This window comes from Nitratireductor pacificus pht-3B, from assembly GCF_000300335.1.
In the GTDB taxonomy this organism is placed as follows: Bacteria; Pseudomonadota; Alphaproteobacteria; order Rhizobiales; family Rhizobiaceae; genus Nitratireductor; species Nitratireductor pacificus.
In genome coordinates this window covers 1-41,421 of the sequence record NZ_AMRM01000031.1, presented here as the reverse complement: position 1 = coordinate 41,421, position 41,421 = coordinate 1, and the positions used below count along the sequence as shown (strand labels likewise).

Below are 41,421 nucleotides of genomic sequence, written 5' to 3'. Positions count from 1 at the left end.
TCAGGTCGCGCGCGCCGCCCCGCCGCAGCCCGAGGCCCCCGTCGAGACGCCGGCGACCATCCTGGCCGCCCTGCCCCAGCGCGCACTGCCGCTGCCCCGTTCCGCTCCGCGCCCGGACGTCAACGTCGGCCAGCCGCTTCCCTTCGAGGTGAAGCCGGTGGAGCAGGCGCCGACTCTTGCGGACGAAACCCCGGAGGCGACGGCAACGGCCGTTCTGGTCGCCACCAATGTCCCGATTCCCACGCGCCGGCCGGACTACGCGCCGCCGGCGGCGGTGCCGGACGAATCCACGCGTGACGCGCTCGTCCAGATGGCTTCGGCCGAGACCGGCGCTCCGGACGCCATCGCCGGGGTCCTCGCCAGCGCGCAGGAGGACGTCGAGCAACCCGTCGTCACGGCGGCCTATCTGCCCGTGCCGTCGCGCCGCCCGGTCGATGCCGCGACCCGCGAGGCCCTGGCCCGCGAGGCGGAGGCCGAGGAATTCCGCCTGGCGGCCCTGCCGCAGCCGCGTCCGGCTCCCGAGCAGCTCGCAAGCGCTGAAACGGCGATCACGCCGGTCCCGGCGCAGCCCCGCGGCGAACCCGTTTCCGCCTCGCCGCGCCTCGCGCTTCTGGCCAGCGCCGACGCCAAGCCCGGCAGGGCAGTACCGAGCGGCGCGCGCACCACGAGCAAGGGCGCGAAGCCCGGACCGGCAGACGTGTCACCGGAAGCCGAACCGGTTGTCGTGACGGCCGCCGTCGACACGAAGAGCCGCGCCTTCAGCCGGCATTCGATGTTGACCGAGGCATCCCATGCCACGCATCCGCCGGCATTCGACAGCGAATTCGTGCGTTCTCCGAAAACCGTCTACACCTCCGGTTTCGAGCAGAACACGGCCGTCGCGGATGCAACCCGCTTCACCGGCAAGGCGGTCAACTTCCTGTCGATGGCCCGTTTCCGGACGAACTGAGCCTCTCCACGGAGAACGACGCGACGGCCCGCACCCAGCGCGGGAACCCGACATCCGGCCGTCGCGCACCCGCGGAATGCAAGTCAAGCCTGTATCGACGAGGCCAGCCGCTGCATCTGCCGCAATGCCCTGCGGCAAGAATCGGAATGCAGCGGCTGCGCACGACTGATAAGCGGTCAGCTTGCCACAGGATCGCCCCGCATCCATCCGCACGAGCAAAGGACGATCCGGACCATTGATGAAGGATCGGAACAACCGAGCACCGGAGTTCGCTTTTCGGTCCGATGTCCCAGAAGGAGCCTGAAGCCCGATGACCGCCAATGCCAGCATGTTTGCCCAGTCGTTCTTCCATGGCAGCAGAGCCGAACTGAAGCCGGGAGACATGATCGTCACCGGTCACCGATCCAACTTCACCGAGGAGAAGCCGCTGTCGTGGGTCTACTTCGCGAGCACGCTGGACGCCGCCATCTGGGGTGCGGAGCTTGCAGCCGGAAGCGGGCAGGAAAGGATCTACGTCGTGGAGCCGACGGGGCCGGTAGAGGACGATCCGAACGTAACGGACAAGAAGTTTCCCGGCAATCCGACGATGTCCTATCGCTCCCGTGAGCCGCTGCGGGTCGTTGCCGAGGTGACCCAGTGGCAGGGGCACCCGCCGGAGCGGCTTCAGGAAATGAAGGACGGTCTCGCCCGCCTGAAGGCGGAGGGAAAGGACATCATCATCGATTAGACCCGTTCAGCGTTTCCGGAAACGCTGAACGGGTCTATCTCATTGTTTTTTCGCGTTTTGCAGTCAGGTGGTCCCACCTGACTGCAAAACGCTATGGTTCCGGGTTCTCGAGAGGTTGTCCTCATTGAGGTGATGGCGCGAGCGCGGCTCCCGCCCTCGCAGCGCAACGCCGTGTGACTCCCGGGGATGGTTCCCCCGATCAGCCCTTGAGCGCACGCGCCTGCCGCGCCAGCTCCTCGATGGCCGCCCAGTTTCCGGCGGCGATCTCCTTGTCCGGCGCGACCCACGATCCGCCCACGCAGATGACGTTCGGCAGGGACAGGTAGTCGCCGACATTCTTCGGCGAGACACCGCCGGTCGGGCAGAAGCGGATGGTGGCTAGCGGCGAGGCCAGCGCCTTCAGGAAGGGCGCGCCGCCCGCCTGCTCGGCGGGAAAGAATTTCAGCAGCCGATACCCTTCCTCCCGTGCGGCCATCACCTCGCTCGGCGTCGCCGCGCCCGGCAGGAACGGCACCTCGGACATGGAGGCCGCATCGAGCAGTTCCTGCGTGATGCCGGGGCTGACGATGAAACGGGCGCCCGCCGAAACCGCCTGGGAAAAATCTCTCGCGGTCAGGATCGTGCCGGCGCCGACGATGGCGTCCGGCACCTCCTCGCTGACCAGCCGGATGGCATCGATTGCATCCGGCGTGCGCAGGGTGATCTCGATGGCCGGCAGGCCGCCCCGCACCAGCGCCTGCGCCAGCGGGACGGCGTCGGCGAGGCGGTCGATCTTCAGCACGGGCATCACCGGCTGACCCTCGAGGATCGCCAGGAGCGCCTCGTCCTTCCTCTGCATGGCCGCCTTCTTCTGCATGGTGATCTCCCTGGTGGCTCTCGCCCGTTTCAAACGTTTTAGTACGCAATCAGCCGCCCTTGAACACTTTTCGCGGTCACGAGGCAAGGCGGCGTGGCGCCGGCCCGTCAAAAAAGTCCGGAGAAGAAGCGTTTCCCCGAATGCCAGAGGCGCCGGACGATCGCGCCGAGAGGCAGGCCGCGCTGCAGCGCGGCGATGCTCTCCCTTCCCGCAAGGCCATCGGCGGCAAGCAGCCGGTCATTCTGGAAGCGTATGACGGCCTGCCGCGTCAGAGGGCCGAACACGCCATCGACCGCAACGGGATAGCCCTGCGCCGACAGGAGCACCTGTAGATCGGCAACCCGAGCACCCCGGTCGCCGGGACGGAGCGGCCCGAGCTCACCCCCGCCAGCAGCCCAGAGAGCTGCCGCATAGCTGCGATAGGCGCGGGCAAGCTTGGCGTCATAGCGGTTTCCCGCATAGCCCGGGCCGTTATAGCCGCGCGCGAAGGCGCGCCAGTCGTGGCGCTCGAGCGCCACGCGCAGCCCAGCCTTATCGATATAGCGCAGCATCAGCGACATCTGGCCGGAAAGCCCGCGCCGCGCCTCCGCGACCAGCGCCTCGACATCGGCGAACCCCAGCCAGCTCCAGTGCGCGCCCATCACCTGGCCCGCGCCCCACGAAACCGATTCATATGCCGCCTTGCGGTCGATGGCGGCGGCGCGCGCCAGCATCGCCCAGCGCTCCCCCTGCCCGCGCGGATTGGCAACCGCGCCCGCTTGCGGCGCGGCCAGCCCTTCGCGGCGGGCTGTCTCCCGCTTCTCCCCGGATAATCGGCGGTCGAAATAGTGCCCCTCGAAGCGGATCAGCGGTTCGGCGCGCCCGTCGATCACCGCATGGGTGCGGCCGCCGCTTTCCACCTGCGCCACCGCCAGAAGCAGGGCGGGATCGAGCGCGTGCCGGCGCGCCATCCCGTTGATCGTCTCGATTGCATCCCTGGCAAACATCGTCACGCCTCGCTTTCGTCGCGCCGATTGTCGCGCCGAACGGCACAGCGGGGACAGATTTTTCCAGGAAAACGGAAGTGCCTTCGCGAGGCGCCCGGCAACCTTCTGGAAGCACTGCTTTTTCTTGCAACGGACCGGCCCGCGCTTTAGGAGAACCGCATGGTTTCTTCCCCGTCCGAACAGCCGGTCCGCGTTGCCGCGCTCTACCGCTTCGCCGCGCTCGGCGATCATGCGGCGCTGCGCGAGCCTCTGGCCGCATTCTGCCGGGAGCGCTCCATTCGCGGCACGCTGCTGCTGGCCGCCGAGGGCATCAACGGCACCGTCGCGGGCACGCCCGGGGCGACTGCCGAGCTGGTCGCCCATCTCGAGGCGATCCCGGCGCTTGCCGGCCTCGAGGTCAAATACAGCACGGCGGCCGCCATGCCCTTCCACCGCATGAAGGTGCGGCTGAAGAAGGAGATCGTCACTATGGGCGTGCCGGAGATCGACCCGGCCCTGCACGCGGGTACCTATGTCGACCCGGCCGACTGGAACGCCCTGATCGCCGATCCTGAAACCATGGTGATCGACACGCGCAACGCCTACGAAACGGCCATCGGCACCTTCGCGCGCGCCGAGGATCCGGAAACGGAAACCTTCCGTGATTTTCCCGCCTGGGCGGAGCAGAATCTCGGTCGCCTGAAGGGCCGCAAGGTCGCCATGTTCTGCACCGGCGGCATCCGCTGCGAGAAGGCGACGGCCTTCATGAAGCTGAAGGGCATAGACGACGTCTATCACCTGAAGGGCGGCATCCTGAAATATCTGGAAGAGGTTCCGGCCGGGGACAGCCTGTGGGAAGGCGAGTGCTTCGTCTTCGACGAGCGCGTCTCGGTCCGCCACGGCCTGGAAGAGGGCGAGGCGAGCCTCTGCCGCGCCTGCCGCCATCCCCTGATGCCGCAGGAACGCGCCTCCCCGCTCTTTCAGGAAGGCGTTTCCTGCCCGTATTGCGCCTATGCGCGCAGCGAGGCGGACCGCGCCCGCTACGCCGAGCGCCAGCGTCAGGTGGAACTGGCCGAAAAGCGCGGCAAGAGCTTCCCCATCGGCACGCCGCCGGAGAAGCCCTGACCACACGGATATTCCGGGTTCAAGCTGCCGCGGCAAGATCCGCTAGGATCGCGTCCGCATGGCTCCACAGAATGGCGCTGCCTTCACCTTCGAGCTGGTGCAGCGTGCTGTTGACGAACCGGCCATTCAACGTGGCACCAAAATCCGGCGAATGAACCGGGCTCGTATCAGCAAGGCCGAACCACAACGCCACCCGGCAGGAAATTTCCTCGACGCGGAACGGCCAGGGTGCCATGGCAAGCCGTGTGTCGCGGGCATAACCCGCCGCGCCCTGCCGAAACCCGTCGGCCAGCGCTGAGCGATAAAGCGGCGCAAACGCCTCACCTGAATAGTACGAACGATCCTGCGCTCCGCTCATCGTCTCGATCATCTGCCACAACCAGTCAGCGGTCGCGGAGGCGGCAATGTCCGCCTCCAGACGCGCCGGGTCATCCTTGGCTAGCTGCACCATGCTGGCGACGGGTTCAGGCAATTGCGACAGTACTTCCGGCGCAGACAACTCATCCTGCCCCGAAACCAGCGCCACGGCTTTCGCCACACCGGCATCCGCCAGCGCCAGCGCAAACGGCGCGCCCTGCGAAAAGCCCATCGCAAGCGCATCGTCTTCCCCGAGATGCTCAAGCAGCGCCGCCACATCCGCGCCCCAGCGCTGAAAGCTCTTTTCCGGGTCCGCGTCCGATGCACCGAGCCCCGCCCGGTCCACTGCGATCATACGCAGGCCAAGCCGTTCTGCCGCCACGCCGCCAAACGGGATCGCGCCCGCCATGCCGGCACCGGAGCAGAAGATCACGACACGGCCAGCGCGTGCGCCCCATTCATGCCAGCCGAGGCGGCGACCATCGGAAAGGGTCAGGGTGTGGGAAACGACGTCGGTCACCTGGATACCTTGCTTCTGAAAATCGGGCTGAGGCCAGTGCCACCGGGCGCGCGAAATGTCAAAGCCCGATCACAAGGGCTGACGCAATGCCGCAGCCACACCGGCGCGCGCAAAACGTTTCAGCGCCGACTCGTCCGCGCCCGCGCGCGCCTGGACGGCAATGCCGATCAGAAGCGACACCATCAGTTGCGCAAGTCCCGCCACGTCGCCGGCGGCCTCGTCCCGCCCTATCCGGGCCGACAACTGCGCCTCGATCTCATCGACAGTCGCGGTCAATGCGTCCGCGATTTCGTCATCTGCCGGCGCTTCCGCCGTCGCCGTGCACAAAACGAGACAGCCCGGCGCCACCCCCTCGCAATAAAACCCGATCACCGCATCGAAGAAGCGCGTCAGCACATCCGCGAGCGCCCCTTCGCTCTCCAGGACAGGCGAAACCGCCTCCCTCATGCGCCGGCGATAGTCTTCAAGCGCAGCCAGATACATGGCCTTCTTGTTGCCGAACGCGGCGAAAAGGCTCGGCCGGTTCATGCCCGCCGCGGACGCGATCTCGTCCAGCGAGGCCGCCGCATAGCCACGCAGGCGGAAGGCTTCCGCAATAGCCATCAGCGCCGCTTCGCGGTCATAGGCCGGTGGACGTCCACGGCGTGAAATCATTTTGTACCATCTTGCATAAAAATCATCTTCGTGCATTTTTATGCGAAACAGTACAAATATCAAGGCACTTCACGATGACCGAACGGAACAGACACCGAAACGCCCCCATGGGCACACTCGAATGGGGCCATGGAACCGCCGGCGAACTGAGGGGAAGCGAGAAGATCCGCCTTGTTGGCAACCTTGCCTTCGTGCAGGTGCGCGAGGCGGTGGACTCCCTCCGCCACCGGTTTGGCCTGCTCTCGCCCGCGCCGCTGGAGCTCGATGCGCTTCTGCCGGGAAAAACCGCATTGGTCGAGGATGCGCTTCAACTGGCCAGCGAAACCCATGACGATGCCCTGCTGTTTCACAGTTGGCGCACCTATCTTTTCGGCGCGCTCATCGCTTCGCATGAGCGACTGACCTACGATCCATCGCTTTTCTTCGCCGCCGCCATCCTGCACGACATCGGCCTGACCGACCGTCACGAACCGCATCTGTGTTCGCGCTGTTTCGCGCTCAGTGGCGGTGAAAGGGTCCGCGACCATCTTCATGCCAGGGGGCATGCCGGGCCGGTTGCGCAGAAGGTTGGCGACGCCATCGCGCTTCATCTCAACGGCTGGGTTTCCGCCCGCGCTCATGGGGCGGAGGCGCATCTCGTGTCGCGCGGTGCGGTCTGCGACCTGTTCGGTGCGGGCCGCAGGCGCATCGCGCCCGCAAGTCTTGCCGACGTTCTCCGGCGTTTTCCCCGGGACGGCGTGATCAAGGCGCTGCAGTTCGAGACGGCGGACCACAGGAAAGGCACGCGCCCCGCCGTCATGACCGGTCTTTCGGGCGGCAAGGCCCCTGCCGAACCGTTCGGTTGAGTGTCCGAATTTCTGCGCCGGCGCGCGGGGTGTCATTGCAATGCCATGAATGCGTTCCTACCTTTCCGCCAATCAAAGAGCGCGAAAACGAGGAGACGCGGATGATCGACCCGAAGAAGCTGTTGAACGACCTTTTGGGTTCGCAGGTCCCCGGCACTCAGGGCACCGTGCGCGACAAGGCCGGCCAGGCCGTGCAGCTTGCCAAGGACAATCCGCTCGCCACCGGCGCCATCGCCGCCGTCCTGCTGGGCACCAGCACCGGCCGCTCGATCACCGGCAGCGCGCTCAAGATCGGCGGCCTCGCCGCCGTCGCCGGCATTGCCTACAAAGCCTACCAGAACTACCAGGCAGGCAAGGAACCTCAGCAGGGGGCCAGGGAAGGCGAACTCCTGCCGCCGCCGGAGGACACCAGCTTCCATCCCGCGCAGGCCCCGCAGGGCGAGGGCGAATTCGCTCTTGCCTTGGTGCGCGCCATGATCGCCGCCGCCCGCGCCGACGGCCATATCGACGATGCCGAGCGCGGCAAGATCGCCGACAAGCTGAAGCTCGCCGGCGTCGGCGAAGAAGCCGAAGCCTTCCTCATGCAGGAACTGGAGGCGCCGGTCGATCTCGATGCCCTCGTCGCCGCCGCCCAGACGGACGCCCAGAAGATCGAGCTCTACACAGCCTCGCGCCTGACCATCGAGCCGAAGACGCGCGCCGAACGCGGCTATCTCGACATGCTGGCGGGCCGCCTGCGCCTGCCGGACGCGCTGATCGACCACATTGAGGCCACAGTCTCCGAAGCGACCGCCTGACCCGACCCCAGCACACTTGCGGGCGAACACCCTTGCCGCCCGCCCCTCATCCCCCTGCCGGGACCTTCTCCGCGCAGGCGGGGAAAAAGTGAAGATGAGGGGCCAGCGCAGGCATTCCCGAAATGCCCCTGCCCGTCCAGATCCAGCCGCATCCCCAAACCTCCCTTGACCCCGCTGTCATACCCCTCCTAATATCGCGTCCGGGCGGCGCGTGATGGCCGCCTCTGGCCCAAGGTTCGGGCGGCATTCGGGGCGCGGATGCCCTTGCCTGACCACCATGCATCTCTGTTGACCCGAGCGCGGCCGCGTGCCGCGCGTCAAACCTGTGGTGGTTACATGTTCAAACGCGCTCTTGCGACTTTCGCCTTCCTTGCCGCTCTTTCAACCCTCGCCTCCGCCGCCGACCGGCTGACCCTGTTCGCCGCCGCCAGCATGAAGGATGCGATGGACCGCGCCGTCGTCACCTACGGCGCCGCCGGTGGCGGAGACGTGGTCGTCTCCTTCGCCTCGAGCTCCGTGCTCGCCCGCCAAATCGAGGCCGGCGCACCCGCCGACCTGTTCATCTCGGCCAACAAGGACTGGATGGACTATCTCTCCGAACGCGATCTCGTCCGATCCGGCAGCGAGCGCGTCATCGCCGGCAACAGCCTGGTCATTGCCGCCGCCGAAGGTACCGAGCCGGTGAGCGATCCGGAATTGCTGCTCGACACCCGCTTCGCCATGGGCGACCCGAGCCATGTGCCGGCCGGCAAATATGCAAAGACCGCGCTGGAGAGCCTCGGCCTGTGGTCGAAGCTGGAGAAGAACGCCGTGTTCGGCGAGAATGTCCGCGTAGCGCTGGAACTCGCCAATCGCGGCGAGGTCAAGGCGGCGATCGTCTACGGCTCCGACCAGAAGGCGGCGGGCGGCCTCGCGCGGGCCTACACCTTTCCCTCCGGCAGCCACGCGCCCGTCATCTATCCCGCGGCGGCCATGAAGGATGCGTCGCCCGAGGCGGAAGCCTTTCTCGACTTCCTGACCAGCGAGGCAGGCCAGGCGATCTTCGCCGAGCTGGGCTTCTCCCCGGCCGCCGAATAGACGTCGATCATGGGCGAGGCCGAACTTTCGATCATTCTCCTGTCGGCAAGGGTGGCGCTGGTCGCCATCCTGGCCGCGCTGGTTCCGGCCTTCGCCGTCGCCTGGCTGCTGGCGCGCAAGCGCTTTCCCGGCAAGGGCCTTCTCCAGGCCCTTGTCACGCTGCCGCTGGTTCTTCCCCCGGTCGTCACCGGATACGGCCTGCTCGTCCTGTTCGGCGCCAAAGGGCCGCTCGGCCGCTTCTTCGAGCAGGTGTTCGGCCTCCAGTTCGCGTTTCGCTGGACGGGTGCCGCGCTCGCCGCCGCCGTGATGGCCTTTCCCCTGCTTGTCCGCCCGATCCGGCTGTCGCTGGAGGCCATCGACCAGGGCTATGCGGAGGCCGCGCGCACGCTGGGCGCCTCGCGCCTGACAGTGTTCCTAACCGTCACCCTGCCGCTCGCCCTGCCCGGCGTCATCGCCGGCGCGGTGCTCGGCTTCGCCAAGGCGCTGGGCGAGTTCGGGGCGACGATCACCTTCGTCTCCAACATTCCCGGCGAGACGCAGACGCTGTCGCTGGCGATCTACGCCCTGCTCCAGACGCCGTCGGGCGACGCCGCCGCGCTGCGGCTGATCCTGATCGCCATCGCGATTGCCCTCGCCGCGATCGTCGCATCGGAAATCCTCGCCCGCAGGCTGACCCGCGAGGAAACCCGATGAGCGCGCTCGAAGTCGACATCAGGGGCCGGGCGGGCTCCTTCGAGATCGAGACGGCCTTCAGCGCCGGGCCGGGCGTGACAGCCCTGTTCGGTCCGTCGGGCGCCGGCAAGTCGACCCTTCTGAAGATGATCGCCGGCACGGCGCGACCCCGATCGGGCCGCATCGTCGTCGCCGGCAGCACGCTCTACGATTCCGCCGCCGGCATAGACCTGCCGCCCGAGCGGCGCGGTGTCGGCTTCGTGTTCCAGGAAGCCCGCCTCTTCCCGCACCTGTCGGTGCGCCGGAACCTCACCTATGCGCGCTGGGCCGGACGCCGAAGGGGAACGCGCGCCTTCGACGAGGTGGTGGCGCTGCTCGGCATCGGCGACCGCCTCGACAGCGCCCCGGCGACACTGTCGGGCGGGGAGCGGCAGCGCGTCGCCATCGGCCGCGCGCTTCTGGCCGATCCCGCTCTGCTTCTGATGGACGAGCCGCTGTCCTCGCTCGACAAGGCGCGGCGCGGCGAGATCCTGCCCTATCTCGAGGCGATCCGCACCGAAGCCGGCATACCGATCCTCTATGTCAGCCACGAGACGGCGGAAGTGGCGCAGCTGGCCGATACCGTCGTGCTGGTCGACAAGGGGCGCGTCGCCGGCGTCGGCCCGGCAGCGGCGATGCTCGCCCGTTTCAGCCTCGCCGCCGGCAGCGACGCCAGCGAGGCCGCGACGCTGATCGAGGGCCGCGTGACAGGGATCGATCCCGCCTATCACACGGCGGTCGTTTCCCTGGAGACGGGACGGCTCGAACTCACCGGCAACGGGTTTGCGGAGGGAATGGTGGTGCGCCTGCGGGTGCGCGCCGCGGATGTGGCCATCGCCAGCGCCCCGCATGACGGGCTGTCGATCCGCAACCAGCTTCCCTGCACGGTCGGCGCGCTTCATCGCGACGGCGCCTTCGCCATGGTGACGCTGCATCTCGGCGAACAGCGCCTGATCGCCCGTATCACCGCCAAGTCGGCGGATATGCTGGACCTGGCGCCGGGCCGCGAGGCCTATGCCCTGCTCAAGGCCGTCTCCGTCGAGATGGCCCGCATCGAGCGGCAGACGACAGGCGGCTGACGCGTCAGGCGCGATGCATCGAGACGCGGACGTCCGGACCCGAACGGATCGTCTGGTAGACCACGCAATAGCGCTCGGTCAGCTTCAGGAGCTGGTCGAGCTGTTCCTGCGGCGCGTCGGTGTCGATCTCGAAGGTCAGCCGGATCTCCGCGAAGCCGACGGGCGCCGTCTTGTCGACGCCCAGCGTGCCGCGAAAGTCCAGATCGCCCTCGGCGGAAACCGCGCCGGAACGCAGCGGTATCTCCAGCGCCGTGGCGACCGCCTTCAGCGTCACGCCGGCGCAGGCGACGAGCGCCTCCAGCAGCATGTCGCCCGAACACAGTTCAAGGCCGCTGCCGCCGGTGGCGGGGTGCAGGCCGGCGACGGCCAGAGCCCGCCCCGTCTCCACCCTGCAGGCGACATTCTGGTCGTCCAGCGTTCCGCGCGCCGTGAGCGTGATGCGGGCCGCCTGCGGCTCGCCTCTGTAGCGGTCCTTGATCGGCGCCTGGATGGCGCGCAGGGTTGCGGCGTCCATGGTGGCCTCCCCTTCCGGTACGGTCGTCCTGCGACAGGCGACGGGAAGCCGCCATTCTAGCACGAATCCGTCCCGGGACAGCAGGTCCCAAGTTTAGCTTGCATCGCGTCATATGCGGTGGAAACATGACCGTGGAAGCGTCTTTCAACGGAACGTCACAATGCGGCGCTAGAGACCGCAGCAGAGCCTATTGGGAGAATCCACGATGAAGAAAAGCCTCGCCCTCGCCTCGCTGACCGCGTCGGCACTCGCGCTCAGCGCCGGCGCCGCCTTTGCCGACTACACGCTGAACATCCTGCACATGAACGATTGGCACAGCCGCATCGAGCCGATCAACAAGTTCGATTCCACCTGTTCGGCGGAAGACGACGACAAGGGCGAGTGTTTTGGCGGCGCGGCGCGCCTCGTCACCGCCGTCGCCGAGGCGCGCAAGGCGCTCGACGGGCAGAACGTGCTGTTCCTCAATGCCGGCGACAACTTCCAGGGCTCGCTGTTCTACACCACCTATAAGGGCACCGTCGAAGCGGAGTTCCTGAATCTGATGAAGACCGACGCCATGGTCGTCGGCAACCACGAGTTTGACGATGGCGAGGACGGTCTCGCCGCGTTCCTCGGCGCGGTCGATTTCCCCGTGCTCGGTTCCAACGTCAAGGCGACCTCCGCCTCGGCCCTGGGCGACCGGGTGAAGGAGTATGTGATCCTCGACGTGGGCGGCGAGAAGATCGCGCTGGTCGGCGCCGTCGCCAACGACACCGCCGAGCTTTCCTCGCCCGGCGAGCACGTCTCGATCATCGAGGATGTCGCCGGCATCACCGAGGCCGTGAAGGCGGCCACCGCCGACGGCGTCAACAAGGTGATCGCGCTCACGCATGTGGGCTATCCCCGCGATCTCGAGGCGATTGCCAAGATTCCCGGCGTCGACGCGGTCGTCGGCGGCCACAGCAACACGCTGCTCTCCAACACGATCCAGGGTGCTGCCGGTCCCTACCCGACCATGGTCGACAATCCGGACGGCCATCAGGTTCCGGTGGTGCAGGCTGCGTCCTACTCGAAATATCTGGGCGGCCTGAACCTGGTCTTCAACGATGACGGCGTGGTGACCTCGGCCACCGGCGACGTCAAACTGGTCGATGCCTCCGTCGCCAAGGACGAGGCGGTCGTCGCCCGCGTCAAGGAACTGGCCGGGCCGATCGAGGAACTGAAGAACAAGGTCGTCGCCGAAACGGCCGCGCCGGTCGACGGCAGCCGCGACACCTGCCGCGCCGGCGAATGCGAGATGGGCAATCTCGTCACCGACGCCATGGTCGACCGCACGAAGGACCAGGGCGTCCAGTTCGCCATCACCAATGGCGGCGGCCTGCGCGCCTCGATCGACCAGGGCGAGGTGACGATGGGCGAGGTGCTCGGCGTCCTGCCGTTCCAGAACACGCTCGCCACCTTCCAGATCAAGGGCGCCGACATCGTGGCGTCGCTTGAAAGCGGCGTCAGCCAGATCGAGGACGGCGCCGGACGTTTCCCGCAGGTCTCCGGCCTGCGCTTCGCGTTCGACCCGTCGGTCGCGCCGAACGAGGGCCGCGTCAAATCGGTGGAAGTGAAGGACGGGGACGGCTGGAAGGCGATCGAGCCTGACACCACCTACACGGTCGCCACCAACAACTTCATGCGCAATGGCGGCGACGGCTACAAGCTCTTCGCCGACAATGCCGAAAATGCCTATGATTACGGCCCGGGCCTCGAGCAGGTGCTGGCCGACTATATGGCCCAGAACATCCCCTACAAGCCCTTCACCGAAGGCCGCATCACCAAGGTGGAAGCGACTGTCGCAGCGGCCGAAGGAGAGATGAAGAAGGACGAAGAATCCGCCGAAGCGGCAGCCGAGGACGCCACGGAAACGACCGAGGGCGCCGCGGAAGGCGCAGCCACCGAAATGGCGGCCGCTTCCACCGGCACCGAGACATCGGCCGCCGCCGGCACGCGCTACACCATTGCCGCCGGCGACACGCTGTGGGACATCGCCGCAAGCCACTACGGCGACCCGAACAAATGGCGTGCGATTGCCGAAGCCAATCCGAGCGTCAACGCCCGGCGGCTCGAGATCGGCTCGATGCTGGAACTGCCCGCCGCCAACTGATCCCGACGCATCGTCAAGGAAAGGCCCCGCATGACAGGCGGGGCCTTTCATTTATCGACAACGGTCAGGCGGGACGGCGTCTGCCGGCGCTCAAACGGTTGTCCGATGCCGGCGCTGAGCCGAGCTCCGGTCCTCCCATTCCGCCTTCAGCAGCGCATAGATGAACTCGTCTCCCCATGCGCCGTTGAAGCGATCGTTCTGCAGCAAATGCGCTTCACGGCGCAGGCGCAGCCGTTCGACCACTCCGACCGATCCTGCGTTCAGGGGATCGAGCCGCGCAAAGATCCGGTGAAACCCGCATCGGCCGAAACCGAAATCGAGCATCATCCGGACCGCTTCGGTGGCATATCCGGCGCCTGTGAAGTCAGGATTGAAGATGTAGCCGATCTCGCCCTGCAGGGCTGCCTTGTTCGCCATCTTCAGCAGGACCTCGCCAAGCAGTGCGGCATCGTCCCGCCGGATCACCGCCAGACGCATCGTGTCGCCGTCCTCCTCGAAGCGGAGGGACATCGCCGCCGCGAATTGTTCAGCGAGGGCATCCGCGTCAGGGACCGGGGCATAGAGGAACCTGTAGACCTCCGGCCGTGTGTGATACGCGTCATAGGCCGCGCGGTCGGAAGGGGCGAAGGGCCGCAATTCGAGGCGCTCGGAAACGATTGGCGGGAAGGTCTGGCTTGTCATCGGGCCTCGGGCTGAAAGATCACTTCGGCCGGCATGTATGGTGGGACGGCCGGACGGACAAGGCCGGCTTCGGGAACACTGCCGCCTCGAAACGAGTTTTTGCTGCCTGCGGCTAGAGGCTCCATTGAAAACCGTCCCGGCTTCGCTAGCTTCCGGGGAATAACTGGAGTCCATGAATGAACCTGCCCACGAAAATCGATCCCCGGACCGCCAGGGCAATCGGCCCCCTGCCCGCCGGCCACCCGCCCACACGTGTCGGCAAGGTGGGCGTCCTGCTGGTCAATCTGGGCACGCCGGACGGGACCGACTACGCACCGATGCGGCGCTACCTCAAGGAGTTCCTGTCCGACAGGCGCGTCATCGAATGGCCCCGCGCGATCTGGTTTCCGATTCTCTACGGCATCGTTCTGAACACGCGGCCGAAGAAGTCGGGCGCGGCCTATCGGCAGATCTGGAACCATGAACGCAACGAGTCGCCGCTGCGCACCTTCACCCGCGCCCAGGGCGAAAGGCTCGCGGCCGCGCTCGCCGGCAGCGAGCACATCGTCGTCGACTGGGCCATGCGCTACGGCCAGCCATCGATCGAGACGGTAACGAAAAGCCTGATGGAGCGTGGTTGCGACCGCATCGTGATGTTCCCGCTCTACCCGCAATATTCGGCGACGACGACGGCCACGGTGAACGACAAGTTCTTCGAGGCGCTGATGAAGATGCGTTTCCAGCCCGCCGTGCGCACCGTGCCGTCCTATCAGGACGAGCCGGTCTATATCGAGGCGCTGGCCCGGTCCATCGAAACGCATCTGGCGGGTCTCGACCATGAGCCGGAGGTCGTGATCGCCTCCTATCACGGCATTCCGCAAAGCTATTTTCAGCGCGGCGACCCCTATCACTGCCATTGCCAGAAGACGACGCGGCTGCTGCGCGAACGGCTCGGCTGGGACGAAAAACGCCTGATCACCTGCTTTCAATCCCGCTTCGGCCCCGAGGAATGGCTGCAGCCCTACACGGACAAGACGGTCGAGAAACTCGCCCGCGAGGGCGTCAGGTCCATCGCCGTCTTCAACCCCGGCTTCGTCTCCGATTGCCTGGAGACGCTGGAGGAGATTGCCGGAGAGGCCGGCGAGATCTTCCGTCACGCGGGCGGCGAGAATTTCAGCCATATCCCCTGCCTGAACGATACGGATGACGGCATGGCGGTGATCGAGACGCTGGTGCGGCACGAACTCGCCGGCTGGCTGTAGGGAGGCGGGATCGCGGAGCGCAACCCTTCGTTGAAGACCTTTGTGCCGACAACATTTGATTTGGCTGAACTTGCGCTAGACTGCGCCACATCATCGAATCGCGCCCGCCGGGCCGAGCCAGGAGACACCCATGCCCTTTTCCGGTTTCGACGTGATCATCCCCGTTCTGGTGGTCCTCGTCCTGCTTTTGATCTTCGCCGGCATCAAAACGGTGCCGCAGGGCTTCAACTACACGGTTGAACGGTTCGGCGGCTACACGCGCACGCTGACGCCCGGCCTCAACATCATCGTCCCCTTCATCGACCGCATCGGCGCCAAGATGAACATGATGGAGCAGGTGCTGGACGTCCCGACCCAGGAGGTCATCACCCGCGACAACGCAATCGTCGCCGTCGACGGCGTCGCCTTCTACCAGGTGCTGACCGCCGCGCAGGCGGCCTACCAGGTCTCCGGCCTGCAGAACGCCATCCTCAACCTGACCATGACCAACATCCGTTCGGTGATGGGTTCGATGGACCTCGACGAGCTGCTGTCGAACCGCGACACGATCAATGAAAGGCTTCTGCGCATCGTCGACGACGCGGCCAGCCCCTGGGGCATCAAGATGACGCGCGTCGAGATCAAGGACATCAACCCGCCCGCCAACCTCGTCGAGAGCATGGCGCGCCAGATGATGGCCGAGCGCAACAAGCGCGCGCAGATCCTTGAAGCCGAGGGCTTGAAACAGGCGCAGATTCTCGAAGCCGAAGGCCGTCGCGAAGCCGCCTTCCGCGATGCAGAAGCGCGCGAACGCGGCGCCGAGGCGGAAGCCCGCGCCACGCAGGTCGTTTCGGAGGCCATCGCCGCCGGTGACGTGCAGGCGGTCAACTACTTCGTCGCGCAGAAATACACCGAGGCGCTGGCGACCGTCGGCTCGGCGCCCAACAGCAAGGTCGTGCTGATGCCGATGGAGGCGTCCTCGCTGATCGGCTCGCTGGGTGGCATCGGCGCCATCGCGCGCGAGGTGTTCGGCGATGGCTCGGGCCAGCAACCGGAGCGTCCGCGCACTGTTTCGGCCCGCCCCCCGCGCACCGGCCCGGTCGAGGGATAAGGCATGCTCCTGCACATCTTCTCCGAACTCGGTCCCTGGAACTGGATGCTCCTCGGCTTTGTGCTGCTTGCCGCGGAAATCCTCGTCTCCGGCGTCTTCCTCCTGTGGATCGGCATCGCCGCGCTCTTGACCGGCGCCATCTCGATCCAGCTCTGGGGAAAGGATTTCTGGAGCTGGCAGGTGCAGGTGCTGGTCTTCCTCGCCCTGTCCCTGATCTCCGCCTACGCGGGCAAGCGACTGATGGATTCGCGCCGCAACGAGGAGACGGACCAGCCGCTCCTCAACCGCCGCGCGGAGCAGTTGGTCGGCCGCACCGCGCGCCTCGAGACAGCCATAGAGAACGGCTTCGGCCGGGTTCGCCTGGACGACACGATCTGGCGCGTCAGCGGCCCCGACATGGCGGCCGGGGCGCAGGTCAGGATCGTCGCGGTCAGGAACGGAACGCTGGAGATCGAGGCGGCTTGAATCCGCTCGACGTTTCGGTGAAATGTCGAGCGGGTCTATGCCTTCGCTGCTCCGCGATCAGGCAGCGCCAATGCGCAGCAGGTCGTGCAGGTGGATGACGCCGCACGGCTTGCGATCCTCGACGACCATCAGCGTGGTGATCGAGGACGAGTTGACGAGTTGCAGGGCGCTTTCCGCCAGCATGTCGGGGGCGATGGTCTTGGGGTTTGGCGTCATCACCTGATCGACGGTCATCGACAGCAGCTCGCTGTCGATATGGCGGCGCAGATCGCCATCGGTGATGATGCCGATCAGCACGCCTTCGGCATCGACGATGCCGACGCAGCCGAACCCCTTCTGGGTCATTTCCAGGATCGCTTCGCGCATCAGCGCGCCGCTCGCCGCCAGCGGCAGCTCGTCGCCCTGATGCATGATGTTGCGCACCTGGGTCAGTTTCGCGCCCAGCTGCCCGCCCGGGTGGAAGGTGCGGAAATGGTCGGCCGTAAAACCCCGCGCCTCCAGGAGCGCGACCGCCAGCGCATCGCCGATCACCAGTTGCAGCACTGTCGACGTGGTCGGCGCAAGCCCGTGCGGGCAGGCTTCCGGCGCGCGCGGCAGGCCGAGCACGACCGTCGCTTCCTTGGCGAGCGCCGAGCTGGTGCCGGCCGTGATGGCGATCAGCGGAATAGCGAAGCGGCGCGCATAGGCGACGATCCCCTGCAATTCGGTCGTCTCCCCCGACCACGACATGGCGAGGATCGCATCGTCGCGGCCGATCATGCCGAGATCGCCGTGATTGGCTTCCGCCGGGTGGACGAAAAAGGCCGGCGTTCCCGTTGAAGCCAGCGTGGCGGCGATCTTCGAACCGATATGGCCGCTTTTGCCCACCCCGGTGACGATGAGCCGCCCGCTGATCTGCGAAACGGTCTGAACCGCCTTCGCGAAGGGCTCTGCCAGCCCGTTGTCCAGCGCCTCGGCCAGCGCCTGGAGGCCGGCCTGTTCCGTTTCGAGCGTGCGTACGGCGGATTCGATGACGCTGCGCCGGTCGATGGTCATGGTGTTGTGCTTGAGCATGAAACTGCCCTTACTCCGACAGGCGCCGCCTGTCCAATCCTGTTTGCCCATTTGCCCGGGCAGTTTCGCGCTGCCGGAAACCTCCCATTAACCGCATTTGTTTACCGTTCACTAAACGTATCGTCATGGTTGCGTCGTCAAGTGCCTGAAAATCAATGCTCCGAACCGGTGAAACAGTGACTGCCCGTACCCGCCGGTTCCGGTTTTCCACGGCGCTGGGCCTCAGCCTTATCGCGCTCGCGGGGCACGCCGGCGCGCAGGAACTCGAGACCGGCCTGCGCGGTCCCGTGCTCGAATCGGAAATCACTGCCATCCTTCAGCCGGGCGCGCAGGTGCGCGCCGCCGATCGCGCCGACCGCGCGCGGCAATCGACCGGCCTTCCGACGCCCAGCTACAGGCCCGCAACGGAAAGTGCCACGGCCGGCGACACCGCCCGGGACGACCGAAGCCTTTTCGGGACGGATGACGCTTCGAACCCGGAAACAGCGTCCTCAAGGTCCACGCGCCGCCCCTCGACGGCGGTGCAACGCGCCCGTCAGAGAAGCGAGCGCAACGCCTATCCGGGCGACGCGACGCCGCCCCGGCCGGAACAGGGCGTCGACCCGTCCGCCACCGGAGCGATCCCGTCGGAGGAGGATGAAGCGGGGGAACGGGAGGCACTGAGGCGTGCCGAGGCGCTCAACCCGCGTACCGGCGCCATCGAGAGCGACTATGCCGCATCCGACGAGGACCCCTACGCTCCCCTCGGCCTGAGGCTTGGAACCTTCACCGTCACGCCCACCCTGGAGCAGGGAATACGCTGGACGTCGAACGCCAATTCAAGCGCCAATGGCCGCGAAGCGGTGCTTTCGGAAACCACGCTGCGGCTGCGCGCCGTTTCCGACTGGTCGCGCCACGCCGCCACCGGCGAAGCCTACGGCATCTACCGGAAATCGGTGTCGGGCGAGGAGACATCGGAACTCGAAGGCGGTCTCAACGGCACGCTGCGCCTCGATCTGGCGGGCGACTACACGGCTCTGGCCAGCCTCGGCTACGCTGTGCGCCCCGAATCGGCATCGGCGCCGGTGATCATCTCCGGCGTCGAGGACCAGCCTCTGCGACATACCATCGACGGCAGCCTCGGCCTCGCCAAGGAGCTTGGCCGGCTGAGGCTCAGCGCAATGGGTTCGGTGACGCGCGAGATCTACGGCGACGCGGACCTGACGGGTGGCGGCACGCTCTCGCAGAAAGAGCGGGACGCCACGCTTGCCGCCTTGCGCCTGCGCGTCGGCTATCAGGTCTCACCCGCCCTGACCCCGTTCGTCGAGGCGGAAATCGGCCGCCGCTTCTACGATCTGAAACAGGACAGCGCCGGCTACGAGCGCTCCGCCAACCGCTATGCCGCGCGCGCCGGCGTGATGCTCGACATCGAGGAGAAACTGTCGGGCGAAGCCTCGCTCGGCTGGATCAGCGAGGATCTGGACGACGACCGGCTCGACACCGTCTCCGGCCTTGCGCTTGCGGCCAGCCTGAACTGGTCGCCCGAGCGCGGAACGACGGTCGGCCTCGACGGCTCCACCACCATCGAGGGCACGACGAATGCCGGCGAAAGCGGTTCGATCCTCTATGCCGCCAACCTGCGCCTCGAACGCCAGATCCGCGCCAATCTCACGGCCGAGGCCGCGGCCGGCGCATCATGGCGTGAATACAATGACGGCGCGCACGACCTGACGCTGAGCGGCCAGGCGGGAATGACCTGGTGGCTTAACCGCACCCTTGGCCTGACGGGGCGCGCCCGCTACGAGACGCGCACCAGCAGCCTGCCGGGCCGCGACTATGACGCCACCAGCGTCTTCCTCGGCATGAGGATGCAGCGCTAGGGTTCGGGACCGACCGGAGCCTGTTCCCGGACGTCGACCCTCAGCGGCGGCCGGTTGAGGCTTCCATGTAGCGCACGATGTGATCCTTGAGGTCCGGGCGCGCCAGCGCAAAGGCAAGATTGGCCTCGACAAACCCTTCCGGCGAACCGCAATCGAAGGTGCGGCCCGTGAAGTGATGGCCGTGGAAGGGCTGTTCGCGCAGCAGCTTCAGCATCGCGTCGGTGAGCTGGATCTCGCCGCCCGCGCCACGCTCCTGACGTTCGAGCAGCGCGAAAATCTCCGGCTGCAGGATGTAGCGGCCGTTGATGTAGAAGTTCGACGGCGCGTCTTCCGGCTTCGGCTTCTCGACCATGGCGTTGATCGCGAAGCCGCCGGCCACCCTCTCGCCGCGCCCAACGATGCCGTATTTGTGGGTCTGCGACGGCTCGCACTCCTCAACCGCCAGGACGTTGCCGCCCGTCTCGTTGAAGAGATCGACCATCTGCTTGAGGCAGCCCGGTTCCGACTGCATGATCATGTCCGGCAGAAGCAGGGCAAACGGTTCGTTGCCGACCAGTTCGCGCGCGCACCACACCGCATGCCCCAGCCCTAACGGCTCCTGCTGGCGGGTGAAGCTCGTCTGGCCCGGCTCGGGCTGCATGCTGCGCAGCCGGTCCAGCACGTCGTCCTTGCCCCGGCGCGCCAGCGTATCGTACAGTTCCACCTGGATATCGAAGTGATCCTCGATAACCGTCTTGTTGCGTCCGGTGACGAATATGAAATGCTCGATCCCGGCCTGACGGGCCTCGTCCACGACATACTGGATCACGGGCTTGTCGACCACCGTCAGCATTTCCTTCGGAACGGCCTTCGTCGCCGGCAGGAAACGCGTACCCAGACCGGCCACGGGAAACACAGCCTTGCGAAGCTTCGTCATGAAAACACCTCCAAAATACCGGGAATAAAGCGATGGACTGCGCTGCTGGCTGATAGCAGCAGCCGATTGATGTTTCCTGAATCAATATGCGGATTTCGCGGCAAGTCCCGACCAAGGTCGTAAGCGGCGGTTAATCGCATGGTAAACGTTTTTCTAACCGCGCGCTGCGATATTCGGGGTAGAGTATTCAGTACGGAGGTCTCGATGTTGTTCCGCCTGCCCGCACGAAACCCGGCTGCCGCCGCGTTGGCGTGTATCGTTTTTCTGTTCGCCGCTCTCCTGCAGCCGGCGCATGCCGACGCCGGTTTCCAGCGTTGGATCGCCCAGTTCCGCAGCACGGCGATGCAGAACGGCATTTCGGGCGCAACCTACGACAGGGCCTTCCGGGGCATCACCGCTCCCGACCCCGAAGTGCTGGAGAAAGCCCGCTATCAGCCGGAGTTCCGCGCCGAGGCATGGGAGTATTTCGACAACCGCGTGCAGCAGGACGCGATCGACACCGGACGCCGCCTGGCGCGCCAGTGGAAGCCGTGGCTCGACCGCATCGAGCAGAAATTCGGCGTCAGCCGCTACGTGCTGCTGGCCATCTGGTCGATCGAATCGAACTATGGCGAGGTGCTGAAGAACGAGCGCGTCATGCGCAGTCTGCCGCGCTCGCTGGCCACGCTCGCCTATGGTGACAAGCGACGCGCCAAGTTCGCCCGTCAGCAGCTCATCGCGGCACTGAAGATCCTGCAGTCGGGCGACATCGATGTCGGCCACCTGACCAGTTCCTGGGCGGGCGCCATGGGACACACGCAGTTCATTCCGACCAGCTATCAGGCCTATGCGGTCGACATGGATGGCGACGGGCGCCGCGACATCTGGAGCTCGGTGCCCGACGCACTGGCGACTGCCGCCAATCTCCTGCGCAAGAACGGCTGGCAGAGCGGCGAGACCTGGGGCTACGAAACGGCGGCCCTGCCGGAGGGACGCAAGTTCCCCGGCGGCAACATGGCGCTCTCCCGCTGGGCATCGATCGGCGTGGTGCGCGCCAACGGCAAGGCCTTTCCCCGCCCGTCCGACAGTGCCGAGCTGAAGCTGCCCGACGGCCGCGCCGGCCCGGTCTTCCTGGTGACGCGCAACTTCAAGGTCATCAAGCGCTACAACAATTCCGACAAATACGCCTTCGCCGTCGGCCTGCTTGCCGACGAGCTGGCCGGCTATGGGGGTCTGGTGCGCGACTGGAACCGCCCGTTCCAGCGGCTGACCTACAGCGAGACCGAGGAACTGCAGAAGCGCCTCGGCATGCTCGGCTATTACGACGGCCCCATCGACGGCAAGATCGGCAGCGGCTCGCGCGAGGCGATCCGCGCATTCCAGGCACGCTCCGGCATGCAGCAGGACGGCCATCCCGGCAAGGAAGTCCTGCAGCGTCTGCGCGGCCAGTAGGCGGCGCAAGCGAGGAAAGGCACTCAGGAAGGTGAGACGGTCAGGAAGATGGAGAAACGGCAGGAACGGTCTGGCGCTTTGCCTGGCCGTGGTGATCGCCATGCCGCTTTTTCCGGATTCCATCGCGCCGGCCAGCGCTCAGGAACAGCGTGAGAAAAGGCGCAATCTTTTCGACTTCCTCTTCGGCGGCGCGCTGCGCGACCGACAGGCCGAACCGCCGGCCAAGCAGCGTGCGCCCCGCCAGAGCAGGCGCGCGACCACGAGCAGCCGCTCCGGCGGCAGCTCTTCGCGTGCCGCCGCGACCCCGCAGCCGCCGCCGGAAGCCAGCGTCGCCAAGCTCGACAATGCCCGTGTCGTTCTGGTCGTCGGGGATTTTCTTGCCGGCGGCCTGTCCGAAGGCCTCGAGGCAGCCTACGCCGAATCGCCCGGCGTTCGCGTCGTCAACCGGAGCAGCGGATCGTCCGGCTTCGTTCGCGACGACTATTACGACTGGAACGCCGAGATCGCGACGATCCTCGATGAGACCAGCCCCACCCTCGTGGTGGTGATGATCGGCTCCAACGACCGCCAGCAGATGGTCGTCGACGGCAAGCGCGAAACCCCGCGCTCCGATGCCTGGCTCCAGGAATACGAGAAACGCGTCGAACGCTTCGCGGGCATACTGGAAGAACGCGGCATCCCGCTGATCTGGACCGGCCTGCCCGCCTTCAAGCTGTCGAGCATGACATCGGACATGCTGGCCTTCAACGACATCTACAAGACGTCCGCGGAAGCGGCCGGCGGGTCCTTCGTCGATATCTGGGAAGGCTTCGTCGACGAGAACGGCGCCTTCGTCTTCAGCGGGCCGGACATGAACGGCCAGCCGGCGCGCCTGCGCGGCAGCGACGGCATCAACCTGACCCGCGCAGGCAAGCGCAAGATCGCCTTCTATGTCGAGAAGCCGCTGAACAAGCTGCTCGGCCAGGCCATATCGCCCGATATCGGCGAGTTGGGCATGGAGAGCCTGCCGGATCTCGTCCTGCATCCGGAGAAGGCGGCGCCGGTGGACCGCACGCTGCCGATCTCCCTCGCCGACCCGGCCCTGGATGGCGGGACGGAACTGCTTGGCGCCGTGGTGCGCCCGACCGGAGAGGCGCAGCCCGATGCGGAGACCGCTCTGCCCGTCGACCAGGCGCCTCGCCCGGGCCGCGCCGACGATTTCTCCGCCAGCGGTTTCACCCGGGACCGCACGGGCTCCGTGGCCCGCGAACCGGTACGGGACGCGCCGGCCCTGCGCTGAGCGGGCTTAGATCTCCGTGCGTCCTGTCGGACGCACAGGAACGATCTAGCGCGGCAGAAGCGAGCTTCCCATCAGGAACGCGTCGATGGAACGGGCTGCCTGCCGCCCCTCGCGGATCGCCCAGACCACCAGCGACTGTCCGCGCCGCACGTCGCCGGCGGCGAACAGACGGTCGATGCTGGTGCGGTAATCCCGGTCGTCAGCCGAGACGTTGACCGAGTTGCGCCGGTCCGTATCGGTCTTCAGGCGCTCGCCGAATTCGCCGAGAACCCCGTCCTCGAGCGGACCGGAGAAGCCGATGGCGATAAAGGCGAGGTCGGCCTTGATGATGAACTCCGTGCCGGCGACCGGCTTACGCTTCTCATCCACCTCGCAGCACTTCACGCCGGTCAGGACGCCGTCCTCGCCGACGAACTCCAGCGTCGCGACCTGAAACTCGCGCTCCGCCCCCTCGGCCTGGCTGGACGAGGTGCGCATCTTGGTCGCCCAGTAGGGCCAGACGGCGAGCTTGTCTTCCTTCTCCGGCGGCCGGGGGCGGATGTCGAGCTGGGTGACCCGGACCGCGCCCTGGCGGAAGGCCGTGCCGACGCAGTCGGATGCGGTGTCGCCGCCGCCGACCACCACCACGTGCTTGCCGCCGGCAAGGATCGGCTCCGACGCCCAGGCGACCGACTGGATGTCCTCGCCGCCGACGCGCCTGTTCTGCTGCACGAGATAGGGCATGGCATCGTGAACGCCTTCGAAATCGGTGCCCGGAATGCCGGCGGGGCGCGGCTTTTCGGAGCCGCCGCAATAGAGCACCGCGTCGTATTCCGCGAGCAGGTCGTCGACCGGCTTGTCGACGCCGACATTAACGCCGCAGTGGAAGGTCACGCCCTCGCCCTGCATCTGCTCGACTCGGCGATCGATGTAGTGCTTCTCGATCTTGAAATCGGGGATGCCGTAGCGCATCAGGCCGCCGGGACGGCTCTCACGCTCGTAGACATGCACCTGGTGCCCGGCGCGGCCGAGCTGCTGCGCGGCCGCCATGCCGGCCGGTCCCGACCCGATGACCGCCACCTTCTTGCCGGTCTTCCGCTCGGGCGGATAGGGCCGCACATAGCCGGCCTCATAGGCCTTGTCGGCGATCGCCTGCTCGACCGTCTTGATGGCGACGGGGACATCCTCGAGGTTCAGCGTACAGGCTTCCTCGCAGGGCGCCGGGCAGATGCGCCCCGTCCATTCGGGAAAATTGTTGGTCGAATGCAGGTTGCGGATCGCCTCGTCCCAGTCGCCATTGTAGACGAGGTCGTTCCAGTCCGGAATCTGGTTGTGCACCGGGCAGCCTGTCGGCCCGTGGCAATAGGGGATGCCGCAATCCATGCAGCGTGCGGCCTGTTTCTCGACCTCCTTGTCCGACATCGGCAGCGTGAATTCGCGGAAGTGGCGAATGCGGTCGGAGGCAGGCTGATACTTGTGCACCTGCCGGTCGATTTCGAGAAACCCTGTAACCTTACCCATCAAGAAAACCTCGTTGTCTAGAGCATTTGCAGTCAGGTGATTCAACCTGACGTCCGCATAAATGCGGAAAAACAAAGAGATAGAGCGTCCTTTATGCGTCCAAATGGACGCATAGCGCTCTATAGCGCGGGAAGTCCGAGGACTTCCTCGCAGCGTGCAATCCAGCCGGTGAGCGCCTTGCGCCCGCCAAGATCGAAACCGCCCTGCGGGGCGAGGCGCGTGTAGCCGAGAAGCGCGATATCGGCGATGGTCATGCCCCCGCCGACGAAGAAATCGCGCTCCTGCAGATGCGTGTCCATCACGTCGAGCGCCCATTGCGCCTTGCCGACCAGAACCGGATCGCGTGCGCCGACGGGCTGCTTCTTGTAGAAGACATGGAAGCGCACCACGGCAACGCAGGGTTCGTGGAAGTTCTGCTCCCAGAACAACCACTGGTCCATTTCCGCCTGGGCGAACGCGTCCTCCGGCAGAAGCGCGCTGCCGCGCGCCAGATAGCGCATGATGGCGTTGGACTGGGCCAGGACACGGCCATCGTCGAGGCGCACCACGGGAATTTGCCCGAGCGGCGACATCGCCAGGAACTCCGGCGTTCGCGTCGCGCCGGCCATGATGTCGAGTTCATGCCAGCGGTATTGCAGGCCGAGATGATCGGCCGTGTACTTCACCTTCAGGCAATTGCCTGAATTCAGGTCGCCAAACAGGTCCATGAAAGCGTCTCCCAAGCCACCTACTCAGCCGCCAGGCCGAGCTTCATCCGCTCCATTTCCTCCAGGGCGCGCCGGTATTCGACCGGCATCACCTTGCGGAATTTCGGACGATAGTCTGCCCAGTGGTCGAGTATGAGCTTGGCGCGCTCGGACCCGGTGAAGTGCAGGTGGTTGGAGATCAGCTGCGCCAGACGTTCCTCGTCATGGCGGGTCATGTCGCCGGAGACGTCGACGCGGCCCTTGTGCGCGATGTCGCCGCCATGGTGGTGCAGCTTCTCAAGGATGTCGTCTTCCTCGGGAACCGGCTCCAGCTCGACCATCGCCATGTTGCAGCGCTCGGCGAAATCGCCCTCCTCGTCGAGCACATAGGCGACGCCGCCCGACATGCCGGCGGCGAAGTTGCGCCCCGTCTGGCCGAGCACGACCACCACGCCGCCCGTCATGTACTCGCAGCCATGGTCGCCGACGCCTTCGACGACCGCGGCCGCACCCGAATTGCGGACGGCGAAGCGCTCGCCGGCCACGCCCCGGAAATAGCACTCGCCTTCCGTCGCGCCGTAGAGGACGGTGTTGCCGACGATGATCGATTCTTCCGCGACGATCTTCGCCTCATCGGCGGGCCGGATGACGATGCGGCCGCCCGAAAGACCCTTGCCGACATAGTCGTTGGCATCGCCCACCAGCGTGAAGGAGACGCCGCGCGCCAGGAAGGCGCCGAACGACTGGCCGGCCGTACCCGTCAGGCGGACGGCGATGGTGTCGTCCTTCAGGCCCTTGTGCCGGTAGCGCTTGGCCACTTCGCCCGAAAGCATGGCGCCGGCCGAGCGGTCGGTGTTGCAGATGGCGACGTCGAGCGAGACCGGCTCGCGCTTCTCGAGCGCCGGCATGGCGCCCTCGATGAGCTTGCGGTCGAGCACGTCGTCGATCGGGTGCTTCTGCCGCTCCGTCCAGCGGATCGCGTCGCGCGACGCGTCCGGCTTGTAGAAGACGCGTCCGAAGTCGAGGCCCCGCGCCTTCCAGTGCGAGATCAGCGCGCTCTTCTCGAGGAGGTCCGACTGGCCGACGATATCGTCGAGCCTGGTGAAGCCCATCTCCGCCAGAAGCTGGCGCACTTCCTCGGCCACGTAGAAGAAGTAGTTGATGACGTGCTCGGGAGTCCCCTTGAAGCGCTTACGCAGGACCGGGTCCTGCGTCGCCACGCCGACCGGGCAGGTATTGAGATGGCACTTGCGCATCATGATGCAGCCGGCCGCGATCAGCGGCGCGGTGGAAAAACCGTATTCGTCCGCGCCCAGAAGCGCGCCGACGATCACGTCGCGACCCGTCCTGAGGCCGCCATCGACCTGCAGGGCGACGCGCGAGCGCAGGCCGTTCAGCACCAGCGTCTGGTGCGTCTCGGCAAGGCCCATCTCCCACGGGCTGCCGGCATGCTTGATCGAGGTCAGCGGCGAAGCGCCGGTACCGCCGTCATAGCCGGAAATGGTGATGTGGTCGGCCCGCGCCTTGGCGACGCCGGCCGCGACCGTGCCGACGCCCACTTCGGAAACGAGCTTGACCGAGACATCGCCCTCGGGATTGACGTTCTTCAGGTCGAAGATCAGCTGCGCCAGATCCTCGATCGAATAGATGTCGTGATGCGGCGGCGGCGAGATCAGGCCGACGCCCTGCGTCGAGTGACGCACCTTGGCGATGGTGGCGTCCACCTTGTGGCCGGGCAACTGCCCGCCCTCGCCCGGCTTGGCGCCCTGCGCCACCTTGATCTGCATCATGTCGGAATTGACGAGATACTCTGCCGTCACGCCGAAGCGGCCGCTGGCCACCTGCTTGATGGCCGAACGCTCGGGATTGGCCGAGCCGTCCGGCATCGGCAGATAGCGGTCGGACTCCTCGCCGCCCTCGCCCGTGTTCGACTTGCCGCCGAGCGCGTTCATGGCGCGCGCCAGCGTCGTGTGCGCCTCACGGCTGATCGAACCGAAGGACATCGCACCCGTCGAGAACCGCTTGACGATCTCCGCAGCCGGCTCCACCGCATCGAGCGAGACGGGCTTGCGCCCGGTATCCTTCGCCGTCTTGATCGAGAACAGGCCACGGATCGACTTCGCGTCCGCCGCCTGGCTGTCGATCAGCTGCGAGAAATCGCGATAGGTCTCCCACGACTTGCCGCGCACGGCGTGCTGCAGCGTGGCGACCGCGTCAGGCGACCAGATATGGGCTTCGCCGCGCACCCGATAATTGTACTCGCCGCCCACTTCCAGCGTGTTGCGCAGCACCGGATCGTCGCTGAAGGCCAGGGCATGGCGCCCGGCCGTTTCGACGGCGATCTCCTCCAGGCCGACGCCCTCGATGGTCGTCGCCGTGCCGGTGAAATACTGCTGGATGAAGTCGCTCTTCAGCCCGACGGCATCGAAGATCTGCGCGCCGCAATAGGACTGGTAGGTGGAGATGCCCATCTTGGACATCACCTTGAGGATGCCCTTGCCGATGGACTTGATGTAGCGCTTGACCACTTCCTGCGCATCGACTTCCGGCGGAAACGCCTTGTCGCGGTGCATGGCGAGCAGCGTGTCGAAGGCGAGATAGGGGTTGATCGCCTCGGCGCCATAGCCCGCCAGGCAGCAGAAGTGATGAACTTCGCGCGGCTCGCCCGATTCGACCACCAGGCCGACCGCGGTGCGCAGGCCCTTGCGGATCAGGTGGTGATGCACCGCCGCCGTCGCCAGAAGCATCGGGATGGCGATGCGATCGGGGCCGATCTGCCGGTCAGACAGGATGATGATGTTGTAGCCGCCGGCCACCGCCGCCTCGGCCCGGTCGCAGACGCGCTCAAGCGCGCCACGCATGCCGGCGTCGCCCTCGCCCGAGGCATAGGTGACGTCGATGGTCTTGGTGTCGAAGCGATCCTCGGTGTGGCCGATGGAGCGGATCTTCTCCAGATCGCCATTGGTCAGGATCGGCTGGCGCACCTCGAGCCGCTTGCGCCGCGAGGACCCGACCAGGTCGAAGATGTTCGGACGCGGGCCGATGAACGACACCAGGCTCATCACCAGTTCCTCGCGGATCGGGTCGATCGGCGGGTTGGTGACCTGGGCGAAGTTCTGCTTGAAATAGGTGTAGAGCAGCTTCGGCTTGTCGGACATGGCCGAGATGGGCGTGTCGGTGCCCATCGAGCCGACGCCTTCCTGGCCGGTCGTGGCCATCGGCGCCATCAGCATCTTGGTGTCTTCCTGCGTGTAGCCGAAGGCCTGCTGCAGGTCGAGCGGCGCCACGTCCCGCCGCAATGCGCGCGGCTCGACGGGCTTCAGGTCTTCCAGGATGAGCTGGGTGTTGTCGAGCCACTTCTTGAAGGGATGCTTGGTCGCGATCTGCGCCTTGACGTCCTCATCGGAGATGATGCGCCCTTCCTGCAGATCGATCAGCAGCATGCGACCCGGCTGCAGGCGCCACTTCCTGACGATCTTCTCTTCGGGCACCACCAGCGCGCCGGCTTCCGACGCCATGATCACCCGGTCGTCGTCGGTGACGACATAGCGCGCCGGACGCAGGCCGTTGCGGTCGAGCGTCGCGCCGATCTGCCGGCCGTCGGTGAAGGCGACTGCAGCGGGTCCGTCCCACGGCTCCATCAACGCCGCATGGTACTCATAGAAGGCCTGCCGCTCGGGGCTCATCAGCCGGTTGCCGGCCCAGGCTTCCGGGATCAGCATCATCATCGCGTGCACGAGGGAGTAGCCGCCCTGGTACAGGAACTCGAGCGCGTTGTCGAAGCAGGCCGTGTCCGACTGCCCCTCGTAGGAAATCGGCCACAGCTTGGAGATGTCGTTGCCGAACAGCTCCGAATCGACCGACGCCTGGCGCGCCGCCATCCAGTTGACGTTGCCGCGCACCGTGTTGATCTCGCCATTGTGCGCGACCATGCGATACGGGTGCGCCAGCTCCCAGGACGGGAAGGTGTTGGTCGAGAAGCGCTGGTGCACGAGCGCCAGGGCCGTGTCGAAGCGCGGGTCCGAAAGATCCTTGTAGTAGGCGCCGAGCTGATAGGCGAGGAACATGCCCTTGTAGACGATGGTCCGCGCCGACATGGAGACGGTGTAGAAGCCGTTGCCGCGCCCGCCGGTCTCCTCGTAGATCTTGCCGGAGATCACCTTGCGCAGGATGTAGAGCCGCCGCTCGAAATCCTCGTCGTCGGTGATCCCTTCGCCGCGGGCGATGAAGACCTGGCGATGCACCGGCTCGGAAGCGGCGATGTCGGGTGCCTTCGACAGGCAGGAATTGTCGACGGGAACGTCACGGAAGCCGATCAGCACCTGACCTTCCGAGCGCACCACCTCGGCGATCACCTCGTCGATATGGGCGCGCAGCGCGCTGTCACGCGGCATGAACAGGTGCCCGACGCCGTAATGGCCGGCCTCCGGCAGCGTCACGCCGCGTGCAGCCCACTCCTCGCGGAACAGGCGATCGGGAATCTGCATCAGCATGCCGGCGCCGTCGCCGACCAGCGGGTCGGCGCCCACCGCGCCGCGATGGGTCAGGTTCTCCAGCATCGCCAGGCCATCGCGGACGATGCCGTGTGAGCGATGGCCCTTCAGATGCGCGACAAAGCCGACGCCGCAAGAATCGCGCTCGTTGCGCGGGTCGTAGAGCCCCTGCGCGGCCGGCACGCCATTGATCGAGCCTGCCGCGGCAGACGTTCGCAGACCGGTCGTTTTCGTGCGTTTGACGGCTGCCGTCCCTGCCTGCCCAGCGGGTTCAAACCCAATCGACAAAGATGGCGTCATGTCCGTCATCGCAACTTCCTTCTTGTGTTCTGCCCGCGGGTCCAGCCCCGGCGGTCGTTCAGTCGCCGGAGAGCCGCCAGGGCCATCCGGTGTTTGTGCACGGCATATCCTTTTTAGAAGCCGGAGGAACGCTGACCGGTCCGCTCCGGCGCGCTTCTTTTAACTGGGCGGCGCGTTCTTGCCAAACGCGATCATCACTCCGACGCCGTCGGACCACCTGCCTCGCACCGTTCATCCGGCACATTACCACGACCGACAGGGCCGATTGTAACGCAGAATCCGGAATCATTGCTCGAATAAATAAGACAGCACTGCTGTCCTATTTAGTCAAATGCCAGAAATCGGCGCACGATACAAGACGGAAACGCAAAAATTTTGCATCGGACAGGAAAGAAAGTTTCCAGCGAAGCGAGGCAAGCGAAACTTTCGGTCCACGGTGCGATCGGGAGCCGCTGCGCCAAAGGAAGTGGCCGAAAGGGCCTTGCGGGCGGGCGGACATGCTGCTCATTGTCGCGACCAGGCCGCTCGTGAACGAACCAGCAGGGGGAAATCGCCAGTCATGAACTTCGCATCGGACAACTGGGCGGGCGCCCACCCGAAAGTCGCCGCAGCGCTTTCGGAGCACGCGGGCGGCTATACCATGGCTTATGGCGCAAGCGAACTGGACCGCCAGGTCGAGCAAACGTTCAGCGAAATCTTCGAACGCGATGTCGCCGTCTTCTTCGTCGGGACGGGCACGGCAGCCAATGCCCTTTCCCTCACCTGGGCATCGCGCCCCGGCGGGGTCGCGTTCTGCCACACGGAGGCTCACGCCATCGAGGACGAGGCAGGCGCGCCGGAATATTTCACCGGCGGCGCACGGCTGAAGGTCGTTCCCGGGCCGCACGGCCGTATGGATCCAACTGCGCTGGACGCCGCGATCCGCGAATACCCAGCGCAGTTCGTCCACGCCGGCCAGCCCATGGCGGTTTCCATCACGCAGGCCACCGAGATCGGGACCATCTACCCGCTCGACCGGATTGCCGAGATCGGCGATGTCTGCCGCAATCACGGCCTCCCCCTTCATCTGGATGGCGCGCGCTTCGCCAACGCGCTGGTTGCCCTGGACACGTCCCCGGCCGAGATGACCTGGAAGCGCGGCGTCGATATCCTCTCCTTCGGCGGCACGAAGAACGGCTGCTGGTGTGCCGAGGCCGTCGTCGTGCTCGACCCGGCCAGGGCGCGCGACATGCCCATCCTGCGCAAGCGTGCGGCTCATCTGTTCTCGAAATCCCGCTTCATCGCCGCCCAGTTCCATGCCTATTTCGAGGACGGGCTGTGGCTCGAAACCGCCCGCCACGCCAACGCTATGGCGCAGCTGCTGGCGGCAGGGATCGAGGCGAACGCCGCCATGCGGCTCGCCTGGCAGGCCGAGGCGAACGAGGTTTTCGCGGTGATCGACAAATCGACCGCCGAACGGGCGCAGGCAGCCGGCGCGCGCTTTCATGCCTGGAAGATGCCGCAGGCCTGCGACCTTGCGCTGGCGCCCGGCGAGGCCCTGTACCGCTTCGTCACCAGCTTCGCCACGCACCCCGAGGACATCGAGGCGTTCCTGCGCACGGCCGGCGCGAACCGGTAACGACAGCCTTCACGGCCATGTGATCCTCGCTCGCGCGCGCTTGATTTCCAAGTGAGCGGCCCCTCTGGAAGAAACATGGCGCCGGGCATATTCCGGCGTCAGATGACCCCTAGAGGAGAATTCCATGTCCACGAAAATCGCATTCAGCGCCGCCTATATCGCCGGCACCGTCGCGGCAGCGCTGTCGGCTGGCACGCTTGCCACGACCACGGCTGCCCAGGCGCAGGAAAAGGAGAAGTGCTACGGCGTGTCCATGGCCGGCAAGAACGACTGCGCGGCCGGTCCCGGCACCACCTGCGCCGGCACCTCCAAGGTAGACTACCAGGGCAATGCCTGGACCTATGTCGATTCCGGCACCTGCACCACCATGGAGCTGCCCGGAGACCGCATGGGATCGCTGGAGCCTCTCGAGCGCGACATGCCGTCCTGATCGGCTCGTAACGACCGCAGACTGAAATGCCGGGAGGTGCATGATGGCAGGCGAAGACGCAATCCAGTCCGGGGCCCAGTCCGGGGCCCAGTCCGGGCCCCAATCCGCAGACCTGAACCGCTTCCCGGCATTCGACCCCGCCGGCCGCGCCGGCGCGAGCTTCAAGCCGCAGCATTTCGAGGCGATCGCGGCCGATCCCGCCGCCATCGGCTTCCTCGAGGTGCACGCGGAGAACTACATGGGCGCCGGCGGTCCGCCGCACGCGGCGCTGAGCGCAATCCGCAATCTGCTGCCGGTCTCGCTGCATGGCGTCTGCATGTCCATCGGCGGCCTGGAGCCGCTCGACAGGACGCATCTGGCACGCTTCGCCGGGCTCGTGCGACGCTACGAGCCGTTTCTGGTCTCCGAGCATCTCGCCTGGTCGACCCATGACGACGTGTTCTTCAACGATCTGCTTCCCCTGCCCTACACCGGTGAGACGCTGGCCCGTGTCTGCGCGCACATCGACCAGGTGCAGGAGGCGATCAGCCGCCCGATGCTACTCGAAAACCCGTCTACCTATGTGCTGTTCGCCCAATCCACATGGGCGGAGACCGATTTCCTGCGCGAGATCGTCAGGCGGACGGGCTGCGGCCTGCTGCTCGACATCAACAACGTGTTCGTTTCGGCAACCAATCACGGTTTCAGCGCCATGGAGTATCTGGCGGACTTCCCGCTGGATCACGTGGGCGAAATCCACCTGGCCGGCCATGACGAGCAGGAGGACGACGAAGGCGCTCCCCTGCTGATCGACAGCCACGACAGGCCGGTCGCCGACCCGGTCTGGGCGCTATACGAACGGGTCCTCCGCCAGTGCGGACCGATCACCACGCTCGTCGAATGGGACGCGGACGTTCCCGAATGGCCCGTCCTGCAGTCCGAGGCAGCCGCCGCCGAGCGCATTCTTCACGATTGCCGCGGGGCGGCAACCCGGAGCACGGCGTCCCATGCGCTCCAGGCCTGACAACGGCGCAGCGCCGCGGCCACCCTTCGAGGCGGCGTTCGGCCGCGTGATCCTGGAGCCTGACCGGCCCGAGCCCGACTTCGTCGTCGGGCCGCGCGGCAAGGCGGCATCCAGGCGCTTCGACGTCTACCGCAACAACGTCACCCACAGTCTGGTCACCGCGCTGGAGGAGATCTTTCCTGCGGTGGCGCTTATCCTCGGCGAGCGGAACTTCCGCATGATCGCCCGCGATTTCGTGCGCGCCAGCCCGCCCCGTTCGCGTCTGGTCTTCGAATATGGAGAGGGGTTCGCCGCGCATCTGGCGGGGTTCGATCCGATCCGGCATCTCGCCTACCTGCCCGACGTGGCGCGCCTCGAACGTGCCTGGCTGGACGCCTACCACGCCGCCGACGAGGCGCCGCTCTCGCCCGGCGCAGTCGGCGCCCTGTCGCCGGAGGCGCTGGCCTCTGCGCATTTCACGCCCCATCCGGCCATGCGGCTCATCCGATCCGACTATGCCGTGCACACGATCTTCGTCGCCCACCGCACCGGCCCGATGCCGGAGCGCATCGACGCGGGCATCGCCGAGAGCGTCCTCGTCACCCGTCCCGCCCTCCAGGTCGAACTGCGCCATGTGCAGCCGGGCGAGGCTGTGTTCCTGCTTGCCCTGCGCGACGGCGCGACGCTTCAGGAAGCAGCCGAATGCGCAGTCCTAGGCAACCCGTCCTTCGATCTGGCGGGTGCGATCGGCCTTCTCCTCTCAAGCGGCGCCTTCAGCGCCTGCCAACCCGCCACCCATAGCGAGGACTGATACCGTGCTTTCACTTGCTCACGCCGTCGCGGCCCTTCACGCACGCGTCTTTTTCTCTGTAGAGAAGCTGCTGGACGGCTGGTTTCTCAGCCTTGCCGCGCGCTTCTTCTTCCTTGCTGTCCTGTACTTCTATTTCCTCAATTCCGCCCGGACGAAGGTCGGCGAAGGCATTCTCGGCTTCTTTCAGGTCTCCGACGGTGCCTATTATCAGATCGTCCTCCCGGCGGTCGAAGCTGCCGGCGGCAATGTGTCGAATGTCGCCTTCATCCCCTGGGGGCTGACCGTCTGGGCCGGCACCTATGCGGAATTCATCCTGCCGCTGCTGATCGTCATCGGCCTGTTCACCCGCGTGGCGGCGCTCGGCATGATCTGCTTCGTGCTCGTCCAGTCCTATGTCGACATCGTGGTTCACAAGGTCGGAGCGGAAACGGCGGGCGCCTGGTTCGATCGCTTCTCGGATGGCCTGATCTGGGATCAGCGGACGCTGTGGGTGTTCCTGCTTGCCACGCTTGTGGTCAAGGGCGCCGGCGCGATCTCCCTGGACGCGCTGCTTGCCCGCCGGCGGACGGGCTGAAACGAAAACGGCGCCCCGCGGGGCGCCGCTCGGAAATCTGCGGGACAGCCTGCCTTACGCAGCCTTGGCCTCGATCTTCTTGGCGCCCTTGGCCGAGCCGATCGGAATGCTGCGCGGCTTCATCTCCTCGGGGATGTTGCGCGTCAGATCGATGTGCAGGAGGCCGTTCTCGAGATTGGCGCCCGACACCTCGACATGGTCGGCAAGCTGGAAGCGACGCTCGAAACTGCGCGCGGCAATGCCACGATAGAGCAGTTCACCGCCCTCGCTCTTCTCGCCGGCGTTCTTGTCGCCCTTGATCGTCAGTGCGTTGCGGTGCACCTCGATCGCGATGTCGTCCTGGCCGAAGCCGGCGACGGCCATCGAGATGCGGTAGGCGTCATCGCCCGTGCGCTCGATGTTGTAGGGGGGATAGGTGGTCTGGCCGCCCTCGGGCTGTGCCAGCGTGTCGAGCATGCTGAAAAGCCGGTCGAAACCGACGGTCGAACGGTAAAGCGGGGAAAAATCAACGTGACGCATGGTCTGTTCTCCTGTTGAGCAACATTGCGTTTGACCGATCGCGGAAAACCCCGTGTGGGCGTCTGCCGTCTGGCCAGCGGCCCCATTCTGGCGGCCGCGGAAATCATATGGGTGCCCCAAGAATCCTCTTCAAGTCCCGTTCGTCCGGACGAACGGACAGATGAACGCCCGATGAACGACGGCATCGGATGCCGTTCAGCTTCGTTCACTTATGCTGTGTTCAGTTGTTTGGCGGAAAGACCTCCCGCCTTAGCCTACGCACCGGATGTAACGTCCCTTCCAACCGGTGCGGAACGCCGGAAGCGGTATGACGCCGCTTCCGGCATTCGCGCCCTCCGCGCAAAAGGTCTTTGATTTCCTTGCCTTCCTGCCCGCACGTCACTATCAATCGACCCGAAATGCCGCCCGTCACAAGCGCTTGAGGCAGCCGATTCGCGCATGGCCGATCTTCTTGTCGAGATTCCGCAGAACCCGATTCCCGAAGGAACCGTGACGGGGCGCTTCCAGACCGCAGACGGGCTGGGCCTGCGCTACGCGCGGATCCCGCCCGGCGGCGCGGCGAACCGGGGCACCGTCGTGCTCCTTCCCGGCCGCAACGAGTATATCGAGAAGTATCTCGAGACCGCCGGCGACCTGGCAAGAAGGGGCTACGGCTCGGCCATCGTGGACTGGCGCGGCCAGGGCGGCTCGGACCGGCTGCTGCAGGATCGCGACCGCGGTTACGTCGTCGATTTCGACGACTATGTCCGCGATCTCGACCGGTTCTTCGAGCACGTCATCCTGCCGGACTGCCGCGGCCCCTATTACGTGCTCGCGCATTCGACCGGTGTTCTGATCGCACTCCTGGCGGCCCCAAGCCTTGCCAATCGCGTGCGCCGCATGGTCCTGCTCGCCCCGCTGCTCGGGCTGCCGACCACGCCGCGAATTGCCCTGTGGGTCCGCCGCCTGGCATCCTTCCTCTATATGATCGGCCTCGGAAAGATGTACATGCCGGGACGGCGCGGCCGTGACAAGCTGCCGGCCTTCTCGCCCGCATCGCTGAGCAGCGACCGCGAGCGCTTCGCCCGAAACCGCGCCACCGTCGTCCAGCGGCAGGAACTGGCCATCAACGGACCGACCGTCGCCTGGACGCGTGCCATGTTTCAGGCGATCGACCGGGTCACCGACCCGGCCTTCATGGCGGCGCTCCACATCCCCCTGCTGTTCCTGGCCGCCGGCGCCGACCGCGTGGTCTCCGGACAGGCCATCGAGAACTACGCCAGCCGCCTGCGCAGCGCCTCGCTGCTCACCATCGACGGCGCGCGGCATGAATTGCTGCAGGAAGCCGACATCTACCGCGAACAGGCGCTGGCCGCCTTCTTCGCCTTCATCGACGACGGCGCTTCCACCGGGGCGGCAGCCAGCTCTTATGGCGTGTTGCAATCAGGCAAAACCACCTGACGTCCGCATAAACGCGAAAAACAATGAGATAGCCCCTAGCGCAGAAGCGCCATCGCCTTCTCATGCAGAGCCGGCGTCGCGGCGGCAATGATGTCACCGCCATTCTCGGCGCGCCCGCCCGCCCAGGTGGTGATGACGCCGCCCGCCTGCTCGACGACCGGAATCAGCGCGACGATGTCATAGGGATTAAGGCCGGACTCGATCACCAGATCGACCTGGCCCGCCGCCAGCATCGCGTAGGCGTAGCAATCCGTGCCGTAGCGCGGCAGGCAGACCGCCGCCTCGACCCGGTCATAGGCCGCCCGCCGCAGCGGGTCGAACAGCGCCGGCGTGGTGGTGCACAGAGTGGCGTCGGCGAGCGCGGTCGTGTCGCGCACCCGCAGGCTGCGCGCCCCGCCGGGTCCCTCGTAGCGTGCCCCATCGCCGACCGCGTAGAACAGCTCGCCGGTGAAGGGCTGCGACATCATCCCGGCCACCGCCCGCCCGCCAACGGTCAGCCCGACCAGCGTTCCCCAGAGGGGCAGGCCCGAGATGAAGGCGCGCGTGCCGTCGATCGGGTCGATGATCCAGCGGTGATCGCTGTCTTCGCGTTCGAGGCCGAACTCCTCTCCATGAATCCCGTGCTCCGGAAAGGTCTGTGCGATCAGCGCCCTGATTGCCCGCTCCGCCGCGCGGTCCGCTTCCGTCACCGGGTCGAAGCCCGACGAGAGCTTGTTGTCGACGCGGCCGGGCCGGCGGAAGCGCGGCAGGGTTTCCGCGGCGGCGGCGTCCGCCATACCGCGCATGAAAGCGGGCGGGATCATCATGAAGGGTCTCCTGGGATCTGGCGCGAAAGGCGCCGTGAGCCGACGGCGGGCTGCAGATTGCCTGGCACATACCGCACTGCAATGGTGAACCATTGCTTGACGGTTGACAATTGTGCACCGCAGCATAAACTTCTTCTCAGGCAATCATATTGCCTGACGCCTTTTGGGCGTTTCCTCCCTAGACTTCTGACCGTATCGTCGAGGCGATGCGGTCTTTTTTTGACGGCAGGGAACGGGCGGCATGCCGGGTCATTCCGCAGCCTGCGGAAGATCGACGAAATAGCCGGCGGAAAAGTCCATGAGTTCACGGATGAAATCGGTCAGATCGTCCATCAGCGCGTGAAACCCCGCGGTCTTCTCGAGCGTGCGCTCGTTCATGTACAGGCTGCGGTTGATCTCGATCTGCAAGGCATGCAGCCCCTGCGCGGGGCGGCCGTAGTGCTCGGTGATGAAGCCTCCGGCATAGGGCTTGTTGTGCACCACGCAATAGCCCCGCGCCGATAAGAGGCTGATCACGCAATCGGTCAGCGCGGGCGCCGCCGAAACGCCAAAGCGGTCGCCGATGATGAAATCCGGACGCAGCGACCCCTCCCCCGCGCGAATCCCCGCCGGCATGGAGTGGCAATCGATCAACATGCCGTGGCCGAAGGCGCAATGGGTGTCGATGAGCAGACGTCTCAGACAGGCGTGATAGGGCATGTAGATCGTATCGATGCGCCCGGTCGCTTCCGCCAGCCGCAGCCGGCCGGAATAGATGTCGAGCCCCTCGCCGACCAGTTTCGGCACCGTGCCCAATCCGCCCGCGACGCGCGGCGAGCGGATATTGGCGAATGGCGGCACCGGATCGGAGAACATCCGCGGGTCGAGTTCCCAGGGCTCGCGGTTCACGTCCAGATAGGCCCGGGGAAAGTTCGCCGTCAGCAGCGGCGCGCCGGCGGCGACCGCCCCCGAGAAAAGCTCGTCCACATAACAGTCTTCCGAGCGGCGGATCGTGCCGGCGTCGAGCCGGCTCATCGCCAGGAAACGCCCGGGATAATGGCGGCCGCTATGTGGAGAGTTGAAGACGAAGGGGAACCGTTGCGGTACCGGTCGGCGCACTTCGAATGCGGGAACATGTTCAAAATCCGCAACGGCAGTCATTCGGGTCGACATCTCCGCCAGGCATTGTTTCCTTGAAGCCTGCCACCGGCCAGCGCCCCTGTCCAGCCGGTAGAAGGGCGGGAACGACAGGATTCACTTGATATTTACCACGCGGGAATCATATAGCTGATCATACTGAAGCGGTTTGCGGGACGCCGCTCTTGCACAATTCGGACGGCACAATGGCACGTATTCTCCTGGCGGAAGACGACAACGACATGCGGCGCTTTCTGGTGAAAGCGCTTGAACGGGCGGGCTATGAGGTCGTCGATTTCGACAACGGGGCCGGAGCCTATGAGCGGCTGCGCGAGGAACCCTTCTCGCTGCTGCTCACGGACATCGTCATGCCGGAGATGGACGGCATCGAACTCGCGCGCAGGGCGACCGAGATCGACCCGGACCTGAAGGTGATGTTCATCACCGGGTTTGCCGCCGTGGCCCTCAATCCCGATTCCAACGCGCCGCGCGACGCGAAGGTTCTTTCCAAGCCGTTCCACCTGCGCGATCTGGTGAACGAGGTCGAGAAGCTGCTGCAGGCGGCATAGGGTCCGGGAGCGCCTCCTGGAGCGCTTTGGGGAAGCCGCGAAATCACCGCAATCTCCCTATTGACGCCAGCCGCGAAACTGTGGTCTATGCGCGGCGTCGGATGGGCGTGTAGCTCAGCGGGAGAGCACTACGTTGACATCGTAGGGGTCACAGGTTCAATCCCTGTCACGCCCACCATCCAAGCTCCTGAAACTGCAAAATTTCTCGGCTCGACCGAGAGGCGAATTTCCGCCGAGTGCAACGCAGGTGGCACGCAGACCTGATACGAATTGTTCAAATCGGCCTTGCGATACCTGAAAGAAGGCCCCAGCTCGGCAAAATAGTCGTCGATCGCCCGACTGCCTGTCGCCATGTAGTCAGGGTCGAATCTGGCATAGACCTCAGTAACGCCAACCGCTTTGTGACCGAGCAGCCCTTGAACCTCCCATGCGGGCACGCCACGCCGACGAAGCTCCGCCGCCATGGTATGACGTAGGCTGTAAGGCGTGACCTCCTTGGGTAGGCCAGCCTCCTTTACCATCGTTGCAAAGACTTTCTTGATGCTTTTGATCGGTTTTCCATGCCAATTCACGAATCGCTCTAGGTCCCGAGCTTTTAAGTACGGCAATAGGGTTTCCGTGATTGGGACGACGGGGCGCCGTTTCTTGGTTTGCTTGCGCCCAGGCGGATTAAGCTCGATCCGCCGGATTTCCAAATCGACTTGCCTCGGTGATAGGTCCAGAACCGCATCGGGCCGAGCAAGGGTGTTAAGAGCGATCATGCAAAAAGTATGTAGATGCGGCCACTTCCTCGCGGTCGTCAGAAGTCGCCGCATTTCGTCGAGAGTTAGGCGGTAGCGTTCCGTCTGATCACTGCGATCCGGTTCATCGATAATGAAGGGAGCGGATTTGATTTCCTGCCGCTTCCAAGCACGATTGACCGCAGCGCGCCCGACCGAGAGAACCCGGGAGACGTAGGCGTTTTTATAGCCTCTGTCCTTCAGCCAAATGACGAATGCTTCCTGCCTGTCGATCGTAAGATCCGCAATGGTCGCTTCGCCCCAATACTCGTTCCAAAGCGCAAGCCCATGTTTCGCTTGTTCATGGCTGGCGATCCGAACAAGGCGACCTTGACCGTCGAGCTTGCAGACATGTCCGTGCCAATAACGCAGCAGCACTTCAGCTAGCGGCGTGTCGGCAGGTTCCTGGTTCTGAACACGAGCATTTTTTGCCACAAACTCGGCTAGGAGGACCTGGGCTTCCCGAAGGTCCGCTGTGCCGAGCGAAATGCGCTTTGTTTGTCGGGCAGCGGCGTCGAACCAGGTCGCGTACCATCTCTGCGAACGCGGGCGCTGAGAGAGCCAGTACCCGGCAATTTCTCCGATCCGCTCTCGCTTTTCGCGCATGCTTTGACCGTCCTGCTTTCGATATATTCCAGTAGAATCTGTTCAGTGTATCGATATCGGCCGCCCACCTTCAAGTAACCGATGTCGCCTCGCTTTCGCATCCGTTGAAGCGTGTCGTTCGACACGCCCAATGCTTTCGCGGCTTCTCCTTCCGACATTGGTTGTTGAAATTTTGCAACTGTCATGACTGCCTCGTCGGTCTTGGCTCAGCCCTTCTTCCAGTCGTCGGTCTTCGGAAGGCCCTCACGTCTCGCCTTCACAAAAGCCCGGTCGCTATCAAGAAAAGTCGCAAGCATGAAAGGAATGAGCTCTGTGACGGATTCGGCTTCGCCATAGGTATTACGGTACATCGATGCATAATCATGGAGCGCCTGGTTCAGCTCGGCGTCGACGGTTATGGTAATCTTCGCGGGCGAGCGGTCGGGCAGTTTTCCAAGCTTCAGGTTAGTCATTGATAGTCCTTCTCCGGGCTAATTCCACACATGGAAGTCAGCCTCGGAACGGCCGCAACAAGACGTCCTTGTGGACGATGACGCGCAGCGGCCAGCCGGGGCGGACGGTGATGGTAGGCTGGATGTTCAGGTTCTTTTCGGTGATGCGTTGACCGGCACGGTTGACGTTCTGTTGGGTGGACTCGCGGATGGCGCGGACCAGATCGCTTTCGTCCTGGCCGAGGCTCAGTTCAGTGCCAACGCCGAGCAGAGTTGCAAGTGCGATACCCTTGATCAGCCGCCATGTATGGAAATCGACCTTGTCCTCGAGCCCGGCATAACCGGCCGTGTCGGTGGCAGGTAGGTTGTCGATCTTGATGGACGAGCCGTCGGGCAGCAGGATGCGCTGCCAGATTGTCAATCGGCTCGGAATGGGGAC

General features: G+C 65.6%; 39 protein-coding genes, 1 tRNA gene and 1 pseudogene. 23 read left to right on the top strand and 18 right to left on the bottom strand.

Translation table 11 applies throughout. The features are described 5' to 3' along the window. Together NA2_RS20345 and arr are read left to right on the top strand one after the other, a co-directional pair. A pseudogene (locus NA2_RS20345) lies at positions 1 to 949 on the top strand (DUF882 domain-containing protein); the annotation flags it as partial. Positions 950 to 1,259: 310 nt separating this feature from the next. Next, the gene (arr, locus tag NA2_RS20340; protein ID WP_008599148.1) at positions 1,260 to 1,676 is read left to right on the top strand and encodes an NAD(+)--rifampin ADP-ribosyltransferase; all 417 of its coding nucleotides are present in this window, start codon (positions 1,260 to 1,262) and stop codon (positions 1,674 to 1,676) included. Positions 1,677 to 1,875: 199 nt separating this feature from the next. Here arr and NA2_RS20335 read toward each other — a convergent pair whose 3' ends face one another. After that, positions 1,876 to 2,514 carry a 2-dehydro-3-deoxy-phosphogluconate aldolase gene (locus tag NA2_RS20335; RefSeq protein ID WP_008599147.1) on the bottom strand — a complete coding sequence of 213 codons (639 nt, stop codon included), beginning with the start codon at positions 2,512 to 2,514 and terminating at the stop codon, positions 1,876 to 1,878. Between the two features lie 125 nt (positions 2,515 to 2,639). After that, positions 2,640 to 3,518, bottom strand: coding sequence for an N-acetylmuramidase domain-containing protein (locus NA2_RS20330; protein ID WP_040678837.1), 879 nt, complete (start codon positions 3,516 to 3,518; stop codon positions 2,640 to 2,642). Positions 3,519 to 3,677: 159 nt separating this feature from the next. Between NA2_RS20330 and trhO the strand changes: the two genes are divergently transcribed. Next, positions 3,678 to 4,622, top strand: coding sequence for an oxygen-dependent tRNA uridine(34) hydroxylase TrhO (gene trhO / locus NA2_RS20325; RefSeq protein WP_008599145.1), 945 nt, complete (start codon positions 3,678 to 3,680; stop codon positions 4,620 to 4,622). Between the two features lie 19 nt (positions 4,623 to 4,641). On the opposite strand, the gene NA2_RS20320 is transcribed toward trhO, so the two are convergent. Both NA2_RS20320 and NA2_RS20315 read right to left on the bottom strand, forming a co-directional pair. Beyond that, a complete protein-coding gene (locus tag NA2_RS20320) occupies positions 4,642 to 5,499 on the bottom strand; it encodes an alpha/beta fold hydrolase (protein WP_008599144.1) in 858 nt (285 codons plus the stop codon). A gap of 69 nt (positions 5,500 to 5,568) precedes the next feature. Continuing rightward, positions 5,569 to 6,189 carry a TetR/AcrR family transcriptional regulator gene (locus tag NA2_RS20315; protein ID WP_244423689.1) on the bottom strand — a complete coding sequence of 207 codons (621 nt, stop codon included), beginning with the start codon at positions 6,187 to 6,189 and terminating at the stop codon, positions 5,569 to 5,571. 71 nt (positions 6,190 to 6,260) lie between these two features. On the opposite strand from NA2_RS20315, the gene NA2_RS20310 reads away from it, so the two are divergent. The 5 genes from NA2_RS20310 to modC all read left to right on the top strand — a co-directional run bounded on the left by NA2_RS20310 (position 6,261) and on the right by modC (position 10,662). After that, entirely contained in the window at positions 6,261 to 6,998 is a 738-nt protein-coding gene (locus NA2_RS20310; protein WP_008599142.1) for an HD domain-containing protein, read from the top strand. 101 nt (positions 6,999 to 7,099) lie between these two features. Then, positions 7,100 to 7,795: a tellurite resistance TerB family protein gene (locus NA2_RS20305; RefSeq protein ID WP_008599141.1), complete on the top strand. Its 696-nt coding sequence runs from the start codon at positions 7,100 to 7,102 to the stop codon at positions 7,793 to 7,795. A 336-nt stretch (positions 7,796 to 8,131) separates the two neighbouring features. Next, the gene (modA, locus tag NA2_RS20300) at positions 8,132 to 8,872 is read left to right on the top strand and encodes a molybdate ABC transporter substrate-binding protein (RefSeq protein ID WP_008599140.1); all 741 of its coding nucleotides are present in this window, start codon (positions 8,132 to 8,134) and stop codon (positions 8,870 to 8,872) included. A gap of 9 nt (positions 8,873 to 8,881) precedes the next feature. Then, positions 8,882 to 9,565, top strand: coding sequence for a molybdate ABC transporter permease subunit (gene modB, locus NA2_RS20295; RefSeq protein ID WP_008599139.1), 684 nt, complete (start codon positions 8,882 to 8,884; stop codon positions 9,563 to 9,565). Beyond that, complete coding sequence (gene modC / locus NA2_RS20290) at positions 9,562 to 10,662, top strand: molybdenum ABC transporter ATP-binding protein (protein WP_008599138.1); 1,101 nt, start codon at positions 9,562 to 9,564, stop codon at positions 10,660 to 10,662. The genes modB and modC overlap by 4 nt, the downstream gene beginning before the upstream one ends. A gap of 4 nt (positions 10,663 to 10,666) precedes the next feature. Here the strand turns inward: modC and NA2_RS20285 are convergent, their stop codons facing one another. Continuing rightward, positions 10,667 to 11,176 (bottom strand): OsmC family protein, encoded by a 510-nt coding sequence (locus tag NA2_RS20285; protein WP_008599137.1) that lies wholly within the window; start codon positions 11,174 to 11,176, stop codon positions 10,667 to 10,669. Positions 11,177 to 11,381: 205 nt separating this feature from the next. Between NA2_RS20285 and NA2_RS20280 the strand changes: the two genes are divergently transcribed. Next, positions 11,382 to 13,307: a 5'-nucleotidase C-terminal domain-containing protein gene (locus NA2_RS20280; RefSeq protein ID WP_008599136.1), complete on the top strand. Its 1,926-nt coding sequence runs from the start codon at positions 11,382 to 11,384 to the stop codon at positions 13,305 to 13,307. 90 nt (positions 13,308 to 13,397) lie between these two features. Here NA2_RS20280 and NA2_RS20275 read toward each other — a convergent pair whose 3' ends face one another. Next, positions 13,398 to 13,988 (bottom strand): GNAT family N-acetyltransferase, encoded by a 591-nt coding sequence (locus tag NA2_RS20275; RefSeq protein WP_008599135.1) that lies wholly within the window; start codon positions 13,986 to 13,988, stop codon positions 13,398 to 13,400. A 176-nt stretch (positions 13,989 to 14,164) separates the two neighbouring features. Here NA2_RS20275 and hemH point away from each other — a divergent pair, with 176 nt between their 5' ends. The 3 genes from hemH (at position 14,165) to NA2_RS20260 (ending at position 16,784) form a co-directional block, all read left to right on the top strand. Next, complete coding sequence (gene hemH / locus NA2_RS20270; RefSeq protein WP_008599134.1) at positions 14,165 to 15,229, top strand: ferrochelatase; 1,065 nt, start codon at positions 14,165 to 14,167, stop codon at positions 15,227 to 15,229. 130 nt (positions 15,230 to 15,359) lie between these two features. Next, positions 15,360 to 16,319: an SPFH domain-containing protein gene (locus tag NA2_RS20265; RefSeq protein WP_008599133.1), complete on the top strand. Its 960-nt coding sequence runs from the start codon at positions 15,360 to 15,362 to the stop codon at positions 16,317 to 16,319. Positions 16,320 to 16,322: 3 nt separating this feature from the next. Beyond that, positions 16,323 to 16,784 (top strand): NfeD family protein, encoded by a 462-nt coding sequence (locus NA2_RS20260; protein WP_008599132.1) that lies wholly within the window; start codon positions 16,323 to 16,325, stop codon positions 16,782 to 16,784. 57 nt (positions 16,785 to 16,841) lie between these two features. Here NA2_RS20260 and NA2_RS20255 read toward each other — a convergent pair whose 3' ends face one another. After that, the gene (locus tag NA2_RS20255; RefSeq protein ID WP_008599131.1) at positions 16,842 to 17,837 is read right to left on the bottom strand and encodes a KpsF/GutQ family sugar-phosphate isomerase; all 996 of its coding nucleotides are present in this window, start codon (positions 17,835 to 17,837) and stop codon (positions 16,842 to 16,844) included. 176 nt (positions 17,838 to 18,013) lie between these two features. Here NA2_RS20255 and NA2_RS20250 point away from each other — a divergent pair, with 176 nt between their 5' ends. Next, entirely contained in the window at positions 18,014 to 19,696 is a 1,683-nt protein-coding gene (locus tag NA2_RS20250) for an outer membrane beta-barrel protein (RefSeq protein ID WP_244423688.1), read from the top strand. Positions 19,697 to 19,736: 40 nt separating this feature from the next. Here the strand turns inward: NA2_RS20250 and galU are convergent, their stop codons facing one another. Further along, the gene (gene galU, locus NA2_RS20245) at positions 19,737 to 20,612 is read right to left on the bottom strand and encodes a UTP--glucose-1-phosphate uridylyltransferase GalU (protein WP_008599129.1); all 876 of its coding nucleotides are present in this window, start codon (positions 20,610 to 20,612) and stop codon (positions 19,737 to 19,739) included. A 204-nt stretch (positions 20,613 to 20,816) separates the two neighbouring features. Between galU and NA2_RS20240 the strand changes: the two genes are divergently transcribed. Then, positions 20,817 to 22,043 (top strand): lytic murein transglycosylase, encoded by a 1,227-nt coding sequence (locus NA2_RS20240; protein ID WP_040678829.1) that lies wholly within the window; start codon positions 20,817 to 20,819, stop codon positions 22,041 to 22,043. 100 nt (positions 22,044 to 22,143) lie between these two features. Continuing rightward, positions 22,144 to 23,322: an SGNH/GDSL hydrolase family protein gene (locus NA2_RS20235; protein WP_157188344.1), complete on the top strand. Its 1,179-nt coding sequence runs from the start codon at positions 22,144 to 22,146 to the stop codon at positions 23,320 to 23,322. 45 nt (positions 23,323 to 23,367) lie between these two features. On the opposite strand, the gene NA2_RS20230 is transcribed toward NA2_RS20235, so the two are convergent. From NA2_RS20230 to gltB, 3 genes are all read right to left on the bottom strand, one after another. Next, positions 23,368 to 24,822 carry a glutamate synthase subunit beta gene (locus NA2_RS20230; RefSeq protein WP_008599126.1) on the bottom strand — a complete coding sequence of 485 codons (1,455 nt, stop codon included), beginning with the start codon at positions 24,820 to 24,822 and terminating at the stop codon, positions 23,368 to 23,370. 119 nt (positions 24,823 to 24,941) lie between these two features. Further along, complete coding sequence (locus NA2_RS20225) at positions 24,942 to 25,529, bottom strand: glutathione S-transferase family protein (RefSeq protein ID WP_008599125.1); 588 nt, start codon at positions 25,527 to 25,529, stop codon at positions 24,942 to 24,944. A 20-nt stretch (positions 25,530 to 25,549) separates the two neighbouring features. Further along, positions 25,550 to 30,310, bottom strand: a complete 4,761-nt coding sequence (gltB, locus tag NA2_RS20220) for a glutamate synthase large subunit (RefSeq protein ID WP_008599124.1) — start codon at positions 30,308 to 30,310, stop codon at positions 25,550 to 25,552. A 550-nt stretch (positions 30,311 to 30,860) separates the two neighbouring features. Between gltB and NA2_RS20215 the strand changes: the two genes are divergently transcribed. The 5 genes from NA2_RS20215 to NA2_RS20195 all read left to right on the top strand — a co-directional run bounded on the left by NA2_RS20215 (position 30,861) and on the right by NA2_RS20195 (position 34,716). Next, positions 30,861 to 31,919, top strand: a complete 1,059-nt coding sequence (locus tag NA2_RS20215) for a threonine aldolase family protein (protein ID WP_008599123.1) — start codon at positions 30,861 to 30,863, stop codon at positions 31,917 to 31,919. Positions 31,920 to 32,043: 124 nt separating this feature from the next. Continuing rightward, the gene (locus NA2_RS20210) at positions 32,044 to 32,349 is read left to right on the top strand and encodes a BufA1 family periplasmic bufferin-type metallophore (RefSeq protein WP_008599122.1); all 306 of its coding nucleotides are present in this window, start codon (positions 32,044 to 32,046) and stop codon (positions 32,347 to 32,349) included. 40 nt (positions 32,350 to 32,389) lie between these two features. Continuing rightward, positions 32,390 to 33,352 carry an MNIO family bufferin maturase gene (bufB, locus tag NA2_RS20205; protein WP_008599121.1) on the top strand — a complete coding sequence of 321 codons (963 nt, stop codon included), beginning with the start codon at positions 32,390 to 32,392 and terminating at the stop codon, positions 33,350 to 33,352. Further along, entirely contained in the window at positions 33,336 to 34,142 is an 807-nt protein-coding gene (locus NA2_RS20200; protein ID WP_008599120.1) for an HvfC/BufC N-terminal domain-containing protein, read from the top strand. The genes bufB and NA2_RS20200 overlap by 17 nt, the downstream gene beginning before the upstream one ends. A 4-nt stretch (positions 34,143 to 34,146) precedes the next feature. Beyond that, positions 34,147 to 34,716 (top strand): DoxX family protein, encoded by a 570-nt coding sequence (locus tag NA2_RS20195; RefSeq protein ID WP_008599119.1) that lies wholly within the window; start codon positions 34,147 to 34,149, stop codon positions 34,714 to 34,716. Positions 34,717 to 34,770: 54 nt separating this feature from the next. Here the strand turns inward: NA2_RS20195 and NA2_RS20190 are convergent, their stop codons facing one another. After that, the gene (locus NA2_RS20190; protein WP_008599118.1) at positions 34,771 to 35,235 is read right to left on the bottom strand and encodes an Hsp20 family protein; all 465 of its coding nucleotides are present in this window, start codon (positions 35,233 to 35,235) and stop codon (positions 34,771 to 34,773) included. A gap of 438 nt (positions 35,236 to 35,673) precedes the next feature. Between NA2_RS20190 and NA2_RS20185 the strand changes: the two genes are divergently transcribed. Continuing rightward, the gene (locus NA2_RS20185) at positions 35,674 to 36,675 is read left to right on the top strand and encodes an alpha/beta fold hydrolase (RefSeq protein ID WP_008599117.1); all 1,002 of its coding nucleotides are present in this window, start codon (positions 35,674 to 35,676) and stop codon (positions 36,673 to 36,675) included. A 35-nt stretch (positions 36,676 to 36,710) separates the two neighbouring features. Here the strand turns inward: NA2_RS20185 and hisN are convergent, their stop codons facing one another. Continuing rightward, the gene (gene hisN / locus NA2_RS20180; RefSeq protein ID WP_008599116.1) at positions 36,711 to 37,481 is read right to left on the bottom strand and encodes a histidinol-phosphatase; all 771 of its coding nucleotides are present in this window, start codon (positions 37,479 to 37,481) and stop codon (positions 36,711 to 36,713) included. 249 nt (positions 37,482 to 37,730) lie between these two features. Next, the gene (locus NA2_RS20175; RefSeq protein ID WP_081582742.1) at positions 37,731 to 38,621 is read right to left on the bottom strand and encodes an N-formylglutamate amidohydrolase; all 891 of its coding nucleotides are present in this window, start codon (positions 38,619 to 38,621) and stop codon (positions 37,731 to 37,733) included. Between the two features lie 182 nt (positions 38,622 to 38,803). On the opposite strand from NA2_RS20175, the gene cpdR reads away from it, so the two are divergent. Together cpdR and NA2_RS20165 are read left to right on the top strand one after the other, a co-directional pair. Then, a complete protein-coding gene (cpdR, locus tag NA2_RS20170) occupies positions 38,804 to 39,166 on the top strand; it encodes a cell cycle two-component system response regulator CpdR (RefSeq protein WP_008599113.1) in 363 nt (120 codons plus the stop codon). A 103-nt stretch (positions 39,167 to 39,269) separates the two neighbouring features. Next, a tRNA-Val gene (locus tag NA2_RS20165) sits at positions 39,270 to 39,344 on the top strand. Here the strand turns inward: NA2_RS20165 and NA2_RS22495 are convergent. The 4 genes from NA2_RS22495 to NA2_RS20155 form a co-directional block, all read right to left on the bottom strand. Beyond that, positions 39,295 to 40,323, bottom strand: coding sequence for a tyrosine-type recombinase/integrase (locus NA2_RS22495; protein WP_420798721.1), 1,029 nt, complete (start codon positions 40,321 to 40,323; stop codon positions 39,295 to 39,297). The two genes, NA2_RS20165 and NA2_RS22495, sit on opposite strands and share 50 nt — an antisense overlap. Before the next feature lie 65 nt (positions 40,324 to 40,388). Then, positions 40,389 to 40,709, bottom strand: a complete 321-nt coding sequence (locus tag NA2_RS22490) for a helix-turn-helix domain-containing protein (RefSeq protein WP_420798720.1) — start codon at positions 40,707 to 40,709, stop codon at positions 40,389 to 40,391. Positions 40,710 to 40,757: 48 nt separating this feature from the next. After that, on the bottom strand, positions 40,758 to 41,003 hold the full coding sequence (locus NA2_RS20160) for a DUF2274 domain-containing protein (protein ID WP_008599111.1): 246 nt from the start codon (positions 41,001 to 41,003) through the stop codon (positions 40,758 to 40,760). A 37-nt stretch (positions 41,004 to 41,040) separates the two neighbouring features. Further along, positions 41,041 to 41,421, bottom strand: a 381-nt coding sequence (locus tag NA2_RS20155) for a TraB/TrbI/VirB10 family type IV secretion system protein (RefSeq protein WP_192814197.1), incomplete at its 5' end; no start/stop codon positions are given.

What these genes read in the sequence shown, in the direction of transcription:
- arr (WP_008599148.1), top strand. Translation starts at nt 1,260, where the DNA reads ATGACCGCCAATGCCAGCATGTTTGCCCAGTCGTTCTTCCATGGCAGC.
- NA2_RS20335 (WP_008599147.1), bottom strand. Translation starts at nt 2,514, where the DNA reads ATGCAGAGGAAGGACGAGGCGCTCCTGGCGATCCTCGAGGGTCAGCCG.
- NA2_RS20330 (WP_040678837.1), bottom strand. Translation starts at nt 3,518, where the DNA reads ATGTTTGCCAGGGATGCAATCGAGACGATCAACGGGATGGCGCGCCGG.
- trhO (WP_008599145.1), top strand. Translation starts at nt 3,678, where the DNA reads ATGGTTTCTTCCCCGTCCGAACAGCCGGTCCGCGTTGCCGCGCTCTAC.
- NA2_RS20315 (WP_244423689.1), bottom strand. Translation starts at nt 6,189, where the DNA reads ATGCACGAAGATGATTTTTATGCAAGATGGTACAAAATGATTTCACGC.
- NA2_RS20310 (WP_008599142.1), top strand. Translation starts at nt 6,261, where the DNA reads ATGGGCACACTCGAATGGGGCCATGGAACCGCCGGCGAACTGAGGGGA.
- NA2_RS20305 (WP_008599141.1), top strand. Translation starts at nt 7,100, where the DNA reads ATGATCGACCCGAAGAAGCTGTTGAACGACCTTTTGGGTTCGCAGGTC.
- modA (WP_008599140.1), top strand. Translation starts at nt 8,132, where the DNA reads ATGTTCAAACGCGCTCTTGCGACTTTCGCCTTCCTTGCCGCTCTTTCA.
- modB (WP_008599139.1), top strand. Translation starts at nt 8,882, where the DNA reads ATGGGCGAGGCCGAACTTTCGATCATTCTCCTGTCGGCAAGGGTGGCG.
- modC (WP_008599138.1), top strand. Translation starts at nt 9,562, where the DNA reads ATGAGCGCGCTCGAAGTCGACATCAGGGGCCGGGCGGGCTCCTTCGAG.
- NA2_RS20285 (WP_008599137.1), bottom strand. Translation starts at nt 11,176, where the DNA reads ATGGACGCCGCAACCCTGCGCGCCATCCAGGCGCCGATCAAGGACCGC.
- NA2_RS20280 (WP_008599136.1), top strand. Translation starts at nt 11,382, where the DNA reads ATGAAGAAAAGCCTCGCCCTCGCCTCGCTGACCGCGTCGGCACTCGCG.
- NA2_RS20275 (WP_008599135.1), bottom strand. Translation starts at nt 13,988, where the DNA reads ATGACAAGCCAGACCTTCCCGCCAATCGTTTCCGAGCGCCTCGAATTG.
- hemH (WP_008599134.1), top strand. Translation starts at nt 14,165, where the DNA reads ATGAACCTGCCCACGAAAATCGATCCCCGGACCGCCAGGGCAATCGGC.
- NA2_RS20265 (WP_008599133.1), top strand. Translation starts at nt 15,360, where the DNA reads ATGCCCTTTTCCGGTTTCGACGTGATCATCCCCGTTCTGGTGGTCCTC.
- NA2_RS20260 (WP_008599132.1), top strand. Translation starts at nt 16,323, where the DNA reads ATGCTCCTGCACATCTTCTCCGAACTCGGTCCCTGGAACTGGATGCTC.
- NA2_RS20255 (WP_008599131.1), bottom strand. Translation starts at nt 17,837, where the DNA reads ATGCTCAAGCACAACACCATGACCATCGACCGGCGCAGCGTCATCGAA.
- galU (WP_008599129.1), bottom strand. Translation starts at nt 20,612, where the DNA reads ATGACGAAGCTTCGCAAGGCTGTGTTTCCCGTGGCCGGTCTGGGTACG.
- NA2_RS20240 (WP_040678829.1), top strand. Translation starts at nt 20,817, where the DNA reads ATGTTGTTCCGCCTGCCCGCACGAAACCCGGCTGCCGCCGCGTTGGCG.
- NA2_RS20235 (WP_157188344.1), top strand. Translation starts at nt 22,144, where the DNA reads ATGCCGCTTTTTCCGGATTCCATCGCGCCGGCCAGCGCTCAGGAACAG.
- NA2_RS20230 (WP_008599126.1), bottom strand. Translation starts at nt 24,822, where the DNA reads ATGGGTAAGGTTACAGGGTTTCTCGAAATCGACCGGCAGGTGCACAAG.
- NA2_RS20225 (WP_008599125.1), bottom strand. Translation starts at nt 25,529, where the DNA reads ATGGACCTGTTTGGCGACCTGAATTCAGGCAATTGCCTGAAGGTGAAG.
- gltB (WP_008599124.1), bottom strand. Translation starts at nt 30,310, where the DNA reads ATGACGGACATGACGCCATCTTTGTCGATTGGGTTTGAACCCGCTGGG.
- NA2_RS20215 (WP_008599123.1), top strand. Translation starts at nt 30,861, where the DNA reads ATGAACTTCGCATCGGACAACTGGGCGGGCGCCCACCCGAAAGTCGCC.
- NA2_RS20210 (WP_008599122.1), top strand. Translation starts at nt 32,044, where the DNA reads ATGTCCACGAAAATCGCATTCAGCGCCGCCTATATCGCCGGCACCGTC.
- bufB (WP_008599121.1), top strand. Translation starts at nt 32,390, where the DNA reads ATGATGGCAGGCGAAGACGCAATCCAGTCCGGGGCCCAGTCCGGGGCC.
- NA2_RS20200 (WP_008599120.1), top strand. Translation starts at nt 33,336, where the DNA reads ATGCGCTCCAGGCCTGACAACGGCGCAGCGCCGCGGCCACCCTTCGAG.
- NA2_RS20190 (WP_008599118.1), bottom strand. Translation starts at nt 35,235, where the DNA reads ATGCGTCACGTTGATTTTTCCCCGCTTTACCGTTCGACCGTCGGTTTC.
- NA2_RS20185 (WP_008599117.1), top strand. Translation starts at nt 35,674, where the DNA reads ATGGCCGATCTTCTTGTCGAGATTCCGCAGAACCCGATTCCCGAAGGA.
- hisN (WP_008599116.1), bottom strand. Translation starts at nt 37,481, where the DNA reads ATGATGATCCCGCCCGCTTTCATGCGCGGTATGGCGGACGCCGCCGCC.
- NA2_RS20175 (WP_081582742.1), bottom strand. Translation starts at nt 38,621, where the DNA reads ATGACTGCCGTTGCGGATTTTGAACATGTTCCCGCATTCGAAGTGCGC.
- cpdR (WP_008599113.1), top strand. Translation starts at nt 38,804, where the DNA reads ATGGCACGTATTCTCCTGGCGGAAGACGACAACGACATGCGGCGCTTT.
- NA2_RS22490 (WP_420798720.1), bottom strand. Translation starts at nt 40,709, where the DNA reads ATGTCGGAAGGAGAAGCCGCGAAAGCATTGGGCGTGTCGAACGACACG.
- NA2_RS20160 (WP_008599111.1), bottom strand. Translation starts at nt 41,003, where the DNA reads ATGACTAACCTGAAGCTTGGAAAACTGCCCGACCGCTCGCCCGCGAAG.